Here is a 53280-nt window from a genome sequence, read left to right as displayed (position 1 = left end):
TCGCTAGGGCTGCGCATATTACGCTTTCCTATTTTTTTGTCAACACTTAATTTTAAACTTTCTAAAAAATCTAAACTTAAGTTTTACTCGACTTACTAAGTAGCTCGTGCCCCGCTATGCGTCGCGCCTGCCGTCTCAGTGGGGTCGCATTATAGGGAGTTCCAAAAACAGATCAACACTTTTTTTCGATCTTTTAATCGTTCGCTCAAAAAGCATGCAAAACCACCTAAAAAACACATTAAACACCCTTTTTACTCACTTTTTTTGCTGTAAATTAAATAATTTCACACAAATAACATTGCTATGTTCATTTATCGCGTTAAGATAGCAAGTTCACAATGTTAAATTAATGTTTATTTCCTGTTTATTGGTAGATCAAAATGAAATTACCCGATCAAAAATCTCTTATCTCTTCAGTTATCCTTGCTGTTATTGGTTTCGTTATAGTTAACTTTGCACTTTCAAGCCTACAATTAAGTCCTGCACTATTATTTGCTGCTGGTTTATTAATTGGTGGTGTGGTTGTTGCTGCAATGTCATCTGGCGATGTAGAAGAAGCCGAAGTAAAAACAAAAACACTTTATGTTGGCAATCTTCCTTATCGTGCAAATGAAGGTGTAGTACGCACTTTATTTGAAGAACAAGGCAAAGTATTTAATGTTCGTTTATTAAAGGATAAAAATACTGGCAAACGTCGTGGCTTTGGTTTTGTTGAAATGGCAGAACTAGATGCAGATAACGCGATTGCTAAACTAAACGATAGCGAGTTCCAACAACGTACGTTGAAGGTTCGTGAAGCAAAACAAAAACAAGATGATGAATCTAACTCTTTTCGTTCTGAGTCAGATCAATCAGCGTAACTAGCTCCACCGGTTGCTTATCGATACAAATAGAAGCCGTTGCATAATAGTGCAGCGGCTTTTTTTTGCCTGTAAAACTGACTTTTTGCCCGGCTAATAATGTCACTACTCTGTTTGCTATCGCAGCACCTGAGTCCAACAAAACTACCGTTTTGTTAAAATAGCTATTTATACCATCCGCTAGAATGGGAAAGTGTGTGCATCCCAATACCAGCACATCAACACTTGGATGAATAGCGAGCTCATTAAGTTCTGCTGCTAATCTTTTTTGGTCTAGCTGTTTATTTATAACTGTTTGCTCAGCAATGCTGACCAGTTCCACACTTGCATAGAGGTGCACCGTAACACCTGCTGCGTATTCGTTTATTAGTTGCTTTGTATAGCTACTTTGTATCGTTGCTGGGGTTGCGAGTAATGCAATATGCTTTGTTTGCGTTACTAAGGTGGCAGGCTTTATTGCTGGTACAACACCAACAATGGGAATATCGGTTAATTTCCTAACTGCTGACAGAGCTGCTGTTGAAGCGGTATTACAGGCGATCACTATGATATCAACCGCTAATTGATTAACTGCGATAAACTCAAGCAAAGCACTAAGACGGTTAATGATGGTTTGTTGACTTTGCTTACCATAGGGTAAGTAGGCATTATCCATAAAATAACTAAATTGCGCTTCTGGGAGCGCGCGTTGAATATGCTCAAGTACTGTGGTGCCACCAAGGCCTGAGTCAAAAACTAAAATATGTGCAGACAAACTACTCGCCTCGTATTACTTTAAGCGAAGCAGTTTGCCATGCAGTTAAACAGAAATAAAGTTTACGCTTCGCTTTCTGACGCGGCTGAGCGTAGCTTATTCATTTGCTCAAACATCGATTTAGTATATTCAACCAACTTGCCAATCTCTTCTTTATCTTGATTCAGCCATTGTAAGATACCTGCAAGCTCATTTTGTAAACCTAGATCACCCGCTTTATTGAATGCTTCCTTCAAGTCATCGTTAAATGGCGCAATCTGTTCGGCAACTTTTTTCTCTGGCGCAGGTTTATTCTCTTCATAACCTTTTATAGCGGCGAAGGTTTTGGTTTGCCTTAAGTCCATTGAAAATGCCACCAGCTGTTCATTACCAAGATTTAGCTCTTGTGCTTGCTCAAACGCCTGTTCAAATGACCCTGAGAAGAAGGTTTGGCTCACACCTTGTAAGTCTTCCATTAGCTCATTAATAGCCTGCTGTTCATCCTCGTTCAAATCACCATTGACCGACATACTAAATGATAACTGGCGCGATTGTGATGATTCACTGGCATAACCTTCATTTTGGCCATTACGTTGATAGCTACTAGCAGATTGCTGTTTAAAGGCATCGGCAAAGCTAATCGTCACTTCATCACCCTCTGCAGTGGTAAAGTTATATTCTGCGTTATTACTTAAACTTAGATACTGTGCTTGGCTCACACTCACAGACTCAGGTTTTGGGTTAAATAAGTTTTCTTCAAATTCATCAAGGCCACTAAAAATACCTGCTTTTGATTTTTCGATGCCTTCTTCTATTTCGTCATTTAAAACCCCAGTGCCTTTGAGCTCTTCATAAGCATCATCGATACCTATTTGCACACCTTTACGAGCATCGCCTAACATGCCTTTGAGTTTTTCATCATCGGCACCATTAGCTTGAGCTTTTTTTACTGCACCAGTTACAAACTCCAGTACATTTTTGACGATTTCGTCAAAATCAAATAGCGGCTTGTCCTTTTTCTCTTCAGCAATAGGTAAACCCAAAGCTTGTGCCATTTTATCACCTAATACTTTTGCGGCTAACTCCCTACCACGTTGCTGGTAACTATCTTGGGGAGACTGTATTGTAGGTTGCTGTAATGCACCTTTGTTACTGTATTTATTAACATTGTTATTTGGAACAAAGCCAAAGTTACCAATTTTCATGATCCGACTCCTATAGTTGCATTCTTTAGTATCGGCCTAAAAATAAATAACTGAAGCGAAATGTACAAAAAAACAGCACCTTTCATTACGCAAAACTAGACAAATACTCCCTGCCCCCTACAATAGCGCCGATAAATAGCTTAAAGATAGAAGGTAGTGGGCATAATGGCAGTTATTAAGATCGATACATCAATATACGATGCGCAATTAAGCGAAAAAGAGCAGCGTATTATTGCGCAATTCCAACGATTTGGGGTTGAGCAATTAGAAGTATTTGGCTCAGAGCCTATTCACTACCGTCAACGCGCTGAGTTTAGAGTGTGGCATGATGGGGATGATTTATTCCATATTATGTTTGACCAAGCTACCAAAGAAAAAATTCGTGTAGATACCTTCGATCCAGCAGCACCGCTGATTGGCGAAGTTATGCAAGCGATGATCGAAAATTTAAAGGGTTGTGAGATATTACGCCGCAAGTTATTTCAAATAGATTACTTATCAAGTCTCAGTGGTGAAATTCTTGTAAGCTTGCTTTACCACAAACCATTAGATGATGAATGGCTAACAGCCATTAAAGCGTTAAAAGTGGCGCTGAGTGAACGCTTTAAAATTGATTTTATTGGTCGTGCCCGCAAACAAAAAGAAGTGTTGGGTGATGACTATGTTACCGAACGTCTAACCGTTAATGGCCAAGAGCTTATTTATCAACAAGTAGAAAATAGCTTCACCCAGCCTAATGCCAAAGTAAATATTAAGATGCTAGAGTGGGCCCAGGATTTATGTAAGCCATTAAAAAATGATTTGCTTGAGCTGTATTGTGGCAATGGTAATTTTTCGATTGCATTGGCAGGCTCGTTTAATCGTGTGTTAGCTACAGAGATCTCAAAGTCATCAGTGCACTCTGCACAGTATAATATTGCCAAAAACAAGGTGACTAACTTAGATATTATTCGCATGTCTAGTGAGGAGTTCACTCAAGCGATGAATGGCGAGCGCACGTTTTCACGCTTAGAGGGTATTGATTTAACAAGCTACGACTGCCAAACCATTCTAGTTGACCCGCCACGGGCTGGCATGGATACACTCACTTGTGATTTAGTCGCTAACTATGAAAGCATTATTTATATTTCATGTAACCCAGATACTCTCGAGCGAGACTTAGAGCATTTAACCCGTACTCATGAAGTTAAGCGCTTCGCAATTTTTGACCAATTCCCTTACACCCATCACATAGAATCTGGGGTGTTTTTACAACGCAAGTAACTTAACTTAGCTATTGTGCTTATTTAGCACAATAGCTGTTGTTCATCCATGACCGCTTAATTTCCTCAAACCGACTATCCTTATCAAGGATTAAACACACCAGTGGTAATTGCTGAGACTGTTTTGCAATTTTTAGTATCTCTACAAATTTATAACCATGGCGTAGTGCTAGAAGCAAATGCTTAAAAAAATACGCTTTATATTGCGGTTGTAAATTTGACCAGTGCTGAAGCATGATTTCTACCACTGCTTTGTGTACATCAAAATCATAGGGGCCAACCTCCTCAGCACGAGAAATATAGTTGATTACTTGCTCATCCACACCTTCTAAATATGCTTGAACCCGCGCAAGTTCAATCCAACTTTTAGGCCACGCTTTACGGTTGTTAATAGAATCAAGCAATAGCTCTCTAGCTGTTACCAACTCAGATTTAGGTAACCAATGCTGGCTAATACCTAGGGTAATTATATTCGCTTTGATATGTAAGTAATGTGGCTGCGTTGGGTCTTGCTCTACAGCACGACCAATAGACAATAGCATTGACTGGTAATCACTTTCTTTAAATGCCGCGGGATTCTGCTGCCAGTTTTGCAGGCTATATAATGAAGAAAAGTACCAAGCATTAGCCGTTGCTTTTTGTAAGCTCCAATAAGCAACAGTCACAGCCCCCAAAATTAAAGCTACGCACTGTAATAAGTAAACCGCACTACGCTTGTTTATCATACTGACTAAACAGTGATTGCGTTAAGCGCTTAGGATTACTATAAAAAAGCTCATGGGCGTATGCTAAATCACTGAAACGACAAATACGCTCGTGGGCTAACGTCAGCATTGGTGGCCGGCGTTTAACACTATGCATATCAGACGCTACATAATCAGCTAAGCGATGCGCTAGAATATATTCACTCAGTTGTTGTGCTTGAACACCAAAATGACCTATAACGCTCGCTGCTGTCAGTTGTAATTCGCAACCTAATTTCTTTAACTGTGTTAAGTAAGCCACATTTTTTTGAATATCACGATTGCGCTCTGGGTGTGGAATTACAGGTACTATATTTTGCTTTACTAACCAGCGAATAAAATTTTCAAAACCAACTGGCATGTGCGAATGGGGTAACTCTAACAACACATAATTAACGCCATTTATCTGTCCTATAAATGGTAGCTTTTGTTGTTTGACGAGTGGCATAATTTCCAAATCGAGTCGCACTTCAGCTGCGACGGCCAACTTTATATTTATATCCGCTTTCGCAACAATGCTGCGAAAAATATCAAACTGTTGTTTAATCAGCTCAGCACTATTATCAAAACGGCCAAAATGCATATGTGGCGTTGCTACAAGATGTGTAATTCCATCTTCTTGCGCTAATCGTAATAATGCTAAAGATTCGGATATATCCTTAGCACCATCATCAATTTCAGGGAGAATATGACTGTGAATATCTATCATGCCACTTTTTTCGGATCCGACACAGTATTGTGCCCGTAATCGTAATAATCATAATAGCCTTGATAACTACCATCATGATCTTTAGTCACATCAACTTGATTTAGTACTACGCCGGCAATATTCGCTTTAACTTCAAATAACCGGTCTAAACCACCTTTAATTGCTTTGATCCGTGTACTGTCTGATTTAACAACATAAACAACGGCATCTGCCAGTTGTGCAATCACTAATGGATCACTCACAGCTTGTGTTGGCGGCGTATCTATAACAATGTAATCAAACTGGTTTTTTAATGAATTAATTAGCTTAGTAAACCGCTCTGATGCCAGCAGTTCCAGTGGATTACTTGGCACTGGTCCACTGGGCATTATCATAAAGCTTGCTTCTTTATCCATAAAAATACACTCATCAAGTTTTTCAGTGCCTATGATTAAGTTTGATAAACCCGGATGATAAGCTGGGATATCAAAACGTCTGCAAATGCTTGGTTTTCTTAAATCAGCATCAATCAATAATACCTTGCCCAGCTGACCAAGCGACATTGCAAGGTTAGCTGAGGTGGTCGTTTTCCCCTCACCTGGCACTGTCGAAGTAACCGCTATAACATGATGGTTACGCTCCATTTGTGTCAATATCAAACCGGTACGAAATGTTCGCACTGCCTCTGCAAAGTTTTTATAACCATCCTGTAGGTAGGCATGGATAGGTAAATTTGCTTTTTTAGGTAAGCGCACCAAAGGCAGTAATCCTAGCATACGATGCATTAAGCGATTTTCGATATCAGCTTTACTCTTTATCGTATCGTTTAAAGAGTCGAAAATTAATGCCATTATCATTGCAAAACCAAGACTTGCTACAAATGTAAGTAGTACAATCACTTTTTTATTTGGTTTACTTGGGTTAAGTGGAGCAAAAGCACGATCAGTGAAGCGTGCTGCGGCCGAGCTAAAATCACTTGTTACTTCAGTTTCTTTCGAGCGAGATAAAAAACTATTAAAGATAGTTCGGTTAGTATCCACCTCTCTTTTCAGCTGGTTATAGTCCGTTTCTTTACGAGAAATATCTTGATAACGCGCTCTTACATCTGCGACATCTTGTTCAAGTGCTTTAACTGTACGAATAGAGCGATTCAATTCTTTTTCAATCCCCGCAACCAGTCCCATTATCTGCTCGTGCAAGTTTTTGGTAACCGTTGCCAACTCTGCTTTAGCTGAAATGATTTTTGGGTGCTTCGGCCCGTATACTTCCCCAAGTTCACTCACCTTACGCTGTGCAAAAACCATCTCTCGTTTTACATCTTGAATAACACGATGAGATGTAATTTCAGGCATACTACCTAAACGCTCAATGTTTTCTTTTCCATATTCAGCAATCACTCGGTTAATACTATTTAGATTGTTTTTCTCGTTGCGGGCCACGACTAACTGTTGTGAGGTTTGTTCAAGCTCTTGATTGATAAGACCAGAAACCCCTTCAATATCGATCAACTCTTGTGATTCACGGTATTCTTGTAAACGCGCTTCAGAGTCATCAAGCTGAATACGTAACTCTGATAACCTCACATTTAACCAATCAGATGCCTTTTTAGTAATTCCCATTTTTGCACGCATATTACTGTCGATATACACTTCGCCAACAGTGTTTGCTACTAAGGCAGCAAGCTCAGGATCACTCGATTCGAACGTAATATGGACAAGCTGAGTTTTACGGATCGGATTAACTGTCAAGCGTGATTGAAAAGCCGCTACCAACCCCAGCATTTTCTTTTGTTGCTGTACATCTGTAGCACTTGAATCAGGTTCTTTTTGAGGTAAAAATGGCAGTAACCCTTTCAGGTAATTTTTAAATTCGGCGCTTAGTGAAGGTTTGGAAATAAAATCAGGATGCTCTGCTAAATTAAGTTTTTCAATAACCTCACGCGCAATGCTATTAGATTTAAGCACTTCAAATTGAGTTAGGTAATACTCTTTCCGTGAGGAGTCTAAGCCATACACTTCCTCGATACCAATTGCTTTGGTCTGTGAAGATTCAATTAACAGCGTTGCTGTAGCAAGGTATTTTGGGGTCAAAGTCATTGCAATCATACTGACAGCAATGGAAACAATTAAGGCAAATCCAAAAATAGACCATTTTTTTTGTTTAATAACACGCAGATATGCTCCAAAATCAATAATATGATCTTGTGACCCTGCTGCCTCACTGCTTTTTCTCATATGTTCCATATACTTATAATCCTAAAATAAACGCTGATCAATTTTAATGGTATCACCAGCATTTACATCGGTATTTAAACCAGCTAAAGCTTCCTGGCTTTTAGACTTTTCTTGTGACAAGTAAATTTTACTCTCAGAAGCTCGTTCGGTCATTCCCCCAGCAAGTGCCACAGCTTGACTGACGGTCATGCCTGGTTGATAAGGGTATGCACCGGGTTTTTTTACTTCGCCATGAATATAAAATGGACGATATTCAATGACCTGAGCGTAAACATTAGGCGCTACTAAATAACCATTTTTCAAACCTACACTGATTAAGTTTTCTACTTGCTTAACAGTTAAACCAACCAGTTTAACCTCTCCCAAAAAGGGGTAATTAACTAAGCCACTATTACCTAATAATGCTTCAACTTCTAAATCTGGCTGTCCAAAGACGCGAATATTAACCTTATCGCCAACTCCTAGTTCATAGCGCTCAGCATCACTTGCGATCACTATGTCACTAAATAACATTAGTATTAGTGCTAACACAAAATAACGGCTGCGCATTATCACCTCTGTAAACCTAACGTTAGTGTTATACCGACAACCCCTTTATCGTATTCATAAATAGGGCGAGACGAGTTTTTATCATTATGTTCATAATAAAGGCTAAAGACACCCATCGAACTTTTATAATCGAGTGATGCATGGATAGTATTGGTCTGCTCATGACGAGTCACACCAATGTATTTATCTTGTACGTGGTTAAAAGACAGATGAGTGCGCAGTCGCTCTTGCCATTCATGCGACCACTTAACGCCATAAAGTGTGGCTTGCACGTAATCACCTTCAACCAACGGATCTTCAGCTGCTTGGGATGTTACCAACTCAATTTTCGTGTAACTCAATGGCTTCCATGTAACGCCAGCCAGCCAACTTAGACCCGTAAAGTTCTCTCGTAACGACGAATCAAAATCTTTCTTCTGATAACCAAGCTTTATCTTGCCTGAGGTTAAAGCTGATGCTTGCCATTGCATACCTAACATGGCACGGTAATCTGATGAATCTCGATCAGTTGTACCTGTTCTCAATTGATCGTACTCGATATTTTCTGAATTTAATTCAATAAACACGTCCGTTCCAGCTTGAGTATTATAAAATCCTGTTACGCTAAAGCGGGTTTTTTCTAAGTCTCGGAACTGTGAAATCGCACGAAAGTTTTTATAACGCTTATCATAAAAACGAGCACCTAAAGCAACGCGCGCAGCAGAGCTTGTGGCTCCATACTCATATGTACCTGACAAAGTAGAATCAATGTATTCAACTGGCTCGGAAATTAAAGCTCCAGTACCTTCACTCAACCCGGTACCACGTGGCTCTGTTTTACCATCAAGAGCAACGGATAGATCAAGCCGTTGCTTGCTAGAAAACTCATTGTGGGATGAAAGCTTAACGTTATAATCCAAAAAATTATCAGCGGAGTCTAGTCGGTAGTAACCACTCTCAAGGCCTAAATCTAAGGTGTATTGATTGACACCGTCATCCAAAAGGGTTTGCAACTTTGGAGTGACTCTCAAAAACTCGCTGTTTTGCTCGTTTTCCGGTTGATAATAGAGGTTATCATCATAACCAAGTCCTATACTAAGCGATGGCTTTAATTCAATACCTCCATCGGTAATGTAACTTCCAGGTTCAAAATTAGCACTCGCAGTCGTACTAAGTAATAACGTAGATGAGAGCAGAATAACTCTGTTCAAGTCCATTTTAATAAGCATTTTTATTCACAAACCCTTTGAATATAGTTAAAAAAATAATTTTTATATCAAACCATAATGACCAATGCTTTATATATTGCAGATCATGCTCAACACGCTTACTCATTTTCTCTAGCGTATCTGTTTCACCTCGCCAACCATTAATTTGCGCCCACCCAGTGATCCCCGGTTTAGCTTTATGACGCAACATATAAAACTCAACTTTTTTACGGTATTCCTCGTTGTGAGAAACTGCATGCGGCCTAGGCCCAACAATCGACATATCCCCCCACAACACATTAAAAAATTGCGGTAGTTCATCTAAACTTGTACGACGCAAAAAACTACCAAATGGGGTTATTCGGCTATCATGCTTTTTAGCTTGAGTGACAACTTGGCTATTTTCCATCACCTTCATAGAACGAAATTTCCAGACTTTTATTTTTTGCCCAGCAAGCCCATATCTATCCTGCATAAAGATTGCGGGACCTTTAGAGGTAAGTTTTACACCAATAAAAATAGCAAGTAATAAAGGGGAAATTAACGCCAGAATAACAATACTAAGAACAATATCTTCAGTACGTTTTATCCATTCTTTAGCGCCTAAATAAGGGGATTCAAATACACTTAAAGTATCAACGGCACCAATATGCTCGATACGCGCATGAATTAAATTAGATAATAAAAAATCAGGAATAAAGTGCACATCAACGGTGGTATCACCTAATTGCAGCAAAATATCTGCAATCCGCTTTTCTGCTTTCATTGGCAGAGCAATAAATAGCACTTCAATTTCACCGTGACGCGCCTTGTTGACTGCGGTATCAATCTCATCAGCTACACTTTTATGTAATTGCGTAAACACTCGGTCAGGACTACGGTCATCATAAAAACCTACAAAATCATAGCCTAACTCGGCATGTTTAATGATCTCTTGATATAAATATGCTCCGCTTTCTGTAGCGCCAACGATAGCGACCTTTCTCGCACCAACACCCAATTTACGTTTATGCCGTTTATACAACATCACAGCTAGCCGCCAGCTATATAGCATCAAGAAGCTAAATCCGAGCCACAACAATAAACTTACGCGTGACAACGATTCTGTGAACTTGAATAAAAATGCAATTGCAAACAATGCCATAAATGCAAGAGCCAGGGCAGCCCAAGCGCATAACACCATGTGTCTAAACTTTCCCGCACGCCAAGAGCGATAAGCAGCTAAAGCTTCTGTACTGTAAAGGTAAGTTGTAATAACGACTAACAAAGAAATAACGTAATAAGGCGAAAATACAACGCCATAGATAAATATTGCTAACTGCAAAGATAAGCACAAAGAAGCAATATCGAGTAGGCGATATAAACTCGCACTCGACGAACCTGAATCTTTAAACGTCCTTGAAGAATTCATTTTACATGTCCCTGTAGAATTAAATTATTGCAATCGCAAAAAACTTAAAAAATCACAATAAGCAAGACTATATTACTAGTAAAACAGTATCAATATTTATTATGTTTAAAGCTAAGCAAACAATTTTATTCATCAAAAAAAACCAAGGAACATATATAAACATTTGTTTATAAACAAACTAAAAAAGCAAAGCAACCAATCGCTAGCTATTTATTATAAAAGTAAATTTTATCTTTTAACTCTATACAAATAAAATACACGTTATAATTTTTAGAAAAACATTTAGCTAAATAAAAAATTAAACTTATCAAAGCCAAAAAGCCAACTTAATTGGCAGAACAATTAATGTCATTCGTAGATTAAATAGGAGGAATAATAGAGAAAAAAGCTTAAATTAGCTTCACCATGTATTAAGTGGGTTATTATATTTAAATATATATTTCAGGTTAGATAAAATAACTTAAAAGAAGCGAGGGTTCTGGAAGAATTACTTGGGGCAGAAAAACAGGCCCCAAACCTCAGCTAAACTACTTTATTTCAAAACTCAGGATTGTTGTCAGCAATATCTGCATTCATTTTCTCAAAGTCTGCAAACTTGTTACCTACACGAATACGATCATAATACATAATTCGAGATTCAACAGGGTCATCTTCTTGCCAGTTCCAACGATACAATCCGAATTTAGCATACGTTTTATGATCCAATGAGTCCGCAGCATAACCAACTGCACCAGAGTAATTTATAACAAGATCCTCACCTTTCCATAATTTAAGAAAGCCAACATCAGCATCTCCACTGTATTTAATATGCAGCACCCAATCGCTCCACAGGCCAAAATCAGCACTATAATCCCCAATGTCTAACACCAATTTTTCATGATCAAGGTTTGGACTTGGCACTTCATTACTGCCCGCTATCGTTATTCTATAGTGCCCCTTGATCGTTTGTAGTGATATTGGAGTGGTAACATAGCGGTTCCAATTTCCATCCGCAGGAGACGTATGCACTTGAAAGAAAGATTCAGGATATGAGCTGTAAACATAGTCGCTATTTAAAAGAGTTGAAAAGGCATACCATCGCTCTATTTCCTTACCTCTTTCCAATGGCGCTAATAACTCAGCACGCTTTGCGCCATATACATCAACATCACTTTTTCGAATAGTAACTTTCGCGCCGTAATTCCCCTCTCTCGCTTGAGTAGCCCATTTCAAATTAGATGAATGAGCCCTTTCATACTTATAATATGGATTGATTTCCCAATCGAGAGACCAAATTATTTCATCATGTTGCTCACTAAAGTAACCATTGTTCAAACTTGCGGCTGTTAACTGAAAAGGAATAATGATGGCGGCACATACTGCGATTTTCTGAACGTATAACTTATACATGGAGTTCCCCTTATTAAACATAACAATAAGAAGAAAAGCATAATTGAGCGTTGCTCAACTATGGAAGTCATCCGACCATAACTTGATGTCTTAGGCGATCACTTTGCGTCCTTGGGTTTCCCCAAGCTTGCCCTTTCTCATAGTAAGACTAATAACAAAACATCAATGCATCAAGTTAAAAGCAACAATAAAGAATTAAAACATATAAAGTAAACTAACACTTATTCCCTAAATCTTCGTTACTAGGAAGATTCAGGAGCCGAGCTTTTCTTTCAATAATAACCAGGCAAACTTTGAGTTTGTGACTAGGTATCTTTTCCACATACGTCTAGGTTCTTGCAGCACCCTATAAAACCACTCAAGTCCCGAGTTTTGCATCCACAAGGGAGCTCTATTTACTTTGCCAGCTACAACATCAAATGTACCGCCAACCCCCATCACAAAATCAACACCTAATTTGTCTTGCCATTTATTTATAAAGTTTTCTTTTTTAGGGGAAGTAATTGCAACAAATAACAATTTAGCACCAGATTGCGCAATTTTATTAACCAGTGCTTCTTCGTCATCCCAAAAGTAACCATCATTAAAGCCAGCGATATTCAAATTTGGGTAGAGCTCATACGATTTTGCTACCGTTTTTTTAACAACGTCATCCGTTGCGCCAAGTAAAAAGATAGGAAAATTATTACGCTCACTCATAGCGAGTAGATTATGAAATAAATCAACGCCGGCAACTCGTTGTGGTACTCGATGCCCCAAGAGTCTTGCACCCCAGACAACTCCCATACCATCAATGTTGATAACATCACAAGATTTTACAGATTCAGCTAATTGTGGATCTTTTTGCATATTAACAAGCTTGGCAACATTAACTACAACATGCTGTAAAAACCCGCCAGCTGACACTCTTTGCTCAATGTAAGAGACCGTTTCTTCCATGGTTGCGACATCCATTGGCGAGCCTAAAAATTCAATGCGTTTCATAACTTCCCTATTTAATTATTTTGATATCGAGTGCTTTAAACGATATCTGGTTACGTGTGGGGATTTTTGAATGGCGATATAAGCCTATTTTTAAATAATGCTGAAAATCATTAAGCATATTTGCACCCGTAAAGAAAAACCGTGTTTCATCATTGAGTGCAACCGTTAATTTACCATCCTGCTTGTTTGACCATAAAAATCTAAATTGAAAGCGGTGCCATTGCCCTTTTGATAATGGTACCCACTCTCGATGTACCCCCCCATAATCAATACCGATGCCAAAGACCCCCTGCTGAGATTCAGTAAATAATGACACCGGAGGGCTATTACCGGGAAAGTTTTGCCACGTTTCACCTCTTTCAGGGTTCGGCTGATCGTGCCATTGTGCAAATAAACTCCAGCGATTTTTTTTATCATTTTGAAAGTCATCTGGAACTTTCATCTCAAAACTATAACTTACTGTCTGCCCCAGCTGGTAAGGGTAATCAATAGACAATTCAGAGCGAATGCCTGAATGGAGTCGAGCTTGGTTTGGGCTAATTTTAAAAGTGATACTATGTTCAGTATACGTGGCTGTTTCATTAGCTACCGCTTCTAAAAACATATACTTATATAAATGTTCAGCACTCAACGATTTCGCTAATTGTGCGGTAAACTCTTTGTCGTCAACCGGGCTTGATTGTGCACAACAGGTAAAGCTAAGCGTTATTAACCCTGTTATGGCGAGCCGCCTAACTACTTTTTGCAGTTGCATAAACTGACTCCCACAACGGAAGAATAACTTTAGATGTAAAGCGCGCCTGATACACTTCATTAGCACTTTTCACCACGGTGTTTAACTCTGTTGGTTTAGCCAAAACGTAGGCTAGTTTTTCGCGTATTTGTGCAACATTTCCTGGCTCAACTAAATACCCTGTTTGCTGATCAATAATAACCTCGGGAATAGCGCCAACAGGCGTGGTAATAATAGGAATACCGCAGGCCATCGACTCTATGATGGTCATTGGTAAACCTTCATTAAAAGTGGGTAAAATCATCACACTACAAGAGCTCAACAAAGCCTTCTTTTGCTCTGTATTAACCCAGCCATGAAAAGTGATTTTATCTTCTAACTTAAGTGCTGAGACTAAATCGGCAACTTTTTTATTTTCACCACTGCCGCATAAGTGTAAATGAAAATTAACCTCTAGTTCAGAGCAAGCCTGTAGCAGTTCATAAATACCTTTACGATTAATAAACGCACCAAGAAATAATATTTGGTTGCTCTCACGCGGTAAATCTAATTGGCACACATCCACATAATTATTGATAACTCGCGCTTTACGCCCAGAAATACTTTCTATGTAGTCACTCCACCCTTGAGATAAAACCACAAACTCATCTGCATGTTTGATTAGCCATAGAATGAGCTTTTTAGTTAATTTGGAACGAGAGCCAAAATAAACCCTAAACTCCGAACCATGTAAATGGATAATGCTGTAGTGATTAAAAAGCTTTGCAGTAACAGTGAATACCAACTTACGCCAAAAGCTGCCTTTATAAGACATATGACAGTGCACGATTAGATCGCGACGCGTTAATGCCAGCCAGCTAAATTTAAAAAAAGCGGCGATAAACAAGTATAAATCTTGCCACTTATTGACGCCTAAATGACTGGTGATTCGAGTATGTATTTTATTATCAAATAGGCCATTTTCTACATAGCCATTGATCACTGAATCAATACCACCGGGCGCGCTTGTTGCAATGGTTACAATGTGAGTTTTCATTTTTAACCTAATTTCCATATATTTTGTTGAGCGGCATCCGCTCCGTTAAAAGAAATAACTTTGCTGGGATTCCCGACCACCACGGCATTGTGTGGAATATCTTTAGTAACTACAGCATTAGCCCCAATGACCGCATTACGACCAATAGTCACACCACCTAAAATACATGCTCCACAGCCGATATAGACATTATCTTCAATAACTGGAAATAAACCGCCTTTCCCTGCGAGCGTCACACCATGCACTATGGTTACGTTACTGCCTATTTTGACTTTGGCGCCAAAGGTTGTACAAAACACATGGTAAATAGCAAAGCCTGGGCCGATCTCAGCGCGGTAATTGATATCCGAAACATAAACGCGCTTGTAGTAACTGAACATTAATTTAGGAAAAATACGTAACAGAGGCTTATTATCAAAATGCTTGGCAACACGCAGCCAAAAAACAAACTTAAAACCTTTATTAAAAAATAAACTTTTGCAGAATAAGGAAAAGCTAACGGCGCCTTTTTGTCGATAGAGATCAGATTTCAACAAATATCTAAGTGTATAATTAGCCATGCATTACCTCGCTAATTAACTGATGATATTCACGCGCTATGTTGCTTTCGCAAAAGTTTTGAGAACGTTTAATTAGCTGCTCTGGCGTGACTAGCGGGCTATTAATTTCCGCTTCAATGGCTTTTGCAAACGCTTGGTAATCACCAACATCAACGAGTCGCCCATAAACACCACCTTCGAGTATTTCTCCAGGACCATAATTGCAATTTGTTGCCACAACCGGTAAACCGAATGACATTGCTTCAACAATCACATTACCGAACCCTTCCCAGGCGGAGGAAAGGACAAAAATATCTGCTGCTTTATAATAATCCTCAACACAATCACTATAACCAACAAAGGTTATGTGCTCAGCAACTTTTAATTTTTCAGCAAGCGCATATACTTTTTCATATTCATCATTGCAAAAAACCCCACCGACAATAGCCAGCTTTGCCTCATGGGTCTTTCGTAAATAGAACAGTGCGTTAACTAAGGTCTTGTAATCTTTTTGCGCGGTAATTCGGCCTACTGCCAACAAGTTGATTAACGGCCGTGCATCCTTTTGTATTTTTGGTTCTGACTTATTGAACCTTACGGGGTTATAAATTGTAGTGATATTTCTATTATGACCGAGTAAGTCACCCACTTGCTTACTTAAGCCCTGGGAGACACAGATAACATGATCTGCATATCGGTAGATATAGGAAACATAAAAATTAAGTAGTCGCTTTTTAAGTTTACTTTTATCTTGCCAATGCTCAGTCAAAGAAGCATGTTCACTAACAATTACTTTAGTATTGGAAAAAGATATTAATTGCGATAACACACACGCAGCATTAGTATCTGTGTAAGCTGAAATAATAAGATCTGGTTTTGTTTTACGAATATACTTTGCTAGCTTAAAAACTGAAAATAAGGTTCTAGATACAGCAAGATTGACAACTTCAAAACCTAAGTTTTTCGCAGTTATAACATTTTGACCATTCAGATTATCAATAACAAAAATAACCTCACAGCCATATGTTTTTTTTAACACTTTAGCAACCGATAAAAAAACCTGTTCAGCACCGCCAAAGCCTAATCGAGAAATTCTAAATACAACTTTCACTTTAATCCCTTAATATATTTCAGTGATTCATAAAGCTTCGGCGATAACAAAATCACTTTTTTACGATAAGATATTTTTTTGTCAAAAAGGTATTTAAAAAATAATCCGAAAAACTCTTTGCGTATCGCAGTATTTATTTTATGTCCTGTTGAGCAGCGATATAAAATATAGGAAAGGTTAACCTTTAAGTAATCGAGATATTTCGCATTTATAGTAGGTAGGGAGTTATAAAAAACAACTAAGTTATCAAAGTAATCGGCTTTAACATTAAAAGTAGCCCCGTCTATGTTTTCCCGATAACCGTAGAGTACTTTGTCAATGATATAAATATTCTGAGTGTTATTGTAGAGCTGTGATATGGCCATCAGATCTTCACAAAAACGCACACCTGCAGGAAACATATCTTGCGCAACAAAGCGACGTGCGAATACTCTTAACCACGGATACCAAACTGAGCGGGCATAAACGTTTTCAAGCACATCTGATGTTTTTTGCAAACCAAACTCATGGTTTACAAAAATTCCTTGTTCAGCAGAAATATCCCTTACTTCTTTAAACTTACAAAAGCCATACTCAATAATATCTGGTGCGTGCTTATCAATAACGTAGGTAATTTGCGAAATATATTGCTCTAGTAAAATATCATCGGCATCAAAAAAAGCAATGTATTCGCCTTTGGCTAATTTTATGCCATTATTTCTAGCTATACTGACACCTTGATTATTCTGATCAATAATTTTCATTATTCCAGATTTAATTTCTTTAGCAAAAGCGGTCTTAATTAGCGTAAGACTGTTATCTTTTGAACCATCATTGACCACTATCAACTCTATAGCTTCATTCATTTGAACGAGACAAGAAGAGAGCGATTCAACAATATACTTCTCAGCATTATAAACAGGTACTATTATAGAGAGCTTAGTCATATCACCGACAACCCACAGTGTAAGATATTGATTTAAAATTAAGTAACGGATTAAAAAAGAAATAACCGACAGCTCTTGAACCAGTATAAAACATGGCACGTGTTTTCTTAAATGCGCTGTAAATCAGAAAGTCGGCAATAAAGTAAGACAGCAAAGATACATATGCAGCACCTATCAAGCCAAATTGCGGGATCAAAAAGTAGTTCAATGACAAGCTTAACCCCGCAACAACCAATGATTTGATAAATTCATATTTGCCAAGCCCATCCAAAATCAGAATGCGCGAGTAAAGAGCCGCAGGAAAAATAAACACCCACTTCCAAGCGAGAATGGCTAGTACGTCACCGGCACCTAAAAATTTATCACCGTATAGTAAAGCAATTATTTGATCGGCAAATACACAACAAAACAATGCAATAACAAATGCCATGCTAAACAGTAATGCTACAAGCCCTTGTATAAACTGGTCTTGATCTTCATCGTTATTGGTTTTTTTATTAGACAGCGATAAGTAAAAGGTCATGGTAATAATATGACCAATAAACACAAACTGCGTGATAAGGCGTCCAGCAGCACTATAGATACCAACATCTTTTTCTGTCATCAGCATTGAGATCAACAAAATATCGGCTTGCATAAATAACGGGAATAAAATGGATGAACCAATTAGAGGCAACGCTTCAATTAGCAGTTTTTTAGCGAGTTTAACGTCAAAACCAAATACAAATTTATGCTTGGTTGATTTTGTGAAGTGGTATAACAAAATCACAAATTGTAAAAATGCCTGCAATGGAATGAAAAACACAACAAACTGGTACTGAAATTCAAAATACAGTGCAATACATAAATACAACAGCGCGCATAAACGTGAAATAAGTGCTGAGTACGCTATTTTTTTAGGGTCATTAATTGCCTGAAAATACAGTTTAAAAACGGTCGCCCTAGAGAAATAAGTCGTTAGAAAAACCGCCAGGCAAATAATTAACAAGGTAACATCAATAGCCCCATCACTGATCAGGTATAAGCATAATAAAACAACACCACCGTGAAGTAATGAACCAATCATCTGCACGATTAGTACCGTCGTTATATAACCATAGTGATCTGGCTTTTTGGCTAAATCTCTCACCACAATATGATCTAAGCCCAGCACCACCATAAACATAGCAACCGCAGAAATCGCCTGAATCATACTGAGTTTGCCCAAGTTTTCTGGGCCAAATATTCTTGCAACTACAACAACGGTAAACAAACCAAAAATGATAGTGGTTAGGTTCTCAACTGAATACCAGGCTGCTTTTTTTAGGTTATAAAGCTTAGACATGCATGCCACCTTGTCTATTTTGATATAAAGACAATGTTAAACATGAGGTTAGTATGGCTACAAACCACAATACGTTGGTAGAGAGCAAATAAGTGCTTTCACTGATGTTATGGCAAAAAGCAAAGAAGAAAAATGCGAACAGCGGTTTAAAGTACGGACTTTGTTTATGACTAATTAGATCTTGAAATACACTTAAGATAAAGAATAGAAAAATGAAAAAGCCAACCAGCCCCAGTGAAACTAGAATATCAATATAACCACCATCAGAAGCAGCTAAACTCTCAACCCACAGCGGGTTGTAGCGGAATAAATCTGTGTAGTAAATTTCTGAAAAGTCTCCTTTTCCCCACACCGAATTAAAACCAAAACCAACGAGAATATCGTTTTCAGCATGCAGTAACATGGTTAACCAAAGCATACCTCGGCCTGTCATAAACTCTTCATCAAGGTTGTAATAAAGGTAATCCAAGATCTCATTATGAAAACTAACGGAATAACTAAACAAAGCAATCACCATAACCACAGTGAGCACCTTTACTTTAAAGTTAAACAATTTATCTTTTATATTAAATGTAGAAACATAAAGAAATGAACTCAGTAAAACCGAAATAACAAATAGCGATATCGAGGTTTTTGATAAGGAAGCAACCAAAACAGTCATCGAGATACACATAAAGAATAATGAATCTTTACTGTTCCCCCTTTGGTAATCGAAATAAAGTATGATTGAGCATAAAGCCATAATTAAACCTAAGTTGTTCTTATGGTTATAAAATCCGGTCATACCCGCGGATGAGAATGCACTCGATGTAAATAAGATTGAATATAAAACATTGATAATAATGGTGATTATCGCTGCATGTTTTAATAACTTAAAAATTGTTTTAATCGAGTAGGTATTGGCGATTAATACACAGGTCAAAAACAACATACATTGGATCAACGACTCTTCAATACTTGCCCATTGCCAACTAGACCATGCAGCACTGAGCAGGCACCAACTTAGCACCATGATCAGCGGCAATGATTTACTGAATCGATAAACAAGACTATCGAGGCTTTTTAGATTGAATAACAACAGCGCGACAAAATTACAGAACAATACTTTCCTATCAAACAGGTTGTTACCTAACAACAAGAATGTCATTGATATAAATAACATTATTTTAAGGAAGAACGGCTGATTAATACCGCCACGAATGATTAGCTTCATTTTTTAAACGCAAAATTTGAGCTAATCACCACTGTTAAGTGCCACATATTAAATAACACCACGCGTATCAATAACCGCTTTACTAGCAAATAGTGCTTTATCTACAGCCTTAAACTGCTTGTGATCCACCAGCACCACAAATATATTTGCAATCTCTAACGCCCTTTCTAAGGTGATAAGCTCCACATTTTTTTCAACTAACGAACCCGGTAAAGATTTAATGTTTGGTTCGATCGCTAATATTTGACCAACGTTTTTTGCTGATAGCTCTTCAACAATTTGTAATGCTGGGCTTTCTCTTAAATCATCGATGTCAGCTTTAAACGTTAATCCCAAGCAAGCTATAACTGGTCGTTTAAACTGATCAGCCACTTGCTCCACTTGGTTAATTACATAAAATGGTTTTGCATCATTCGTTAGCCTAGCTTGGCGAATAATTTTTGCTTCATCAGGGCAACTATCAACAATAAACCAAGGATCTACGGCGATACAGTGACCACCTACGCCAGGGCCTGGACTGAGTATATTTACACGAGGGTGACGATTTGCTAAACGAATCAGCTCCCATACGTTTATTTTCAATTTGTCACAGATCATGCTCAACTCGTTAGCGAAGGCAATGTTAACATCACGAAAAGAGTTTTCCGTTAACTTGGCCATCTCCGCTGTACGTGCGTTAGTAATAATACACTCGCCACGCACGAACGTTTGATACAACTTTACTGCCTTCTCGCTACAAGCTTTTGAAATACCACCAATTACGCGGTCATTCGATACTAACTCCTGAAGTACATAGCCCGGTAAAACCCGCTCAGGACAATGGGCAATTTTAATATCAGCCGAATCACCAACATCTTGTGGATAGCTTAGATCTGGACGTGCTTCTTTCAACCATCCAGCAAGTTTCTCAGTTGCACCAACCGGAGAGGTTGACTCAAGAATAACTAAATTGCCTTGCTCAATGACAGGTGCAATAGCTTGTGCCGCGGCTTCAATATAAGAAAGATCCGGAGCATTGCCTTCTTTAAAAGGCGTTGGCACTGCAATCATAAATACGTCTGCAGCTTCAGGTTGAGTTGTTGCTCGTAAGTTTCCTGTAGTTACAACGCTGCGAACAACAATATCTAAATCTGGCTCTACGATATGAATTTTACCTTCATTGATCGTATCAACTGCTTTTTGATTAACATCAACGCCAATCACTGTCATACCGCGTGATGCAATTACTGCGGCTGTTGGTAAGCCGATATAACCTAAACCAATTACCGAGACTGTTTTAATTTCCATCTGAAAATCCTTTTAACTCAAAAAACTATTTGCTTAATGTGCTGGCTAATTTTGCAATAATCCGCTGGCACGCTTTACCATCCCCATAAGGGTTATGCGCTCTGCTCATTCGTTCATATTCAGCTTGATTGGTGAGTAAGTTCGACACTTCTTGAACAATTCGCATAGTATCGGTGCCCACTAATTTAACGGTACCTGCGGCTACCGCCTCTGGCCGCTCTGTAGTATCGCGCATTACTAATACTGGCTTACCTAAACTCGGTGCCTCTTCTTGAACACCGCCTGAGTCGGTCACAATAATATGTGCTTGGGTCATTAAATAAACGAACGGCAAATATTCTTGTGGCTCAACCAAAAAGATATTTTCAATATTTTTGAGGATCCGGTTGACTGGTTCACGAACATTTGGATTTAAATGCATCGGATATAAGACTTGTACATCGGGGTGAGCTTCAGCAATTTCAGCTAGCGCCTTACAAATTCGCTCAAAACCACCGCCAAAACTCTCTCTACGATGGCCTGTGACTAAGATAAGCTTTTTACTGCTATCTAATTGTGGGAATTTTGCTTGAAGAGTATTAATTAAGTCCTTATCAGACTTCACTTTGTCCACCACTTGTAGCAATGCATCTATCACAGTATTACCCGTTACAACAATGTCATCTGGCGCAACCGACTCAATGATTAAGTTCTCCTGGGAAGTTTGCGTTGGCGCAAAATGCAAACGGGCAATTGCACCGGTCAACTTGCGGTTGCCCTCTTCCGGCCAAGGCGAACTTAAATCCCCCGTGCGTAACCCAGCTTCCACATGTCCAACGGGTATTTGCTGATAAAACGCAGCTAAACTAGTAGATAATGTGGTACTTGTGTCACCGTGAACCAGTACCATATCTGGCTTAAATTCTTCTAATACCCCCTTTAAGCCCAACAAAATATTCGTTGTTACATCATAGAGGCTTTGGCCTGGTTTCATGATGTTCAAATCAAAATCAGGTTCTATTTCAAATAAATCAAGAACTTGATCAAGCATCTCTCGGTGTTGAGCGGTCACACAAACTTTAGCTTCAAACCCAGGAGCTTGCGCAAGTGCTTTGACTAAAGGTGCCATTTTGATTGCTTCTGGGCGAGTGCCAAAAACACTTAATATTTTAATATTCATCAGATTAAGCTTCTTTAATAGAGTGTTTGGTTTGTTGCTGAGCCTCATTAATAGCAATCAGGCTGTGTAACGCGGCGGTAAAATCTTTTCCTAAACTATTACACCTCATTGCATACTCTACATTTGCCAGCATATAGCCTAACTTTGAACCGCAATCATGAGATTTTCCTTGCAGGTGGTAGGCTTCAATGGTTTCGAGTAATTTTAATTGGTGGAGAGAATCGGTAAGTTGAATTTCCCCACCGGCGCCAGGTGGAGTAAATTCAAGTAAATCCCAAATAGCAGATGACAATACATAGCGCCCAGTTATGGCTAAGTTACTTGGAGCACTCTCTATAGCTGGCTTTTCAACCATATTAGTGATCTCAACACTATCACCTGCATTTAATTTCTGGTTATTAATATCAACAATGCCGTATTGATTTACTTGTTCAGCTGCGACCGGTTCAACCATAATCTGGCTAATGCCGCTCTCTTCAAAGCGCGCTATCATTTGTGACAAGTTATCTTTAGCTAGGTTACAGCTGTATTGATCAATAATGACATCAGGCAGCAACACCGCAAAAGGTTGATCGCCAACAATAGGTCTAGCACATAAAATCGCATGGCCAAGTCCTAATGGTTTTGATTGTCTAACCGATATAACCGTCACGTCTTTAGGAACAATTGCACGCACTTCTTCTAATAAGCTGCGCTTTACACGTGCTTCTAGCGTTGCTTCTAATTCAAAGCTGGTATCAAAATGGTTTTCAATCGAATTTTTTGAAGAATGGGTGACCAGAACAATTTCTTTAATGCCCGAGCGTACAGCTTCTTGCACCACATACTGAATTAGTGGTTTATCAACAAGTGGTAACATTTCTTTTGGAATTGCTTTTGTTGCTGGCAACATACGAGTTCCCAGTCCTGCAACTGGCAGTACAGCTTTTTGTAATTTCATAACGTCCCTTTCATTACAGTTAGATTTTTTTGGTACTCAAACCCAAGAAAACACGAACTTCCATATCGCATTTGTTTAACTATGAAGCATCTACTCAACAATCATACTCAATAAAAGCCAAATATCAACCCTTTTTACTAGCCCTTTATAATTACAATTTTGTTTCAAATTGTTATTGCGGGATAAATATAATCAATAAGAATGTTGTATTTTGCTTTTAATCCTTTATTCTTTGTTGATAACGTTCAAAAAATCTTCAGTGTAAAAGTGACGTGAAGCACTTATGATCATAATAAAAACAGCAACGTACCTTGTTCGTTGACGATAAATGAAGGGATATATATATATATCGCTAATCGTCTCTTGTTGCGCATTTGCCACCAATGAGATAACTAGCAAGTTACTTTCAACTGAAGCATTAGCGGAAATTGAGCGTACATATTCACAATCAGGTGTTGAGCGAATTAATAAATGGCTCGATTTTTTAAAACGTTCGAAACATCAATCACAATGGCAAAAAGTCGCTCTCGTGAATGATTTTTTTAATCAGACTATCGCCTATCAAACTGATAGTCAGTTATGGGGCAAGGAAGATTATTGGGCGACGCCAATCGAGACATTGGCGCAAGGTGCTGGAGATTGCGAAGATTTTGCCATTGCAAAATATTTTAGTTTGTTAGCTTTAGGGGTAACAGAAGACAAAATAAGATTAACCTATGTACGCCAATTAAATGTCAACGAGCCGCATATGGTGATTAGTTACTTAGAAGCACCTAATGACGTACCATTTATTTTAGACAACTTTAACACTGAGTTACTACCGGCAACAGTGCGAACCGATATCAAGCCTATTTATAGTTTTAATGGCCAAGGTTTATGGCTCGCAAAAGCGAAAGGGTTGGGTAAAAAGCTCAATAACAATAAAGGTTTTAGCAATTGGAATATGATGTTAGAACGAATTGAACATCATCACGTTTCCAATGCAAGCGAGTAATTTAAAGGATTAAACATGCAGCGCCTATTTGAAAATGGACTAAGTTTAAAAACACAGATTATCGGCTTAATTCTACTTTTTGCTGTGCTCTCCTTTTTTGCTCGTTTAGTCGTAAGTATTAATACCACTAAAGAGTATATGCAAGACCAAATGGGCAGTCATGCTCAAGACACGGCCACTAGCCTTGGCTTATCTATAGCTCCTTATTTAGACGAAAATAATCACATTATTGCTGAAACCATGATTAGTGCAATTTTTGATGCTGGTTATTATGCAAGTATTGAGCTTAAAGATAACACTGGAAAGGTGTTAATTTCTCGAACTAATCCAACGACAATCGCAACAGTGCCAACATGGTTTCTTGAGTACTTTCCTTTACTTGCTCCAACACGAGAGTCACAAATACATAATGGTTGGCAGCACGCAGGCGCAATTTATGTTACGAGTCATTTGGGTGTGTCATATCAAAAATTGTGGCAACACAGTGTTGATAACTTTTATGCTGCGCTTATTACTTTATTGATTTGCTTAGGTGTAGCCCTAATTATTTTACAAGAAGTATTAAAGCCATTAAAAAAGATTGCACGCCAAGCAAAGCTTGTTACACAAAAGCAATTCACTATTTATGACGAACAGCCTTTCACTAAAGAGCTACGCACAGTAACGCTTGCGACTAATAACATGGTCAGAAACTTACAAAAAACGTTTTCGACACTTACCCAACAAACGCAAAGATTAACTGCTGAAGTGTATTTAGATGAACTGACTAAACTTGGTAACCGCCGTGCATTTGAAAATCATTACTTGGCGCGTTGTCGTGATGTAACTAATGATGCACCATTAACGCTTTTTCTAATTACTTTACCCTCACTGCATAATATGAATTCAACACTAAATTATCAAAGTGGTGACTGCTATATTAATGAAGCAAAAAAGATCATCGAAGATGCATTTTATTATGTTAATGACTGTAAAATATTTCGAATTTCAGGCGGTTCTTTTATTGTAACCTCGCCATTGGAACATGGCATGTTGAATGACAGAAAAACACAACTGCTTAAGTTATTTTCTCAGCCGTGTAAGAATAATTACCTGAATGGATTTGCCAATTTATCTTTTCAAACTATTTACGCACCAGCTGAATTATCAAGCGTATTGTCTGCATTAGATACTGCGGCAACATTTTCAACAAAAACAAACAACAACCCAAACGACAGTACAAAATTTAGTGTTCAACAGTGGAAAACGATTATTCACAGCATATTAGAAACTGGCGATATTAGTTACACTATGCAACCAATCTTAAACACTTCAAACTCGCAACCTTACTACTTTGAAGTCTTCGCTAAATTTAACTACCAGAATAAAACTCTTAATAACGGCCATTTATTCGCAATGGCTGAAAGGTTAGGGTTAACGGTTGAGCTAGATAAACAACTCATTCGCAATTTTACCATGATTAAAACTCTCTATCCCGAGCGACTATTCGCACTTAACCTCAGCCACGGCTCCATTTATGATGCTGATTTCTTAGGCTGGCTAAAGCTATATGCACATACTAATCCATGCATAAAGCACAATTTACTTTTTGAGATCAGCGAAACCGCGTTATTACACAATGTAGAAGCCGCAGCTAACAGCATTGGTTTGTTCCGCAGCCTAGGTATTTCCGTTTGTATTGAGCACTTTGGTACAAGCTTAACGTCGTTTAAATACTTACAAGGTTTGGATATTGAGTGTGTGAAGCTTGATGGTAGCTTTGTACAAGACTTAACAGACAATGTGCAGAGTCAATTCTTTATAAATACCGTTAACACAATTTGCCACGGCTTTGGTATTAAGGTACTCACCTGCCTAATAGAAGATACCAACACATTAAAAATATTACATCAATTGGGCTGCGATGGGCTACAAGGCAGAGCGGTACAAGCCCCTACAAAAATAACCGAAGAGCAAACAAGCTTTTCTTTTGATTTTCCCCCTAACACTTTAAATTTACTTAACTAATACATTTTGAAGGGACACACTATGAAGCTAACACAACTTGCAGCTATTATTTGTTTAAGCACATTATCTTTTACTACCAGCGCACAAACGATCGAAGCCGATTTCCAAGCTCGACTAGCAAATAATGAAGCATTGGAGCAGATAATAGCCGCACTTATTGCTGCGCAGCCAGGATCTGCACTCACCGTTTTAGAACTAGCAATGAACAATACATGTACCCAAACACCTCCGGCAGCAGATGAAGTACTTACTGCGGTGATCAATGCTCTTGGTAGTGATCATGATCAAATTGAAAGTATCCTCAAAGCTGCAACCAATAAATGTATCGATAGCGACTCTGTCACGGTGATTGCTATTGCCGCTGGCGTGGATCCAAGCCTAGCATCATCAGCTACGGCTTCAGGTGGTGCGGTGAGCAATCCTGCTACAGCTATTCTCGCGCCAGTAATTCCAACCGGCAGTGGTAGTGGTGGTGATTCTGGCATTTCGGAAGTAAATAATTAATCAACTTCATTAACAGGTTAAATAAGCCGCGGTATGTTAATAAGCAACAACTCTAACTATGTAAATACAGTGAGCAAAAGCATTTTTTGCTGCCTATGCTCACTGTTGTTTATCTTACCATTGCTGCTAGGTGGATATCGCCCTTGGGCTATTACTGGCATTGGTGTATTAATATGCGCTGTGTTTGTTTTGCATATCCTAGCGAGAGCGGTGCAATATCGCGATGATCCCCCAAGCCTTTACCCGCCAAGCTATTGCTGGCCTCTTTTTCTGATATTAGCAGTGGTTATTGTAACTCTCTGTATTCAATTAATACCCAGCACTAGTTTTACCAGTATTGATACAAATAAAACCAAACTTACACTCTTAAAAACTATTTATATCACGCTATTTTGCTGGCTAATCACTCGTTATTGCACGACGCCAACACGGTTAAAATTTCTTATTTATACATTATTGGTAAGCGCAGTATTTCAAGCTATTTACGCCGCATACTTAAATTTTTCGCCGCAATTAAGCAGCCCATTATTTGACTATCCCTATACACAACGAGCGATAGGCTCATTCTCATACGCTAATTTTTTAGCCAATTACTTAGCATTATGCTTATCGCTGGGAATTGGTTTATTAGTGAGTGAGTTGGTAATCAATCCTGTGCAGAAAAGTCCTATACAGCAATTAAGAGCGCTCACAAAAATAATGCTAAGTAATAAAGTTATTTTACGTTTGGCATTAATTATTATGATTATTGGCTTGATACTTACCCGCAGTAGAATGGGAAACTCTGCTTTTTTTATCGCATTATCAGCAGTGAGTATTTACGCATTATTTTTTTACCGTCGTAAACCTAAACATTTACGTACGCTAATAATCAGCTTTTTTATTATTGATTTAATAATTATTGGCGCATTATTTGGTGTTGAAAAAGTTACTGAGCGCCTATCCCAGACCAGTTTAAGCTCAGAAACAAGAGATGAAGTGATCCGTGACTCAATACCTCTAATTTTAGATAAACCATGGCTAGGGTCTGGTGGCGGTAGCTTTTATACCGCCTTCCCTGCTTATCAGCCACAGCCCTACTCTGGATATTATGACAATGCTCACAATGATTATATTCAATTTGCTGTGGAACTTGGTATACCAACCACCATGCTACTGGGCGCACTTACATTATTGTGCTTATATAATTGCGCAGTGGTAATGCACACAAGAAAAACGCCTCTCTACCAAGGACTTGCTTTTGGCTGCGCAATCGCAATTATCCATATGCTATTACACAGTAGTGTTGATTATTCATTACAGGCTGGGGCTAATACGCTGACCTTTATGCTGATCCTAACTCTCAGCTTTATTATTAAAAATATCCCCACTACAACGACGCAGCGCAACCTGTAATTGAGCAAGTTGGCTTTCGCTATACACTTCAATGGCATGTTGCGTTAACAATGCTGCTGTCAGGCCCATCCCTTTAACCTTAGTGCCACTGTGCGAACCATCATAAATTGTGTTGCGGCCACAAGAAGGGCTTGATTCCTTTAACAGCGCAAAGCGAATATTGTGCTGCTGGCAAAGTTGTAGTGCTTTGCGTGCACCGAACTTAAATTCAGCCGTCACATCATCACCTATATTGGTAATCACTTTATCATTGCTGATTTCAGCAGGATCTCTGGGGGTAGGTAAACCACCAGCTACCTCGGGGCAAAAAGGCACGATCAGCTTTTGCTGTTGCCAGGTCATTATTTGCGGATGAAGTAATTGCACTCCCGTGCCGTCGTAACGCACAGGAGTACCAAGCAAACAGCTTGAAACCAGTATTTTATGCATTGTTATTTTTGCCAATAAAAAAGCTCCGCGTACGGAGCTTTTATAAATACTAACTGCGCTTATTTTGCAGCTAAATAGTTTATTAATTTGCTAATATCTTCTGGCTCGGTAATACCTGATTCACGACCTAAGTTAAGCTTATATTTACCATTTACGATAAAAGTAGGTACACCTCGCAGTGCGCCTTTGTCTTTATAGTAATCTTGGTCACGCTTCATTTTTGAGCTCATAGTACGTACTGAAAAGCTTTTATAGAGTTTGTCGAACTTATCGCCGTCAACGCCTTGCGCTACAAACACATCTTTAACATCAGCTAACTCATTAAACTTAGCGCGTTTAACGTGAACATGGTTGAACATAGCTGCAATGATGGCATCTTTTTGTGGTAACACTTCGGCGGTTGCAAGGGCTTGCGAAATCATTTGTTGGTTTTCAGTATCGCGAACTCCAACAAAATCGACATGGCTTTTTTTGAACTCTACGTCTTTATTCAGTTTTGGTTTTACTTCAGCCAGTAAAGACTCATAGTTATTACAAGCTGGACAATAAAATGAGAAGAACTCTTTTACTTCAGGCTTTTTACTCGCGCGCTCTGATACCACATCATAATGCACACCTTCTTCGTACGTCGTTGCTGCATTTGCGGCTAATGGCAACAACAGCGCTAGTAATCCAGCTTTAACTAGTTTGATCATCGGTAAAAACTCCAAAAATTATTGTTTTAATAAAAAAGCAACTAACTCATCAAGCTGCTGTTGGCTCTTGATGGTATTGATATTAATTTTGTATTTATCATTAACGATAAAGGTTGGCACCCCTGTTAGAGCACCCATTTTTGAATACTTGTTTTGCTTGTCTTGCATCGCTTTTTCAGCACTGATCACAGGCATGCTGGCAATATCTTTATCAAATGTATCGCTATCAATACCATTAACGTCGAGCAATGCTTTTACATCTTTAATATTATCAAGTGGCGCACGTTGTACGTGGATGCTCTGAAATATTTGATCAGCAACTTGCTCACCTTTGTTATGCTGCTTGGCAATAATGTAGGCATAGCTTAGGTTACTTTGGATCTGTGGAGATACACCACCTAAAAAGTTAACGTGATTTTTAATAAACTCGGCGCCATCTGGTAAGCTTTTTTCCATCGCTTTTGCTACAGGTTCAAATTTAAAACAGTGCGGACAATAAAAAGAAAAGAACTCGGTTACTTGAGGCGTTTTACTTTTTTCGATATCTAATACCGTATAGTCGTCACCCGCTTTGAAGTCCGCGGCCATTGCGGCAAATGGTAGACATAATATTAGTAAACTCAGTTTTAGTTTTTTAAGCATTGGACTCTCGTTTCAATATTTTAATAATTAGTTCGGTAGCAATTTTAACGGCGGCTCTTGCAGTGCAGAATATTGCTCTTTTAACGCTAAAATCTGTTGCTCCCAGTATTTGTCATCAGCGAACCACGAAAAGTTCCGTGGAAATGCTGGATCTTCCCAGCGTTTAGCTAGCCAGCCCATGTAATGAATCATACGCATAGCACGTAAAGGTTCAATTAATTTGAGCTGAGTGTGATCAAAATCACAAAATTCTTCATAGGCTGCGACTAAGGTGTCTAACTGTAACAGTTGATTGTGTCGATCGCCACTGAGCATCATCCATAAATCTTGAATGGCAGGTCCTTGACGGCTATCGTCTAAATCGACAAACATTAAAGCATCCCCTGCCCAGAGAATATTACCAGCATGACAATCACCGTGTAGGCGAATCGTTTCGACTTGTTGATAGAGCGATTTCGTTTTTGCGATCACCATATCCAAAATCGTATAAAATGCAGTCGTTAAACTGCTAGGCACCAGATTACTGTTTTGTAACTGAATTTTAGCTGTATCTAAATATTCATCACAACCTATGACCGGCCTTTCGCTAAAAACATTTCCTTTCGCGACCTGATGCATGCGACCAATCAAACGTCCAAGTACATCTAACTGATCAAGGTTGTCCATTTCAAAGATGCGCCCACCCACACTTGGGAACAGCGTAAATAGGTAACCATCGTGTTCGAATAAACTTTCGCCATCACGAACAATAGGGGCAACAACAGGCACCTCGGCAGCGGCTAGCTCAAATGTGAAGCTATGCTCTTCTAGTATTTGCGCCTTACTCCAACGCTCTGGACGATAAAACTTCACCACATAACGCAGACCATCGTCTGCTTTAAATTGATAAACACGATTTTCGTAACTATTCAGTGCAAGTAAGCCAGATTCAGCATAAATGCCAATACTTTCTACAGCATCCAAAATCGAATCAGGGGTAAGATCTACAAAACTAAATTTGCTCATAATTCTCATCAGTTATAAAAAAAGCGGGAACATCCCGCTTTTTAATTTACGTTAGTGTACTTAACTATCGCGCTTTAAAGAAGTTACTCGGCTGCGATATTTGTGAACTAGGGTCATTTACTGGTGACAACACAAAGCTAAACTCTGTCATTGGTGCTTTCAAATCATAAGGGTCCATGACTAAAGACAGTGGTACATTGTGCGACTCGCCCGCTTGTACGGTAAAGGTTTGCTTACCAATGTATTTAAAGTTCTCCAGTCCTTCCACTTTAATATTAAAGGTTTGTTCGTATTGCGCTTTGTTGATCACCTTAAGTGTATAGGTATTTTCAACAAGACCATTAAAATCAACTCGATATAATTGATTTCGATCGCGGATAATATCTAAATCCATTGGTTTGCGCATTACGATATTAGCCACCAGCGCAGCGCTTAAGACCACTAAAATAACACTATAACCGATGATCTTAGCGCGCAGCGGGTTGGTTTTATTCTCTGGTGTTTCCAAGTTACGCTCAGTGGTATAGGAAATAAGGCCACGTGGATAATTCATCTTATCCATAACCCCATCACATGCGTCTATGCAGGCACCACAGTTGATACACTCTGCCTGTAAGCCGTTACGAATGTCGATCCCTGTCGGGCACACTTGTACACATAGATTACAGTCAATACAGTCACCTAGGTTAAGCTCTTGTGGATCTTGCTTACGAGAACGAGGGCCACGGTTTTCACCGCGCTTTTCATCATAGCTTACCGTATAAGTATCTTTATCGAACATTGCCGATTGAAAACGTGAATACGGGCAGATATGTAAACACATAATTTCCCGCATCCAACCAGCATTGCCATAAGTACATACCGCAAATACAACGATACTAACCAGTGCGTAACCACCAACATTAAAGGTAACAAAATCAGGCAAAAGCTCACGTATAGGCGTGAAATAACCGACAAAAGTCAGCGCTGTGTATAAGGAGAAAACAACCCAGCTAGTGTGTTTGGCTGTTTTTCGCCAAAACTTATCAAAGTCCATCGGTCGTTGATCCAGCTTTTTACGCTGATTGGCGGTGCCTTCAAACTTTTCTTCAAACCAAATAAAAATAAAGGTCCAGACTGTTTGTGGGCAGGTATAACCACACCAAACCCGGCCATAAAAGGTGGTCACTAAAAATAATGCAAATGCGGCAAGCATCAGAATAAAAGCAAGGATGGTGAAATCTTGCGGCCATAACGTTAGCCCAAAGATATTATATTTTTGACCAATAAGGTCAAACAACACAGCTTGCTGGCCGTTAAAGTTTATCCAAGGCAAAGCCATAAACGCCAACATGCCTAGAAAGCCAATCCGCTGTCTTAATAATTGATGTAACCCAGTTACCGCACGAACATAAATACGATTACGAGGGTTAAATCTATCCTGCTGAGCATGCAGATCGGGCTTTTCGATCTTTACCTCACTGGGAATATTTTTTACTTTTATTTGCTTGTCCATCGAAGTTCCTCAACGCCGCTTGGAGAATGAAAGTCAAACAATCATATAACGCCATTTTACTAGCGAATCACTCCGCTAATCTTTAAAAATAGTGCAAACTGAACCACAGTACAGTAAAAGTTCAGAGATTTCTGAAAAATCTAATTGTTCCTGTCCATTATACCTACTATTACTAAAAATGCTGAAGTTGATCGCTAATAATTTATTCATCTAACTTACTTGCTTTACGAAGGCGCATTTTATTACACTGGTGGTCAATTCGTACCCGTTCAGATCAAAGTTTACTTACAATATGAAAAAATTCCTTGTACTCGTAGTAGTGATACTCGCATTATTTACAATTGATCACCCAATGATAAAAGAACCTAGAGAAAAGCTGTTAGGTGAAGGTGTTGGTCTGTTAAGTAGCGCAAGCAACGTAAACCGTGGCCCGGCCGCTAGTATGGCAAGAAATCGTATTAAATCTGAGTTAACACTCTCAGAAACAGAATTAGAGTACCTTGAAGAAACTATGCAAACCGATGAGCAGTTACAGCTATTCCATACTCGTTATTGTCGCAGTAAAGATCTCAATTTATATTTTTACGAAGACCGTTTAAATAAAGTATGTGACATTACAGCGACAGCACTGGCTGAACGTAGAGGTAAATAGTGGATTTTTCGGCATTAACAAAAAAAAGCAGTGCGTCCTTTAATCAGCATAAAAATCTGCTGAAAAAGCTCGCAAAAGGGCAAACTGTAAAGTGTGAAGTATGCCAAGGCATATTAACCTTGGATTTAAAAACTCAGCAACCCGGCCAAGGGGTTGCTAAATGCCCGAAAGGCTGCACAGAAATCGTGTTGGAGCTAGGCTAGCTCCAACTCTCTTCTTCATCGCTGTATAGACCACTTTGTACCGCGATGATTTCTATTAGCTCTGCAAAACCTAACGCAAAATCTCCCATCACTGCATACTGTTGCTGGCTTAGCTGTACTTCACTAAGCTGATTTTGCTCGGCAATTGTTGCAATAAGCTGTGGCTCTAATGCAAAAAAACCTAAGCTCGCATAAGCAGTTTGCAATGCTTCAATTAAATCGCTCGTAAGAGTATCTGCTTGCAACAGCTTACCAATATAGCTTTGTGCGCCTTGCACAAAGCCCTGGCACCATTGCTGACACTCATGCAAATCAAGGTAGCTGTCATCTTCGCCACTGACTTGTAAACTAACCGGCAGCTTAAACCCGGTCTCATACACTTGCTCACTGATCTGATGATACAAGGCCATAAAGGCAAACAACACTTGCTCTTCTAGTTGACCGTTTGTATTTGGCACAATCTGTTCAAGCCACTCATGAACATCTAATGGCTCGGGTGAGCATATTACCGCAAACAAGTAGCCTTTACTTTGCACTAAAGTCATGGCGTCGTCATGACTCGCTAAATAGGCACTTAACTGTTGGCCATGTTGCGCCGAAAACTCTGGAATTTGCATATAACACTTTAACCTTGCTTAAAAATTTAAAGGATACCGGCCATCGCTATCCGCTCGCCCCAAAAATTTAGCGGCATCATGTACTTCTTTGGGTAGCGATGCTTCAGGTTTAATAAAACCAGCTACTTTGAAATCTAGATTAGCTTTTAAAGTAGCGTCGGCGGCTAGTCCTAAACGGTTTTCTGGATCAACTAACACAGCAATGTCACCTGATTTACAACTTAACTTACCGCTTAGTGGACCAACACTAAACCAACCAGATAACCCTTTTACGTCTATGTTGGGGCTGGCAATTTCTCCGCTTAACGCATCACAATAAGGCTGCCCAGAGTTATATTCATCTAATTCAACAATCACCCGACCTTTAGCGCTAATAGGTAACGGTAACTGCAAACGCTGCATCGCACGCTCAACGCTCAAGCGTAATGTGGCATCATTTAATGCCACCGCTTGATTAAATAAACCATAACTAAAGTCACTACGACCAGACATTTCATCAGTGTTACGCACATCACCAAACTTCAAATTGCCCTTGAGCTTGCCGGTGAACAATGCCCAACCAGACACATCCCAGTTTAGATTATTAATTTGCTCGCCCTGATAACGCAGTTGCATGATCCGACCCTGCCAAATACTGCCTGAGGCTTGGCCTATTTGCAGATCTTTCGGTAAGTGAGGGCTTGCCAAATTAAGTGCAATGGCAGCGGGCGTTTTTAATAATGCAAAAAAGATAAAAGCAAACAAAAACACTACTATAAGAATCGCTATTTTTTTCATTCTTTACTTCTCTAATACCAATCGGCTAACACGCACATAGCCTGGTTTATCGTCGCGACTAAGATCTAAATTTTCAATCAATACGCCTTTTGTATTTACTAGCTCGTCCAGCCATTCTACAAGTTTATTAAACTGTACTGAGTCAATGGTTAACCTTAGTGAATTATCGCTAGGTTGCATTTTGCTAATGGTAATATCAAAACGGCCTCGGGTGGCATTCACGATTTGACTCAAATTTTGATTACTTGTAATAGCACGCGCATTGCCAGCTTTGAGCTTAACAATGCTGCTATCAACCCAAGTTAATAACTCTTGCTGTTTAATTTGGTTTTTTTCAGCTTCAGCAATAGCATTATTTAACGGCCTAAAAATCCCCATAACTAATACAAAGATGACAAAGATAACACCTGCGACCATCACTAATTGTTGCTCTTGCTCTTTTAAGCTACGCCACTGTTTTAAAAGTTGTTGTTTCATGCAGCACCTCGTAGTTTGATTTCACCGACTACAAAGTCGCCGTCATTATTTAATGACCCCTGATCAACAGTTAAGCCTCGTTGTTCGAGAATTGATTTAACTTTCCCAAACGTTTGAAAGTCTTTACCGCGGGCACGAATTCTGAGTTCATTGCGACGCTGGTCATAACGTAATGTTTCTGGGGTAAAGTCTTTAACCTGGTTAAATACCCCGACAAGCTCATTAGTTAAATCGAGGAATCCTGCACTACTGCCTCCCTCTAATTTAGCCAGTTCACCGCGGATCTGGTTTTTAATTAAATGTGGGCGTACGGTTTTACCTGGAAAAGCGGTTTGATAACGCGTCACAACTTGTGTTTTAGCAATTTCAAGCTCGCTATTTAACTGGTGCAATTCAAAGCCTTTAACAGCAACGGAGCCAACTAAGGCGATACTTGCTGCAATGGCTGCACTTTGCCAATACCCCCACCATAATGCGCTTTTCTTTTTCAGTTGATACTGACCTTGGCGTAGGTTGAACTTAATATTCGGTAATTGCTTGGCAAATAACGCCAATGGTAAATCATAGGCATCAGTTTGTGCTGTAAGAGTCACGGTCTCTGGAAATTGTGATGCAGGGCTGTAATGTTCAACATTAGGATGACCTAACGCAGTTAAGTATTCAGCTAACCAACTTTGCTCTACAGCACTAATGCGCCATGAACCTTGCTTACACAGCCACTGATTATTGAGCTCTATAACACTTAGGCCGCCGTTTTCAGCAACAGGTAATAATAATGCATCTGGTAACAGTTTGAATACTTCTATGTCATGCTCAGCAAATACAGTTAGCCAAGTTTCAAACCAGTCCCTATCTGTCATGGCTACTTTAATCGCATGTTTATCTTCCACCATCGTCGGCTCAGCAATGGCTATAAATAAATCATCTACATCACATGCAATTTCTTCTTCAAGCATATACGGCAGTGCTTGCTCAAGCTTGCGATTGAATTTAGTAGGTAGTATTACCGTTTTTAGTTGCACTTGATCACAAGGTAACAATACAACAACTTCACGGCTTTGTGATTTTTCAGCAAGCTCACTTAGTTGCTCAGCGTTCGGCAATTCGCCACTGGCAATTATTTCTTGTTCTAATGGTGAGTAAATCAGCCAATTAATACTATCTTGTTGAGTTTGACCCGTGCGGATCAACAGTATTTCTGTCACTGTACGCCTCCAAATTTTCGCGCCAGTATAGTTACTTCGCCATTTTTGGCTTGCAGTAAAGTGGTCATCGAAAAACGCAGATCGACAAATTTAGCCTGCGCTTGTAGTTTAAAATATTCGCTCTTTATGGTGAACAAGTTCTCAACGGACTTAACATTTTGCGCCCCTTGTTGATTAACTTGCTCAAAAAACTCTTCTATATCAGTAAAACCATCTTCTGGTCGAGCAGATAACACAGCTTGCGCCCCTGACTCACTTAGGCCATCAATCAATGCACTTAATAACAATGCTTGCTCAGGAGCGAGGGTATTGACATTAATCGCTAATAATTCGCTACCTGGGATCACACACACATAAGGTAATACTTTTTCCATTACTAAAGGGTTAAAGCCTTTTACTAAGCGTAACTCTGAGGTTGATGCAAAATAACTATTCGCGGTCATATAAGGAGTTTGACGCGATAAGTACTCGTCCTCTTCTGCACCTGAGCGATAAGTAATGCTATCTTCATCTAGCCAGTCGTATACGCTATCAGCCATTGCTTCTTCTGATTCTTCTGATGGCAAATTTTCAATATTTTCCAATAATGCTAATAGCGCCGAATGGGCAGGGTTGGTTTTATTCGTACTACCGCTACCCGTTTGCGGAGCTTCGGCTCGTAATGCGTTAAGGTTCAAACACGCCTGCAAATCAGTGATATTACCTTGCAAGGTACCATTATCAACCGGATACGGTATATCACCTTGCTGTGCCCATATTTGTTTTAAAGTGGTTTTATCAGGATCATCTTTTTTGCTCTGTAAAATAGCTTTTATGGCAAGCTCTTCAGCTGCATAGGCATACCACTTAGCTTGCTGGTGACCTTGTATATTGGTACTTTTTTGCACTTGAACGAGTAAGTTAGCACTCATCTCAACAGCTAGAATAGAGGCTAAAGCAACAATAAATAAAACAATGATAAGCGCAGCACCACGGGAAGATCTAATTGCCATTAGCCCCCCCTCGCTGGTTTTGCCCACTATTACTATTACTATTACCGCCTGTTCCACCATTACCAGTATTATTGCCGTTATTGCCCGCAGCACCATTTCCGACAGGTGCTTGTACAGTAACTTTCCCATCACCAGGAACTAAAAATACACGGCGAATAGGCTCGGCCTCAATTTGTTGCATTGTCACTGCAATCGCTTTTGGCAATGCTTTAATTTGCCATTGCTCTTGCCATTCATTCTTGTCATCTAAAAATTCAAACTTAAGATCTTCAATATCATGAAGGATCACTTGTACACGCGGCTCAATATTATCGAGTTGATCAACATACACACGGTAGACACGTTCAAGATTGTCATCAATTACGCGGTAGCCAACGGCTTGAAGCTCTGAGCGTGGCAATAAGTTAATTGGGTTAACCCAACCATCTCGCACAAAACCAATGCCATCATATTGGCTATCTAAAGTGTAACGTCCGGCAAGTATGTATAGCTCTTGCACATCACCCGCTTCATTACGCACTGCGCGCTTGGTCATTTGGCTAAAATCTTGATCCATTAATCTAAAGGTAGTTTGCAGCCCATTTAACTCAGCAATTTTTTCATCTGATGCATCTTTAGCTTTAGTAGTTGAATCAAGGATTTGGTGAGTCGCTAACACTACAAAGGCCAAAATACCCAGCGCTACCATCACTTCTAAGAGTGTAAAACCGCGCTGCTTCACTTATTTGCTGCCTTTATTTAAATAGCTGGTTAACTCATAAACTGAGTGCTCTAGCTTTTCATCACTAAATACATTAATCGTGACTTTTAAAAAGCTTTTATCAGCTGTTGCTTCAGTATCTTGGCGCCAATACCAATCTATACCGGCCATTGTTTCAGTGCCTTTGGTGCCATTTTTACCTTGCCACTTTTCACCTAAGGTACGCTGTTCAATCAATACATTTTCAGCGACCCAAGATGCATAAGTTTGCTCTTCGAGGCTTGATAAGTGATTAATATGCTCACCAGTCGCTTGCATCGCAGCGATGCCGGCCATAGCGCAAATACTCAGCGCCACCATAACTTCTAATAAGGTAAAACCTTGATATTTGTTATGCATTATTCTGGCTCTCTACGTAAGTTAACCGGTGCCGAAAACTCTCCTTCAATGAAGTACACAGGTTCTTTTTCGTCTTGTAATTCATAGATAAGTTGAAATGCACTTACTTCACCTGAAGATAAAAGTAGTACTTGTGGAATTTTCATTTTTTGTAATTCGAGTAAACTTTCGTCGTCGCCACCACTCATTAGCTCACGCCAATTGGATTGCTCTAGTAAGTTATCCTGTGACCATGCTAAATCGTCTAAATTGAGAGTTAGTTTTAAACGTTCATCGACGGTGATTGGCGCAAACAGTTTTTCACGATCAAAGGTGATCCACTTTTCACCATCAAACACTAAAAACTCAAAGGTGTTTTTATCCAAGTGGAAACCGAGTTCAACCTGATTTAATATCGCAAATTCAGAGGCCATATTAATAGTGGTATGCAGTCTCAGCGCCTGTTTATCAAGCTCATCTTCGTCGCCGCCATCAAGGCTGTATACCACCATTTTAGTGGCAAAAGCTATCACCACTAGCACAACTAAAATCTCAATTAAGCTAAAGCCACGATTCGGTGACTTTAGCTTTGCAAGGCGTGACTCACGAGCACTTAACAACATGCTAAGCTCAGTGCTGAGTGAAAAAACGCCTGTAGCTCACTATGCATTATTGTTTTTCTTCATCCCAGTTACCAATGTCATCATCGGTACCTACCTCACCATCGGGTCCCATAGAAAATAAATCTATTTTACCAATTTCGCCTGGGCTGATTAACTGATACGGGTTGCCCCATGGATCTTCCGGTAGTTTAGAAATAAAACCACCTTCAGGAAAACGCTTTGGTACTGGCTCAATGCTAGTTTTAGTTACTAAGCCTTCAAGGCCTTGCTCTGTGGTTAGGTACGCTTTGTTCTTTAATTTATAAAGACTCATAGCATCTTCTAGTTGCTGAATATCAAGATGCGCTTTATCTAACGCCGCTTCTTCTTGCTGGCCCATAATATTGGGTGCCACGATTGACATGATCATGCCAATGATAACCAGTACCACCATAACTTCGAGTAATGAGAAACCTGCTTGTTTATTCACGTACATACCTCTGTTGTTCTTAATAATTAACCATCGTAACACGCTGAAAATGCATTACGAAATCCCTAAAAATGTTAAAGTCCAATCGCTTTATTCATGGCCATGATAGGTTGCAATATAGCCATAACGATAAACAATACTATAACTGCCATGGATGCTATCATCGCAGGCTCTAAGAGTTTTAGCGAGACATTTACCATGGTTTCAAATTCGCGATCTTGGTTGTTTGCAGCGCGCTCCAGCATCTGCTCAAGTTCACCTGATTTTTCACCACTGGCGATCATATGCAGCATCATCGGTGGAAATAATTTAGTTTGTTGTAAAGAGGCTCTTAAGCTCGCCCCTTCACTGACACGAGTGGCAGCATCGGCCACTGATTTTTTGATTTTTTCGTTGATCAATACGCCACCAGAAATACGCATCCCTTCCAATAATGGCACTGAACTTGACGATAAAATACTCAAGGTACGGGCAAATCGAGCGGTATTGATACTGCGCGCTACTTTACCAATTCCCGGCATTATTAAAATTTTTGAATCATACCAAAAACGAATTTTTGGCTGTTTTAATGCGTGTTTAATGCCAATCACTGTCACAGTGAACATCACTAAAGTGATCAACCAGTAATTTTGTACGTAGTTACTCGCAGCCATTACCCACTCAGTAGTCCAAGGTAAAACCTGCTTTGATTTCTCGAATGTCTTCAATATTTTCGGCACTACAGTACCTAACAATATTGAAACGATACCAATTGCAAATATAACTAAGATCACCGGATAGACCATTGCCTGGGTTATTTGACTACGCATGTGTTGGCGTTGTTCCGTGTAATCGGCCAAACGGTTCAGTACCGCATCTAAGTGGCCTGACTTTTCACCTGCGGCCACCATGGCGCGATATAAATTATCGAACACATGCGGAAATTCTGACATCCCATCAGCAAGCGTATAACCCTCAACTACTTTTGAACGTACCGACATTAGCATACGTTTCATACGTGGTTTTTCACACTGTTCAGCCACCGCCATTACAGCACCTTCAACAGGCAACGCTGATTGAATTAAGGTAGCTAATTGACGTGTGATCAACGCGAGATCAGAGGTGGATATTTTCGGTTTAAAAAAGCTGCCAAACAGTGTGCTTTTCTCACCTTTGACGTGCTTTTCACCTTCCGCAGCCGGAACCACTTCTAGCGGAGTAAGTCCTTGTTCACGTAAAGATTGGCGTATCTGTTTCGCAGTATCCGCTTCTTGAATACCTTTTTTTTCTTTGCCACGACTATCGAGTGCGCGGTATTCAAATGCTGCCATAGTTAGCCTTCCTCACGTGTTACACGTAACACTTCTTCAAGGGTCGTTTTACCAGCTAATACACGGCTACAGCCATCTTGGCGAATACTTGGCGTATGTTTACGAATGTACTTTTCAACACTTTGTTCGCCCTTACCACTGTGTACTAGCTCACGTACAGTTTCATCAACGACCAGCAGTTCATGAATACCGGTACGACCTCGATACCCATTAAAATTACATTCTTCACAACCTACAGCACGGTAAATTGTTGGCGGCTCGACAAATGGTACACCAAGTAATTCACACTCTCGCTCATCGGCAACATGTGCTTCTTTACAGCTATTACATAAAGTACGTACTAGCCGTTGCGATAGCACGCCGAGTAAAGAAGATGATAATAAGAAAGGTTCAACACCCATATCTTCCATCCGTGATATCGCGCCTGCTGCGGTATTGGTATGCAGCGTTGACATCACTAAGTGACCGGTAAGTGATGCTTGCACGCCAATTTGCGCGGTTTCAAGGTCACGTATTTCACCTACCATCACCACATCAGGATCTTGACGTAATATGGCGCGCAGGCCACGGGCAAAGGTCATATCCACCTTAGTATTTACTTGTGTTTGCCCAATACCAGGAATTTCATACTCGATAGGATCTTCTACTGTAAGAATATTACGGTCGCGAGAATTAATTTGGCTCATGCCCGCATACAGTGTGGTACTTTTACCGGAGCCCGTTGGCCCGGTCACCAAAATAATACCGTGCGGTTTGCTGATCAGATCAGAGAATAGCTCACGGTTACGCAGCGTCATACCTAAATCTTCAAGATTTAAACGGGCGTTATTTTTATCTAGTAAACGCAGTACCACACGCTCACCAAAACTTGATGGCATAGTTGATACCCGGACATCAACGGCACGTCCGGCAATCCTTAAACTGATACGACCATCTTGCGGAATACGCTTTTCAGCAATATCGAGTTTCGCCATAACTTTAATTCGCGAAACAAGTAACGAGGCCAGCTTACGGTTTGGTTTCAGTACTTCTTTAAGCACACCATCAACCCGAAAACGGATCACTAGCTCTTGCTCAAAGGTTTCGATATGAATATCCGAGGCGCCTTCTTTGATTGCTTCACTGAGCATCGCATTGATCAGCTTAATGATTGGCGCATCATCATCGCCCGCTAATAAATCTTCGGTCTGCGGCATCTCTTCAGCAAGGGAAAACAAGTCAACCTCGTTGCCAATATCTTCCATCATTTGCTGGGTTTCAGAACTATCGCGTTGATACGATGCTTCTAATAACAACTCAAATTTATCATCAGGCAATTGCTCAAGCGTAAAACCATGACCAGCGATACGTCGCACCTCTAACAGTGCATCAATATCAAGCTCGCCGCGGTAGAAAACCACTCGGTCATCATTATTTTTACTTAATAACATGCCTGCGCGTCGTGCATAGGAAAATGGCAATCGCTTATTTGGCAGCTCGACCAAGTCGTCACTGGTCATCAATTCGCTGTTATCTAACGGCGTAGCTTGCTCGTCGGTGATCTCAGTGATTGCATCAGTCATTATTGCGCTCATCTGCATTTTGCTGTTTTAAATATTCTTCGTACGTTGGTGGCAGCACAAGTGCATCATTCCACTCAGGTAAAATAGGTGCTTCCGTAAGCGGCATTAAATCAATGCCATCTTCTTTCTGTTTATACTGCTCACCACGAATAAAGTTATACTTACTGTGGCTTAATTTATTCATTTTAATGCCATCACGAACGATAGTTGGGCGAATAAACACGATTAAGTTACGCTTACGTTTACTAGTACTGGTTGAGCGAAATAAATGGCCTAGAATTGGAATATCCCCTAACAATGGTACTTTTGACACACTTTCCTGCACGTCTTCATCGATTAGACCACCTAGCACTACCATGCCACCATCATCAGCCATTACTGTGGTTTTAATTGCACGTTTATTAATTGAAATATCAACCGAGGTAGCACCACTGACGCCAGACACTTCTTGCTCGATAGTCAACTGTACAGCAGTACCGTCATTAATCTGTGGTGTTACTTTTAGTTTTACACCCACTTCTTGGCGTTCAACTGTTTGGAATGGGTTTGAATTGTTAGAACCGGTTTGTGAGCCAGTGATTATTGGCACTTCTTGACCAACAATGATTGACGCTTCTTCGTTATCCATAGTGGTTACAGAAGGCGTAGCAAGAATATTAGAGTTAGTATCGGTAGAAACCGCCTGAATAATCGCACCCCAGTCATTTTTGATAATACCCATGGCTAAGCCATTGATGCCACCGAGTAATGAAGCAAGAGGACCTAGGTCTCCTTCTATTGTTTCTTCATATTCAGTTGCATTACCAGAGTCTGTGCCTACAACATTTTTCGTCACTGTTTTATCACGTGCTTGCTCTGCTGCAACAGCAAGTGAACCAACGGGTACAGTACTGCCGTTATTAAACTGCACCATACCACCTTGCTCTGAAATCCACTGTAAGCCAAAGTTAATCCCATCGGCTTCCATGACTTCAACAATGATTGCTTCAACAAGTACTTGCGCGCGGCGAATATCTAAACGCTCAATGACTGATTCAAGTGAACGCATGGTATCGGGCTGTGCAGTAATAACTAACGAGTTAGAATCTGGATGAGCTTCAATACTGGTTTCATTTTGGCTGCGACTACGGGTTTTAGTTGCCGCACCTTGGCCTTCTTCGGCAAGGGTTTTACTCACCCCTTGCAACACTTTAACTAAATCTTCAGAGTTAGCGTAATTTAGGTAGATAACCTTAGTATTACCTTGGTTTTGCAATTCCCCATCAAGGCGTTTAATCAATTCAATGGCGCGAGTTCTGGCTTGGCCTTCACCGCTGACAATCACACTATTTGTACGACCATCGGCAACCACTTTAGGGATCAAAAATTCTGGAATACTGCCTTTACCGCTATCTTTATAGATGTTTTCTACAACGGAAACTACATCATCGGCTGTGGCAAAGTTTAGCTTAACGATATCAACCCGCTTATCACCCGCTTGGTCTACAGAGCGAATAATTTCAACCAGACGATTCACTGATGCTGCGTGTCCGGTCAACATCATGACGTTGGCAGCGTTGAAGTTAGCGACATGACCACCATCTTTTTGATCGCTGAACTGACGTACTAATGGGCCGAGCTCTTGCACACTGACGTTTTTAACGCGCACCACACGGGTGATCATCATATCACCGCGAGCCTGGTCATCTGCAGTGACTAACGGCACGTTTGATTTTTTCGCATCAGAGCTTTTTTCTATTTTTAAAATGCCATTATCCATTTCGACCACTGAATAGCCGTAAACTTCTAAAACATTTAAAAAGAATTGATAATAAAGTGCTTCGTCCATCAATTCATAACTGCGTACATTTACTTTACCACGCACGTTAGGGTCGATAATGACGGTTTTATTCAGATTCTTACCAACGATATTTATAAACTCGTTAATATCGGTCCCTTTAAAGTTTGCAGCGTACTCAACGGCTGACACCGATAGAGATAAACTAGCCGCAAAAAAAAGTGTTGCGTACTTAGCTAACCCTTTTCTGATTTTTTTGAGGTGTAGCGCGTGAACCATTATATTAGAACTCCAAAGCTAGGTTATTGCAGGCTAAATTGTACATCGATTTGCTCCCCTTCACGTTCAATCGTGATGTTTGCATCGGTGCTATTACGCAGCTCATTAATAGCTGACATGGCCTGTTGTAAATCATTGAGTTGATAGCCGTTAATCGAAACAGCTAAATCATTATTTTGTAATCCCATCTTCGTAAATAAAGCGGGGTCTTTGCCTGGGCTTAAACGGTAACCAATTAACTCACCGTCTTTCATGGCTTGAGATACTCGAATATAGTCAAATAGTTTACCGGGATCTTTTAATAGCTCTTCGCGGGTTTCTATAATCTCTTCTTTTACATCTTGATCCGCTGTTACATCAATTTGGCGGTCACTTTCCATTTGCGGGCCGGCGTTAAGTTCTGGCTCATCATTTTCGCGCTCGGCAAGCACTGGCATCGACACAGTTTTAGTAAAATCCATACCATCTAACATTAATGTTTCAAAACGACCGCTGACATCTAAAATCACTCGATCCGGTAATACTTGCGCAAGTTTTGCCCGAGTACCCAGCACAACCTCATCAACTAGATAGGTTGTTTGTTGCCCTTGAGATTCAATAATAGCTAAACCTGTCAAGTCGTTACCACTGACCGCAACAATACCGGTTAAATTAATGCTTAATCGTGTTTCTGGCGCATTGTTAATAACTTGTGCTTGTTTGCTTGCTGCTTTTTTAGGCGCAGCATCAGCCTTGCCAAACAAGTTTTGCTCTAAAATTGATTGCGTGTTAACACGCTCTGATTTACCCGAAGCAGTATTAATATAACTTGGAGAGAGGTTTGAATTAGCAGGCACAGGCCATATTAACCAAAATAACTTTGCAGCTAAAAAGGCAATATAAACAACGGCTAAAAGCGTTACCGCCCAACTCAATTTAGCATGGGGTAATTTACTTACTAAGTGTTTTAGCTGTTGTAATTGTTGTTCCATAAATGATGTTCTTATTTTAATTTACTGCTTTATCGCTGGCCTATAGTACCTTTTCATTTTTCATTCAACAAGCGCACTAATATTAAACTTTGTAAACAGGGTAAATTAACGCTTACGTTGAGTATGAAAAGCTTCGACTATTTCTTTGTTAGTAAGTTTCATGCTAAATTTTGCCTTACAGAACCGCGCTTTAAAAGAGTACAATTGTGTCAAAAAGTAACACCCGTAATTCCACGTCAAAAGATGAAACAATGAGTATCCGTTTAGACAAGTGGTTGTGGGCTGCTCGCTTTTATAAAACCCGCGCCATCGCACGGGACATGGTGCAAGGTGGTAAAGTGCATTATAATGGTCAGCGCACTAAACCTAGCAAAATAGTTGAATTAGATGCCGTGATTAAGCTTGCTCAAGGAGTTGATGAAAAAGTTATCACTGTGCTTAAATTACTTGATAAACGCTTAAGTGCCCCCATTGCTCAAACCTTGTATCAAGAATCAGATGCAAGTATCGAAAAACGCGAAGCCAATAGCATCGCGCGCAAAAACAATAGCTTTTTTGCACCGCATCCGGATCGTAAACCAGATAAAAAGCAAAGACGCGAACTTTTAAAAATGAAATCAAGTTAGGTAAAGCCACTCATGCAACAAGATTTACTTCATCGTTATACATTTGATCAACTAGACGTGCGCGGCGAACTCGTGCAAATAGAGCAAGCTTATAATGAAATGATTGCCAACCATAATTACCCAGCCCCCGTGCAAGCTTTACTGGGTGAATTACTGGTCGCAACTTGCCTACTTACCGCCACCTTAAAATTTGAAGGTGATATAGCCGTGCAACTGCAAGGCGATGGTCCTGTGAAATACGCAGTGATTAATGGTGACCATAAACAAAATATGCGCGGTATTGCTCGCTTACAAAGTGAAGTAACCGGCTCAACTATTCAAGATTTAATTGGCAATGGTGTGATGGTCTTAACTATTACCCCAACTAAGGGTGAGCGCTACCAAGGTATCGTACCGCTTGAGCACGATACCTTAGCAGCATGCCTAGAAGCATACTTCACCCAATCAGAGCAATTACAAACTCGCTTATGGTTTGCCACAGATACCACCGCAGGCCATGCAAAAGCTGCGGGGCTACTATTGCAGGTGCTTCCAGTTAATAAAGAAAAGTCTGTAGAAGACTTTACCCACTTAGAAGCACTTAGTAACACGATTAAAAACGAAGAACTATTAGAGCTTGATGCCGCCACAGTGCTCACCAGACTCTACCATGAAGATAATCCTCGCGTGTATGAGCCACAAGCAATCCAATTTAAATGTGGTTGTAGTCGAGAAAAAACCATCACTGCACTTGTTAATGTAGGTCAACAAGCATTATTAGATGATGTTGCCGAAAATGGTGAAGTAAAAATCAGCTGCCACTATTGCTTAAAAGATTATGTTTTTAATGAGCAAGATGTGAAGAGTATTTTCAACTAACATCATAGTGCAAAATAGCAGCAAAAAACTAACCGCATTTATTGCGGTTTTTTTATGCTAAAAATTGATACCGGTGTCATGAATTGTATTACTTTTATGACACCGGTATCATTGAAATTATTCATGTTTTTTACCAAATATATGTGTTTTTAGGCCTTTCATAGGCTCGAATATCCCTAATCCATCTGTTACTATAATTACAGCTTAAAGGGAAACAAGAACCCCAGAGCTATCCCGTTCAATCTCACACAATTTAGGTATAAACATGACTTCAAGCGCTACTCGTTTTGTCGATCTAACTGCAGCTGAACTTGTCGAACACGCGATCCGTCGTGGCGAAGGGACTTTAGCCGCCAATGGAGCTTTTGTTGCGAACACTGGTCACCGTACCGGCCGTTCACCAAAAGACCGTTTTATTGTTCAAGAATCAAGTACTGAAAATGAAATCCAATGGGGTAATGTAAACCGCCCTTTCGATGCAGATAAATTTGACGCTTTATGGGCACGTGTAGAAGCACATGTGCAAAGCAACGACCACTTCATCTCTCACCTTGAAGTTGGCGCTGATCCTGAGCACTATTTACCTGTCGTTGTTACGACAGAAACTGCATGGCATCATATATTTGCCAAAAACATGTTTATCGAGCCTAAATCTTATAATGCATCTGATTTACCCCAGTGGCAGGTAATGAATGTACCTTCTTTTGTCTGTGATCCAGAACGTGATGGCACAAACAGCGATGGCACAGTAATTATCAACTTTGCACAACGTAAAGTATTGCTAGCAGGTATGCGTTACGCCGGTGAAATGAAAAAATCAATGTTCTCTGTACAGAACTTCCTACTTCCAGCTAAAGGTGTATTACCAATGCACTGCTCAGCTAACGTAGGTGAAGCTGGTGATACCGCATTGTTCTTTGGCCTATCAGGCACAGGTAAAACAACTCTATCAGCCGACCCAACTCGCTTTTTAATCGGTGATGATGAGCACGGCTGGGCACCAGGCAGTGTTTTCAACATCGAAGGTGGTTGTTACGCTAAATGTATCGACCTTTCACAAAAGAATGAGCCTGTAATTTGGGATGCAATTCGCTTCGGTACTATCCTAGAAAATGTAGTACTTGACGAAAACCGTATTCCTGATTTTCATGATACTAGCCTAACTCAAAATAGCCGTGCAGCGTATCCACTAGAACATGTTGAAAAACGTAAAGTAGAGAACCGTGCAGGTGAACCAAAAGCAGTGGTATTCCTAACTTGTGATGTAAGTGGTGTATTACCACCAGTATCAATCCTTAGCGAAGAAGCGGCAGCGTTCCATTTCCTAAGCGGTTACACAGCCAAAGTAGGTTCTACCGAGATTGGCTCTACAAGTGATATTGAATCAACATTTTCAACCTGTTTCGGTGCACCTTTCTTCCCACGTCCAGCAGGTGTGTACGCAGAGCTGCTGATGAAGCGTGTACGCGAGTTCGGCGCTAAAGTTTACCTAGTTAATACAGGTTGGACTGGCGGCCCTTACGGAACAGGCAAACGTTTTGATATTCCAACTACGCGTGCAGTAGTGGATGCTATCGTATCGGGCAGCCTTGTAGGTGTTGAAACACAACATATTGACGTGCTAAACCTAGACGTACCAGTTGCAGTACCTGGTGTAGACAGTGAGCTACTTAACCCAATCAATACTTGGGAAGATAAAGCTAAATACGCAGAATATGCAGCTAAACTAGCAGCAGACTTCACTGAAAACTTCGCAAAATACGATGTTTCAGACGAAATCAAAAATGCCGGACCAAAAGCGTAATAACTCGCTTTAAACCCGAATTTAAACGCCAGCCTCGTGCTGGCGTTTTTGATCAACTCTATTCATTATCAGAAAACTTTATTAAGGCTCATCTGTAATAGTTACTCTTTAGTAACTAGAGCTTAGTGCAGCTAAAAAAACTCTTTTACTCATCTCAGTAGTAATCTCAGCAAAATTGCAATTTTGGAAATATTTTAATCGAAAGCATTTACTTTCTTTTGTTTTATGTTAAAAAGTAACTGTACATTTTTAATAAAATGTTACTTTTTACCTACTTGTAAGTAATTAATTGCAGAGTAGGTAGTTAAATACAGGGCATATTGGGTTGTAATGTCGGTTAAAGGGAATGGCTTTTCTGGCCTTTGGTCAGTCAAGCTAAAGCTGGTTATAAAAAGAAACATAAGAGATTAAACCATGTCAAAATTAGTCATCGATAGCCATAATAACAATATAAAACGCACTAAAAGTCGGCTTAGCTTAGCTATTTCATACGCACTATTGGGTTTATGCCCACTACTACTTTCAGCGCAAAATTCGCAACAAAATGACAGCGATGTCATCGATAAAAGTAAAGACGAAGCTATGGAAGTCATCGAGGTAACAGGGATCAGAGGCAGTATCAATAGCGCGCAAAATCTTAAGCGCTATGCCGATACTGTAAAAGATGTTATTACCGCTTCTGATATAGGTGCCTTGCCCGACAAGTCTGTAACCGAAGCCTTACAACGTGTGCCAGGCGTGACTATTGAACGCTTTGCGTCATCGAGTGACCCAAAGCATTATGCTGATGAAGGTACTGGCGTTTTAGTGCGCGGTTTGGACCGAGTGCGCTCTGAAGTAAATGGCCGTGATGCATTCAGCGCAAACCCAAATGGCGGCTTAAGCTATGAAGATTTTCCTGCCGAATTACTCAGTGCCGTAGAAGTCGTGAAAAACCAGACTGCCGACCTTATTTCAGGTGGTGTTGCTGGTACCGTTAATTTAATTACCCGCAAGCCCTTTGATTCTACAGATCAAATAATTTCTTTTAACGGTAAAGCAAACTATAGTGATTTTCGCGATGAAACTACCCCTTCTTTTTCAGCGCTTTTCTCTGATAATTGGGATACCAGTGCTGGTAAATTTGGCTTTTTAATTGCGGCATCCCAATCTGAATATAAAACCCGCGGCGATGGCGTGGGCTTAGGTAACTTTCATGCTCGTGGCGATTCCTTCATACCTACCCTTGATCAATGGGGAGGTATCACCGGCGTTGATCCAAGTTCACCTGTCGACGGTGCAGCACTTCCTGGTCAACCTGCAAATAGTGTATGGTACGTGCCTGCAGCAATCCACATGAGTACTGCAACAAACGACCGTAAACGAACCGGCTTCACCAGTTCATTACAATGGGCCAGTGATGATGATAAAATTGTTGCCACTGTTGAACACATCAACTCAAAAGCATCGTTAGAGTGGAATGAACGCCAAATCGGTCAAGCTGCACAAGGCTTTAGAGGTTTTATGGGGTCATCTCAAAATTGGCAAGATGATTCAGCAAATGGCTACCCGCTAACAACAGAGAATGGCTTTGTAACATCAGGAATTGCGCTAGGCGTTAGCCCTGAAACCCCTTTTTTCTATCGTAGTCGTTGGAACTATAACGAGAGCACCGTACAAGATACTTCATTTAATCTTGTTTTCAAACCTGTTGATAGGCTCACTTTAGAGTTTGATTACCAACATGTAGACTCAGAGAAAGTCGTTAATAATTACAGTATGTCGGGTCAAACTAGAGGCAACCATGTTTATGCTGTATCACCATACTTCCTTGATATGCGTGGCGATAGACCTACTGTTGAGTTTCTCAGTGACAACATAATGACTGCGGGTTGGTCGCCGAATGAAGATTGGGACGGTCCAGTGCCTAATTTATTCCTAGGCAGCGGTATGGAGCAAGAAGAACATAATACAGCAACAGCAAACAGCTTTAAATTTGATGTTAATTATGAACTTGATGGAAATTTCACGAATATAAAAGCCGGTTTCTATATCTCAGATAAGGACCTAACAGTTCGCGATACAGCCTATGAGGGGTGGTCGGCAATTGGCACCCCTTGGATACAAGCTGATCGTAACGCAGCTGCTGCAGTCAACCGTCCAGAACTATTTGAACGCGTTGATTTTTCTGATTACTACCATGGGCAAGTACTGCAAGGAGACGTGAACAACTTTCTTTTCCCAAGCATGGATCTAGTTAAAAACTACGCAGATTCCTTGCGTCAAGGTTGCAAGGATGGCTGGCATAATGCCACTAATAGCGCAGCCAATAATGGCATGTGCTCAGGCACTTACGTACCCTATGCAGATAAAGAAAACCGTGTCGAAGGACCCTTTGCAGCCCATAACATTAGCTCAACCAATGAGAAGCGTAGTGAGTTTTACATACGCAGCGATTTTGATTTTATAGATTTAGCAATTCCAGTTACCGGTAATATTGGTTTTCGCTATGTTAACTATCAATTGCAATCAACTGGCGCCTTTGTGCAACCACAAGTAATTAAACGCGGAGAACCTGGCACATCATTAAACGAAGTAATGCAACAGGCTGAGTATAAGCGTTACTACGATATTGCCAATGGTGAATCCCAGTTAAGTACTGTTGATGGAACCGACTACAACACTATACTGCCGAGTTTAAATTTAAGTTTTGGCGTAAGCGAAGATGTCGTTGTACGCTTTGGTGCATCAAAAGCATTGTACTACCCAAGCCTAGTAGATGCCCGAAATATCAGTATTTTAAATTTAGACTATACTCGCCGACTAGAAACCCCAGGCGCCGACTATGACGAAGCTAATAACCCTGTAGTTGGGCTTGATGATATTGAACTAACAGCCCTATCAGGTAATCCAAACCTAAAACCTGAAGAATCTATAAATATTGATTTATCAACTGAATGGTACTTTGCCACTGCAGGCTATGTCACAGTGGGATTATTTAATAAAAAGTTAAGTAACATTATTCGTAACAGAGCATTCGATTTAGACGTTACCTTCAATGATGAAATATACGATGTATCTGCTTACGGGCCTGCAAATACAGGTTCAGGTACTATCCGTGGAGCTGAGTTTTCCTATTCTCAATTCTATGACATGTTGCCTGGTGCATTTAGCGGTTTAGGATTACAGTTTAACTACACCTATATAGACCAAGACGGTTTAGAGGATCCAAACGAAGTATCTGCAGGCACCCTTGGCTTTGATGAAAACGGTGATCCTATTGCGGACAATCGCAACACCTTCCGCGTATTTAGTGATTTACCACTACAAGGCTATTCAGACCAAAATTTGAATGTTATTGGTATGTATGAGTACGAAAACATTTCATTTCGTCTAGCTTATACTTGGCGCTCTGAATACCTGTTGACCCTACGAGAATCTGAAGAGTACGTACCAGCTTATGCTGAAGCTTCAGGCATGATGGACGCCAGCTTATATTACGCAATCAATGATCATTGGAAAATAGGCTTTGAGGCGAGCAATATACTCGATACAGAAACAAAAACTCAGTATCAATTAGATCAAGATGGAACTAGAACTGAAGCTCTTAGCTTTACCACAGACCAACGTTACGCACTAAGCGTTCGTGCAATATTCTAAATATGAAAGCTCGAGTTTGCATTCACTTATAAGTAGTGCGAGTTTGCGAGTTTGCGAGTTTGCGAGTTTGCGAGTTTGCGAGTTTGCGAGTTTTATCAGAATGAATTTTTAAACACGATAGTCGAGTACTTCGTCTCTTTACTCTCGCTAACTTGCAAGCTAATTCACTTTCATGCAGACGTAAAAAAGCCCGATTCTTTCGAATCGGGCTTTCTCAATTTGGAGCCATAGTGCGCTACGCAGTAGGATGACCTGTAGTGCCCACAGCGTAGAGAGCCACATAACAAATGCGACACTATCATTGTGTCGGGGCGGCCTTGTGCGGGGCTCGCCTTCGAGCTGTTTTGTTTCACTAATGAGTTCGGCGTGGGGTCTTGGCTATTTATTAAATACCAGATAACAAAAAACCCGTCACATTGCTGTAACGGGTTTCTCTTATTTGGAGCCATGGTGCGCTACGCAGTAGGATGACCTACTTTCACATAACAAATGCTACACTATCATTGGCCGGGGCTCGCCTTCGAGCTGTTTTGTTTCACTACTGAGTTCGGCATGGAGTCTTGGCTATTTATTAAATACCAGATAACAAAAAACCCGTCACATTTCTGTAACGGGTTTCTCTTATTTGGAGCCATGGTGCGCTACGCAGTAGGATGACCTACTTTCACATAACAAATGCTAC

49 protein-coding genes and 1 riboswitch are annotated in these 53280 nt (G+C 40.0%); of the genes, 11 read left to right on the top strand and 38 right to left on the bottom strand.

Annotated features, from left to right (window positions below):
- Positions 1–380: 380 nt before the first annotated feature.
- Positions 381–860 carry an RNA recognition motif domain-containing protein gene (locus V7783_RS18710; RefSeq protein WP_064668535.1) on the top strand — a complete coding sequence of 160 codons (480 nt, stop codon included), beginning with the start codon at positions 381–383 and terminating at the stop codon, positions 858–860.
- On the opposite strand, the gene murI is transcribed toward V7783_RS18710, so the two are convergent.
- Both murI and V7783_RS18700 read right to left on the bottom strand, forming a co-directional pair.
- On the bottom strand, positions 823–1614 hold the full coding sequence (murI, locus tag V7783_RS18705; protein ID WP_335680011.1) for a glutamate racemase: 792 nt from the start codon (positions 1612–1614) through the stop codon (positions 823–825). The genes V7783_RS18710 and murI overlap by 38 nt on opposite strands.
- A 62-nt stretch (positions 1615–1676) precedes the next feature.
- Positions 1677–2798 (bottom strand): DUF5610 domain-containing protein, encoded by a 1122-nt coding sequence (locus tag V7783_RS18700; protein ID WP_335680010.1) that lies wholly within the window; start codon positions 2796–2798, stop codon positions 1677–1679.
- A 165-nt stretch (positions 2799–2963) separates the two neighbouring features.
- Here V7783_RS18700 and trmA point away from each other — a divergent pair, with 165 nt between their 5' ends.
- On the top strand, positions 2964–4061 hold the full coding sequence (trmA, locus tag V7783_RS18695; RefSeq protein WP_335680009.1) for a tRNA (uridine(54)-C5)-methyltransferase TrmA: 1098 nt from the start codon (positions 2964–2966) through the stop codon (positions 4059–4061).
- A gap of 19 nt (positions 4062–4080) precedes the next feature.
- On the opposite strand, the gene V7783_RS18690 is transcribed toward trmA, so the two are convergent.
- The 18 genes from V7783_RS18690 to galU all read right to left on the bottom strand — a co-directional run bounded on the left by V7783_RS18690 (position 4081) and on the right by galU (position 23513).
- Entirely contained in the window at positions 4081–4785 is a 705-nt protein-coding gene (locus tag V7783_RS18690) for a VpsP family polysaccharide biosynthesis protein (RefSeq protein WP_335680008.1), read from the bottom strand.
- Positions 4769–5512, bottom strand: a complete 744-nt coding sequence (locus tag V7783_RS18685; RefSeq protein ID WP_335680007.1) for a tyrosine-protein phosphatase — start codon at positions 5510–5512, stop codon at positions 4769–4771. Before V7783_RS18685 ends, V7783_RS18690 begins: the two co-directional genes overlap by 17 nt.
- Positions 5509–7725, bottom strand: a complete 2217-nt coding sequence (locus V7783_RS18680) for a GumC family protein (protein WP_335680012.1) — start codon at positions 7723–7725, stop codon at positions 5509–5511. Before V7783_RS18680 ends, V7783_RS18685 begins: the two co-directional genes overlap by 4 nt.
- A gap of 21 nt (positions 7726–7746) precedes the next feature.
- A complete protein-coding gene (locus V7783_RS18675; protein ID WP_335680006.1) occupies positions 7747–8274 on the bottom strand; it encodes a polysaccharide biosynthesis/export family protein in 528 nt (175 codons plus the stop codon).
- 2 nt (positions 8275–8276) lie between these two features.
- Positions 8277–9470 (bottom strand): outer membrane beta-barrel protein, encoded by a 1194-nt coding sequence (locus V7783_RS18670; RefSeq protein WP_335680005.1) that lies wholly within the window; start codon positions 9468–9470, stop codon positions 8277–8279.
- A gap of 1 nt (position 9471) precedes the next feature.
- Positions 9472–10872 (bottom strand): undecaprenyl-phosphate glucose phosphotransferase, encoded by a 1401-nt coding sequence (locus V7783_RS18665; protein ID WP_335680004.1) that lies wholly within the window; start codon positions 10870–10872, stop codon positions 9472–9474.
- Between the two features lie 537 nt (positions 10873–11409).
- A complete protein-coding gene (locus tag V7783_RS18660) occupies positions 11410–12261 on the bottom strand; it encodes a polysaccharide lyase (RefSeq protein WP_335680003.1) in 852 nt (283 codons plus the stop codon).
- A gap of 59 nt (positions 12262–12320) precedes the next feature.
- Positions 12321–12403: riboswitch (cyclic di-GMP riboswitch) on the bottom strand.
- 110 nt (positions 12404–12513) lie between these two features.
- Positions 12514–13245, bottom strand: a complete 732-nt coding sequence (locus tag V7783_RS18655) for a WecB/TagA/CpsF family glycosyltransferase (RefSeq protein WP_335680002.1) — start codon at positions 13243–13245, stop codon at positions 12514–12516.
- Between the two features lie 7 nt (positions 13246–13252).
- A complete protein-coding gene (locus V7783_RS18650) occupies positions 13253–13999 on the bottom strand; it encodes a heparin lyase I family protein (protein WP_335680001.1) in 747 nt (248 codons plus the stop codon).
- Positions 13977–15014 carry a glycosyltransferase family 4 protein gene (locus tag V7783_RS18645; protein WP_335680000.1) on the bottom strand — a complete coding sequence of 346 codons (1038 nt, stop codon included), beginning with the start codon at positions 15012–15014 and terminating at the stop codon, positions 13977–13979. The genes V7783_RS18650 and V7783_RS18645 overlap by 23 nt, the downstream gene beginning before the upstream one ends.
- Positions 15015–15016: 2 nt before the next feature.
- Positions 15017–15574: a serine O-acetyltransferase gene (locus V7783_RS18640; protein WP_335679999.1), complete on the bottom strand. Its 558-nt coding sequence runs from the start codon at positions 15572–15574 to the stop codon at positions 15017–15019.
- The gene (locus tag V7783_RS18635; protein WP_335679998.1) at positions 15567–16664 is read right to left on the bottom strand and encodes a glycosyltransferase; all 1098 of its coding nucleotides are present in this window, start codon (positions 16662–16664) and stop codon (positions 15567–15569) included. The genes V7783_RS18640 and V7783_RS18635 overlap by 8 nt, the downstream gene beginning before the upstream one ends.
- On the bottom strand, positions 16661–17590 hold the full coding sequence (locus tag V7783_RS18630) for a glycosyltransferase family 2 protein (RefSeq protein ID WP_335679997.1): 930 nt from the start codon (positions 17588–17590) through the stop codon (positions 16661–16663). Before V7783_RS18630 ends, V7783_RS18635 begins: the two co-directional genes overlap by 4 nt.
- A 1-nt stretch (position 17591) precedes the next feature.
- A complete protein-coding gene (locus tag V7783_RS18625) occupies positions 17592–18914 on the bottom strand; it encodes a flippase (protein WP_335679996.1) in 1323 nt (440 codons plus the stop codon).
- Positions 18907–20127, bottom strand: a complete 1221-nt coding sequence (locus V7783_RS18620) for an O-antigen ligase family protein (protein WP_335679995.1) — start codon at positions 20125–20127, stop codon at positions 18907–18909. Before V7783_RS18620 ends, V7783_RS18625 begins: the two co-directional genes overlap by 8 nt.
- 48 nt (positions 20128–20175) lie before the next feature.
- Positions 20176–21414 carry a UDP-N-acetyl-D-mannosamine dehydrogenase gene (gene wecC / locus V7783_RS18615; protein WP_335679994.1) on the bottom strand — a complete coding sequence of 413 codons (1239 nt, stop codon included), beginning with the start codon at positions 21412–21414 and terminating at the stop codon, positions 20176–20178.
- A 25-nt stretch (positions 21415–21439) separates the two neighbouring features.
- The gene (gene wecB, locus V7783_RS18610; RefSeq protein WP_335679993.1) at positions 21440–22573 is read right to left on the bottom strand and encodes a non-hydrolyzing UDP-N-acetylglucosamine 2-epimerase; all 1134 of its coding nucleotides are present in this window, start codon (positions 22571–22573) and stop codon (positions 21440–21442) included.
- A gap of 4 nt (positions 22574–22577) precedes the next feature.
- The gene (gene galU / locus V7783_RS18605) at positions 22578–23513 is read right to left on the bottom strand and encodes a UTP--glucose-1-phosphate uridylyltransferase GalU (protein ID WP_335679992.1); all 936 of its coding nucleotides are present in this window, start codon (positions 23511–23513) and stop codon (positions 22578–22580) included.
- A 328-nt stretch (positions 23514–23841) separates the two neighbouring features.
- On the opposite strand from galU, the gene V7783_RS18600 reads away from it, so the two are divergent.
- From V7783_RS18600 to V7783_RS18585, 4 genes are all read left to right on the top strand, one after another.
- Entirely contained in the window at positions 23842–24507 is a 666-nt protein-coding gene (locus tag V7783_RS18600) for a transglutaminase-like cysteine peptidase (RefSeq protein ID WP_335679991.1), read from the top strand.
- A gap of 15 nt (positions 24508–24522) precedes the next feature.
- Positions 24523–26514 (top strand): bifunctional diguanylate cyclase/phosphodiesterase, encoded by a 1992-nt coding sequence (locus V7783_RS18595; protein ID WP_335679990.1) that lies wholly within the window; start codon positions 24523–24525, stop codon positions 26512–26514.
- Between the two features lie 21 nt (positions 26515–26535).
- Positions 26536–27018, top strand: coding sequence for a hypothetical protein (locus V7783_RS18590; RefSeq protein ID WP_335679989.1), 483 nt, complete (start codon positions 26536–26538; stop codon positions 27016–27018).
- Between the two features lie 69 nt (positions 27019–27087).
- Positions 27088–28413 carry an O-antigen ligase family protein gene (locus V7783_RS18585; protein ID WP_335679988.1) on the top strand — a complete coding sequence of 442 codons (1326 nt, stop codon included), beginning with the start codon at positions 27088–27090 and terminating at the stop codon, positions 28411–28413.
- Here V7783_RS18585 and V7783_RS18580 read toward each other — a convergent pair.
- The 5 genes from V7783_RS18580 to ccoG all read right to left on the bottom strand — a co-directional run bounded on the left by V7783_RS18580 (position 28354) and on the right by ccoG (position 32679).
- Positions 28354–28842 (bottom strand): DUF523 domain-containing protein, encoded by a 489-nt coding sequence (locus tag V7783_RS18580; protein ID WP_335679987.1) that lies wholly within the window; start codon positions 28840–28842, stop codon positions 28354–28356. The two genes, V7783_RS18585 and V7783_RS18580, sit on opposite strands and share 60 nt — an antisense overlap.
- Before the next feature lie 59 nt (positions 28843–28901).
- Positions 28902–29537, bottom strand: coding sequence for a thiol:disulfide interchange protein DsbA/DsbL (locus V7783_RS18575; RefSeq protein ID WP_064668561.1), 636 nt, complete (start codon positions 29535–29537; stop codon positions 28902–28904).
- Between the two features lie 18 nt (positions 29538–29555).
- On the bottom strand, positions 29556–30179 hold the full coding sequence (locus V7783_RS18570) for a thiol:disulfide interchange protein DsbA/DsbL (protein ID WP_064668562.1): 624 nt from the start codon (positions 30177–30179) through the stop codon (positions 29556–29558).
- Between the two features lie 27 nt (positions 30180–30206).
- The gene (locus V7783_RS18565; RefSeq protein ID WP_335679986.1) at positions 30207–31184 is read right to left on the bottom strand and encodes a serine/threonine protein kinase; all 978 of its coding nucleotides are present in this window, start codon (positions 31182–31184) and stop codon (positions 30207–30209) included.
- Positions 31185–31248: 64 nt separating this feature from the next.
- Positions 31249–32679 (bottom strand): cytochrome c oxidase accessory protein CcoG, encoded by a 1431-nt coding sequence (gene ccoG, locus V7783_RS18560; RefSeq protein WP_335679985.1) that lies wholly within the window; start codon positions 32677–32679, stop codon positions 31249–31251.
- Positions 32680–32971: 292 nt separating this feature from the next.
- Between ccoG and V7783_RS18555 the strand changes: the two genes are divergently transcribed.
- Positions 32972–33331, top strand: coding sequence for a hypothetical protein (locus V7783_RS18555; RefSeq protein ID WP_335679984.1), 360 nt, complete (start codon positions 32972–32974; stop codon positions 33329–33331).
- A gap of 199 nt (positions 33332–33530) precedes the next feature.
- On the opposite strand, the gene V7783_RS18545 is transcribed toward V7783_RS18555, so the two are convergent.
- The 13 genes from V7783_RS18545 to gspC all read right to left on the bottom strand — a co-directional run bounded on the left by V7783_RS18545 (position 33531) and on the right by gspC (position 45671).
- Positions 33531–34151, bottom strand: coding sequence for a UPF0149 family protein (locus V7783_RS18545; protein WP_335679982.1), 621 nt, complete (start codon positions 34149–34151; stop codon positions 33531–33533).
- A gap of 18 nt (positions 34152–34169) precedes the next feature.
- Positions 34170–34928 carry a type II secretion system protein N gene (locus V7783_RS18540; protein ID WP_335679981.1) on the bottom strand — a complete coding sequence of 253 codons (759 nt, stop codon included), beginning with the start codon at positions 34926–34928 and terminating at the stop codon, positions 34170–34172.
- A gap of 3 nt (positions 34929–34931) precedes the next feature.
- Positions 34932–35405, bottom strand: a complete 474-nt coding sequence (locus tag V7783_RS18535) for a type II secretion system protein M (protein WP_335679980.1) — start codon at positions 35403–35405, stop codon at positions 34932–34934.
- Positions 35402–36610: a type II secretion system protein GspL gene (gspL, locus tag V7783_RS18530; protein ID WP_335679979.1), complete on the bottom strand. Its 1209-nt coding sequence runs from the start codon at positions 36608–36610 to the stop codon at positions 35402–35404. The genes V7783_RS18535 and gspL overlap by 4 nt, the downstream gene beginning before the upstream one ends.
- Positions 36607–37602, bottom strand: a complete 996-nt coding sequence (gspK, locus tag V7783_RS18525; protein WP_335679978.1) for a type II secretion system minor pseudopilin GspK — start codon at positions 37600–37602, stop codon at positions 36607–36609. The genes gspL and gspK overlap by 4 nt, the downstream gene beginning before the upstream one ends.
- Complete coding sequence (gene gspJ, locus V7783_RS18520; RefSeq protein ID WP_335679977.1) at positions 37592–38323, bottom strand: type II secretion system minor pseudopilin GspJ; 732 nt, start codon at positions 38321–38323, stop codon at positions 37592–37594. Before gspJ ends, gspK begins: the two co-directional genes overlap by 11 nt.
- Positions 38324–38701 (bottom strand): type II secretion system minor pseudopilin GspI, encoded by a 378-nt coding sequence (gene gspI / locus V7783_RS18515; protein ID WP_064668573.1) that lies wholly within the window; start codon positions 38699–38701, stop codon positions 38324–38326.
- Entirely contained in the window at positions 38701–39303 is a 603-nt protein-coding gene (gspH, locus tag V7783_RS18510) for a type II secretion system minor pseudopilin GspH (RefSeq protein ID WP_335679976.1), read from the bottom strand. The genes gspI and gspH overlap by 1 nt, the downstream gene beginning before the upstream one ends.
- A 46-nt stretch (positions 39304–39349) precedes the next feature.
- Positions 39350–39772: a type II secretion system major pseudopilin GspG gene (gspG, locus tag V7783_RS18505; protein WP_335679975.1), complete on the bottom strand. Its 423-nt coding sequence runs from the start codon at positions 39770–39772 to the stop codon at positions 39350–39352.
- Between the two features lie 74 nt (positions 39773–39846).
- A complete protein-coding gene (gene gspF, locus V7783_RS18500; protein ID WP_335679974.1) occupies positions 39847–41082 on the bottom strand; it encodes a type II secretion system inner membrane protein GspF in 1236 nt (411 codons plus the stop codon).
- Positions 41083–41084: 2 nt separating this feature from the next.
- Positions 41085–42644, bottom strand: coding sequence for a type II secretion system ATPase GspE (gene gspE, locus V7783_RS18495; RefSeq protein ID WP_335679973.1), 1560 nt, complete (start codon positions 42642–42644; stop codon positions 41085–41087).
- Entirely contained in the window at positions 42637–44700 is a 2064-nt protein-coding gene (gene gspD / locus V7783_RS18490) for a type II secretion system secretin GspD (protein WP_335679972.1), read from the bottom strand. The genes gspE and gspD overlap by 8 nt, the downstream gene beginning before the upstream one ends.
- A 23-nt stretch (positions 44701–44723) precedes the next feature.
- A complete protein-coding gene (gspC, locus tag V7783_RS18485; RefSeq protein ID WP_335679971.1) occupies positions 44724–45671 on the bottom strand; it encodes a type II secretion system protein GspC in 948 nt (315 codons plus the stop codon).
- Positions 45672–45874: 203 nt separating this feature from the next.
- Between gspC and hslR the strand changes: the two genes are divergently transcribed.
- The 4 genes from hslR to V7783_RS18465 all read left to right on the top strand — a co-directional run bounded on the left by hslR (position 45875) and on the right by V7783_RS18465 (position 52598).
- Entirely contained in the window at positions 45875–46297 is a 423-nt protein-coding gene (gene hslR, locus V7783_RS18480; protein WP_441831037.1) for a ribosome-associated heat shock protein Hsp15, read from the top strand.
- Between the two features lie 12 nt (positions 46298–46309).
- Positions 46310–47155, top strand: a complete 846-nt coding sequence (gene hslO / locus V7783_RS18475) for an Hsp33 family molecular chaperone HslO (protein WP_335679970.1) — start codon at positions 46310–46312, stop codon at positions 47153–47155.
- A gap of 265 nt (positions 47156–47420) precedes the next feature.
- Positions 47421–48959, top strand: a complete 1539-nt coding sequence (locus V7783_RS18470; protein ID WP_283709777.1) for a phosphoenolpyruvate carboxykinase — start codon at positions 47421–47423, stop codon at positions 48957–48959.
- 414 nt (positions 48960–49373) lie between these two features.
- Positions 49374–52598, top strand: a complete 3225-nt coding sequence (locus tag V7783_RS18465) for a TonB-dependent receptor (protein ID WP_335679969.1) — start codon at positions 49374–49376, stop codon at positions 52596–52598.
- The last annotated feature ends 682 nt before the right edge of the window (positions 52599–53280 follow it).

It is taken from the genome of Pseudoalteromonas sp. (assembly GCF_036960685.1).
GTDB lineage: Bacteria > Pseudomonadota > Gammaproteobacteria > Enterobacterales > Alteromonadaceae > Pseudoalteromonas.
The sequence above is the reverse complement of the archived record's forward strand: the minus strand, read 5'-3'. Positions and strand labels throughout refer to the sequence as shown.

Coding starts and splice junctions, on each gene's coding strand:
- V7783_RS18710 (WP_064668535.1), top strand. CDS start 381: ATGAAATTACCCGATCAAAAATCTCTTATCTCTTCAGTTATCCTTGCT.
- V7783_RS18700 (WP_335680010.1), bottom strand. CDS start 2,798: ATGAAAATTGGTAACTTTGGCTTTGTTCCAAATAACAATGTTAATAAA.
- trmA (WP_335680009.1), top strand. CDS start 2,964: ATGGCAGTTATTAAGATCGATACATCAATATACGATGCGCAATTAAGC.
- V7783_RS18690 (WP_335680008.1), bottom strand. CDS start 4,785: ATGATAAACAAGCGTAGTGCGGTTTACTTATTACAGTGCGTAGCTTTA.
- V7783_RS18685 (WP_335680007.1), bottom strand. CDS start 5,512: ATGATAGATATTCACAGTCATATTCTCCCTGAAATTGATGATGGTGCT.
- V7783_RS18680 (WP_335680012.1), bottom strand. CDS start 7,725: ATGAGAAAAAGCAGTGAGGCAGCAGGGTCACAAGATCATATTATTGAT.
- V7783_RS18675 (WP_335680006.1), bottom strand. CDS start 8,274: ATGCGCAGCCGTTATTTTGTGTTAGCACTAATACTAATGTTATTTAGT.
- V7783_RS18670 (WP_335680005.1), bottom strand. CDS start 9,470: ATGGACTTGAACAGAGTTATTCTGCTCTCATCTACGTTATTACTTAGT.
- V7783_RS18665 (WP_335680004.1), bottom strand. CDS start 10,872: ATGAATTCTTCAAGGACGTTTAAAGATTCAGGTTCGTCGAGTGCGAGT.
- V7783_RS18660 (WP_335680003.1), bottom strand. CDS start 12,261: ATGTATAAGTTATACGTTCAGAAAATCGCAGTATGTGCCGCCATCATT.
- V7783_RS18655 (WP_335680002.1), bottom strand. CDS start 13,245: ATGAAACGCATTGAATTTTTAGGCTCGCCAATGGATGTCGCAACCATG.
- V7783_RS18650 (WP_335680001.1), bottom strand. CDS start 13,999: ATGCAACTGCAAAAAGTAGTTAGGCGGCTCGCCATAACAGGGTTAATA.
- V7783_RS18645 (WP_335680000.1), bottom strand. CDS start 15,014: ATGAAAACTCACATTGTAACCATTGCAACAAGCGCGCCCGGTGGTATT.
- V7783_RS18640 (WP_335679999.1), bottom strand. CDS start 15,574: ATGGCTAATTATACACTTAGATATTTGTTGAAATCTGATCTCTATCGA.
- V7783_RS18630 (WP_335679997.1), bottom strand. CDS start 17,590: ATGACTAAGCTCTCTATAATAGTACCTGTTTATAATGCTGAGAAGTAT.
- V7783_RS18625 (WP_335679996.1), bottom strand. CDS start 18,914: ATGTCTAAGCTTTATAACCTAAAAAAAGCAGCCTGGTATTCAGTTGAG.
- V7783_RS18620 (WP_335679995.1), bottom strand. CDS start 20,127: ATGAAGCTAATCATTCGTGGCGGTATTAATCAGCCGTTCTTCCTTAAA.
- wecC (WP_335679994.1), bottom strand. CDS start 21,414: ATGGAAATTAAAACAGTCTCGGTAATTGGTTTAGGTTATATCGGCTTA.
- wecB (WP_335679993.1), bottom strand. CDS start 22,573: ATGAATATTAAAATATTAAGTGTTTTTGGCACTCGCCCAGAAGCAATC.
- galU (WP_335679992.1), bottom strand. CDS start 23,513: ATGAAATTACAAAAAGCTGTACTGCCAGTTGCAGGACTGGGAACTCGT.
- V7783_RS18600 (WP_335679991.1), top strand. CDS start 23,842: ATGAAGGGATATATATATATATCGCTAATCGTCTCTTGTTGCGCATTT.
- V7783_RS18595 (WP_335679990.1), top strand. CDS start 24,523: ATGCAGCGCCTATTTGAAAATGGACTAAGTTTAAAAACACAGATTATC.
- V7783_RS18590 (WP_335679989.1), top strand. CDS start 26,536: ATGAAGCTAACACAACTTGCAGCTATTATTTGTTTAAGCACATTATCT.
- V7783_RS18580 (WP_335679987.1), bottom strand. CDS start 28,842: ATGCATAAAATACTGGTTTCAAGCTGTTTGCTTGGTACTCCTGTGCGT.
- V7783_RS18575 (WP_064668561.1), bottom strand. CDS start 29,537: ATGATCAAACTAGTTAAAGCTGGATTACTAGCGCTGTTGTTGCCATTA.
- V7783_RS18570 (WP_064668562.1), bottom strand. CDS start 30,179: ATGCTTAAAAAACTAAAACTGAGTTTACTAATATTATGTCTACCATTT.
- V7783_RS18565 (WP_335679986.1), bottom strand. CDS start 31,184: ATGAGCAAATTTAGTTTTGTAGATCTTACCCCTGATTCGATTTTGGAT.
- ccoG (WP_335679985.1), bottom strand. CDS start 32,679: ATGGACAAGCAAATAAAAGTAAAAAATATTCCCAGTGAGGTAAAGATC.
- V7783_RS18555 (WP_335679984.1), top strand. CDS start 32,972: ATGAAAAAATTCCTTGTACTCGTAGTAGTGATACTCGCATTATTTACA.
- V7783_RS18545 (WP_335679982.1), bottom strand. CDS start 34,151: ATGCAAATTCCAGAGTTTTCGGCGCAACATGGCCAACAGTTAAGTGCC.
- V7783_RS18540 (WP_335679981.1), bottom strand. CDS start 34,928: ATGAAAAAAATAGCGATTCTTATAGTAGTGTTTTTGTTTGCTTTTATC.
- V7783_RS18535 (WP_335679980.1), bottom strand. CDS start 35,405: ATGAAACAACAACTTTTAAAACAGTGGCGTAGCTTAAAAGAGCAAGAG.
- gspK (WP_335679978.1), bottom strand. CDS start 37,602: ATGGCAATTAGATCTTCCCGTGGTGCTGCGCTTATCATTGTTTTATTT.
- gspI (WP_064668573.1), bottom strand. CDS start 38,701: ATGCATAACAAATATCAAGGTTTTACCTTATTAGAAGTTATGGTGGCG.
- gspH (WP_335679976.1), bottom strand. CDS start 39,303: ATGTTGTTAAGTGCTCGTGAGTCACGCCTTGCAAAGCTAAAGTCACCG.
- gspF (WP_335679974.1), bottom strand. CDS start 41,082: ATGGCAGCATTTGAATACCGCGCACTCGATAGTCGTGGCAAAGAAAAA.
- gspE (WP_335679973.1), bottom strand. CDS start 42,644: ATGACTGATGCAATCACTGAGATCACCGACGAGCAAGCTACGCCGTTA.
- gspD (WP_335679972.1), bottom strand. CDS start 44,700: ATGGTTCACGCGCTACACCTCAAAAAAATCAGAAAAGGGTTAGCTAAG.
- gspC (WP_335679971.1), bottom strand. CDS start 45,671: ATGGAACAACAATTACAACAGCTAAAACACTTAGTAAGTAAATTACCC.
- hslO (WP_335679970.1), top strand. CDS start 46,310: ATGCAACAAGATTTACTTCATCGTTATACATTTGATCAACTAGACGTG.
- V7783_RS18470 (WP_283709777.1), top strand. CDS start 47,421: ATGACTTCAAGCGCTACTCGTTTTGTCGATCTAACTGCAGCTGAACTT.
- V7783_RS18465 (WP_335679969.1), top strand. CDS start 49,374: ATGTCAAAATTAGTCATCGATAGCCATAATAACAATATAAAACGCACT.